Source organism: Merdimmobilis hominis, from assembly GCF_900104615.1.
GTDB classification, from domain to species: Bacteria; Bacillota; Clostridia; order Oscillospirales; family Ruminococcaceae; genus Merdimmobilis; species Merdimmobilis hominis.
This window is the reverse complement of sequence record NZ_LT629939.1, coordinates 895,674-938,886: the sequence shown is the minus strand read 5'-3', so window position 1 is coordinate 938,886 and position 43,213 is coordinate 895,674. Positions and strand designations below refer to the sequence as shown.

The 43,213-nt window shown below is 58.0% G+C and carries 42 protein-coding genes and 1 pseudogene; 33 read left to right on the top strand and 10 right to left on the bottom strand.

Annotated elements, in window-relative coordinates:
* Positions 1-85 precede the first annotated feature (85 nt).
* The 21 genes from BQ5353_RS04525 (at position 86) to BQ5353_RS04430 (ending at position 18,924) form a co-directional block, all read left to right on the top strand.
* On the top strand, positions 86-640 hold the full coding sequence (locus tag BQ5353_RS04525) for a hypothetical protein (RefSeq protein WP_071427395.1): 555 nt from the start codon (positions 86-88) through the stop codon (positions 638-640).
* 224 nt (positions 641-864) lie between these two features.
* Positions 865-1,743, top strand: coding sequence for a YicC/YloC family endoribonuclease (locus tag BQ5353_RS04520; protein WP_054332135.1), 879 nt, complete (start codon positions 865-867; stop codon positions 1,741-1,743).
* Between the two features lie 27 nt (positions 1,744-1,770).
* Positions 1,771-2,040, top strand: coding sequence for an extracellular matrix/biofilm regulator RemA (gene remA, locus BQ5353_RS04515; RefSeq protein WP_054332134.1), 270 nt, complete (start codon positions 1,771-1,773; stop codon positions 2,038-2,040).
* Positions 2,033-2,644, top strand: coding sequence for a guanylate kinase (gene gmk / locus BQ5353_RS04510; protein ID WP_083386402.1), 612 nt, complete (start codon positions 2,033-2,035; stop codon positions 2,642-2,644). The genes remA and gmk overlap by 8 nt, the downstream gene beginning before the upstream one ends.
* Positions 2,637-2,837 carry a DNA-directed RNA polymerase subunit omega gene (rpoZ, locus tag BQ5353_RS04505; protein WP_054332133.1) on the top strand — a complete coding sequence of 67 codons (201 nt, stop codon included), beginning with the start codon at positions 2,637-2,639 and terminating at the stop codon, positions 2,835-2,837. Before gmk ends, rpoZ begins: the two co-directional genes overlap by 8 nt.
* 121 nt (positions 2,838-2,958) lie before the next feature.
* On the top strand, positions 2,959-4,167 hold the full coding sequence (gene coaBC, locus BQ5353_RS04500; RefSeq protein ID WP_071427393.1) for a bifunctional phosphopantothenoylcysteine decarboxylase/phosphopantothenate--cysteine ligase CoaBC: 1,209 nt from the start codon (positions 2,959-2,961) through the stop codon (positions 4,165-4,167).
* A 25-nt stretch (positions 4,168-4,192) separates the two neighbouring features.
* Positions 4,193-6,631 (top strand): replication restart helicase PriA, encoded by a 2,439-nt coding sequence (gene priA, locus BQ5353_RS04495; protein WP_071427392.1) that lies wholly within the window; start codon positions 4,193-4,195, stop codon positions 6,629-6,631.
* A 57-nt stretch (positions 6,632-6,688) separates the two neighbouring features.
* Positions 6,689-7,153 carry a peptide deformylase gene (def, locus tag BQ5353_RS04490; protein ID WP_071427391.1) on the top strand — a complete coding sequence of 155 codons (465 nt, stop codon included), beginning with the start codon at positions 6,689-6,691 and terminating at the stop codon, positions 7,151-7,153.
* 36 nt (positions 7,154-7,189) lie between these two features.
* On the top strand, positions 7,190-8,110 hold the full coding sequence (gene fmt / locus BQ5353_RS04485; protein WP_054332131.1) for a methionyl-tRNA formyltransferase: 921 nt from the start codon (positions 7,190-7,192) through the stop codon (positions 8,108-8,110).
* 93 nt (positions 8,111-8,203) lie between these two features.
* Complete coding sequence (locus BQ5353_RS04480) at positions 8,204-8,905, top strand: zinc metallopeptidase (protein WP_054332130.1); 702 nt, start codon at positions 8,204-8,206, stop codon at positions 8,903-8,905.
* Positions 8,906-8,932: 27 nt separating this feature from the next.
* Positions 8,933-10,261, top strand: a complete 1,329-nt coding sequence (gene rsmB, locus BQ5353_RS04475) for a 16S rRNA (cytosine(967)-C(5))-methyltransferase RsmB (protein WP_054332129.1) — start codon at positions 8,933-8,935, stop codon at positions 10,259-10,261.
* A complete protein-coding gene (gene rlmN / locus BQ5353_RS04470) occupies positions 10,248-11,294 on the top strand; it encodes a dual-specificity RNA methyltransferase RlmN (RefSeq protein ID WP_054332149.1) in 1,047 nt (348 codons plus the stop codon). The genes rsmB (BQ5353_RS04475) and rlmN (BQ5353_RS04470) overlap by 14 nt, the downstream gene beginning before the upstream one ends.
* On the top strand, positions 11,291-11,548 hold the full coding sequence (locus BQ5353_RS13275) for a protein phosphatase 2C domain-containing protein (protein WP_071427390.1): 258 nt from the start codon (positions 11,291-11,293) through the stop codon (positions 11,546-11,548). Before rlmN (BQ5353_RS04470) ends, BQ5353_RS13275 begins: the two co-directional genes overlap by 4 nt.
* Positions 11,475-11,675: a zinc metallopeptidase gene (locus BQ5353_RS13270; RefSeq protein ID WP_407657175.1), complete on the top strand. Its 201-nt coding sequence runs from the start codon at positions 11,475-11,477 to the stop codon at positions 11,673-11,675. Before BQ5353_RS13275 ends, BQ5353_RS13270 begins: the two co-directional genes overlap by 74 nt.
* Positions 11,676-11,702: 27 nt before the next feature.
* A complete protein-coding gene (gene rsmB / locus BQ5353_RS04460) occupies positions 11,703-13,031 on the top strand; it encodes a 16S rRNA (cytosine(967)-C(5))-methyltransferase RsmB (protein WP_054332129.1) in 1,329 nt (442 codons plus the stop codon).
* A complete protein-coding gene (gene rlmN, locus BQ5353_RS04455; protein WP_054332149.1) occupies positions 13,018-14,064 on the top strand; it encodes a dual-specificity RNA methyltransferase RlmN in 1,047 nt (348 codons plus the stop codon). The genes rsmB (BQ5353_RS04460) and rlmN (BQ5353_RS04455) overlap by 14 nt, the downstream gene beginning before the upstream one ends.
* Entirely contained in the window at positions 14,061-14,816 is a 756-nt protein-coding gene (locus BQ5353_RS04450; protein WP_054332128.1) for a Stp1/IreP family PP2C-type Ser/Thr phosphatase, read from the top strand. Before rlmN (BQ5353_RS04455) ends, BQ5353_RS04450 begins: the two co-directional genes overlap by 4 nt.
* Positions 14,809-16,803 carry a Stk1 family PASTA domain-containing Ser/Thr kinase gene (pknB, locus tag BQ5353_RS04445; RefSeq protein WP_054332127.1) on the top strand — a complete coding sequence of 665 codons (1,995 nt, stop codon included), beginning with the start codon at positions 14,809-14,811 and terminating at the stop codon, positions 16,801-16,803. Before BQ5353_RS04450 ends, pknB begins: the two co-directional genes overlap by 8 nt.
* 15 nt (positions 16,804-16,818) lie before the next feature.
* Positions 16,819-17,706, top strand: coding sequence for a ribosome small subunit-dependent GTPase A (gene rsgA / locus BQ5353_RS04440; RefSeq protein WP_054332126.1), 888 nt, complete (start codon positions 16,819-16,821; stop codon positions 17,704-17,706).
* Positions 17,703-18,335, top strand: coding sequence for a thiamine diphosphokinase (locus tag BQ5353_RS04435; RefSeq protein ID WP_054332125.1), 633 nt, complete (start codon positions 17,703-17,705; stop codon positions 18,333-18,335). The genes rsgA and BQ5353_RS04435 overlap by 4 nt, the downstream gene beginning before the upstream one ends.
* Before the next feature lie 34 nt (positions 18,336-18,369).
* Positions 18,370-18,924, top strand: a complete 555-nt coding sequence (locus tag BQ5353_RS04430; protein ID WP_054332124.1) for a hypothetical protein — start codon at positions 18,370-18,372, stop codon at positions 18,922-18,924.
* 188 nt (positions 18,925-19,112) lie between these two features.
* Here BQ5353_RS04430 and BQ5353_RS04425 read toward each other — a convergent pair whose 3' ends face one another.
* Positions 19,113-19,814, bottom strand: coding sequence for a hypothetical protein (locus BQ5353_RS04425; protein WP_054332123.1), 702 nt, complete (start codon positions 19,812-19,814; stop codon positions 19,113-19,115).
* 57 nt (positions 19,815-19,871) lie between these two features.
* Positions 19,872-20,597 carry a DUF5058 family protein gene (locus BQ5353_RS04420; RefSeq protein ID WP_074026309.1) on the bottom strand — a complete coding sequence of 242 codons (726 nt, stop codon included), beginning with the start codon at positions 20,595-20,597 and terminating at the stop codon, positions 19,872-19,874.
* A 692-nt stretch (positions 20,598-21,289) separates the two neighbouring features.
* Between BQ5353_RS04420 and spoVM the strand changes: the two genes are divergently transcribed.
* The 3 genes from spoVM (at position 21,290) to spoIVA (ending at position 24,591) form a co-directional block, all read left to right on the top strand.
* A complete protein-coding gene (gene spoVM, locus BQ5353_RS13475; protein WP_143117257.1) occupies positions 21,290-21,373 on the top strand; it encodes a stage V sporulation protein SpoVM in 84 nt (27 codons plus the stop codon).
* 161 nt (positions 21,374-21,534) lie between these two features.
* Positions 21,535-23,064, top strand: coding sequence for a DUF3794 and LysM peptidoglycan-binding domain-containing protein (locus BQ5353_RS04415; RefSeq protein WP_071427389.1), 1,530 nt, complete (start codon positions 21,535-21,537; stop codon positions 23,062-23,064).
* Between the two features lie 48 nt (positions 23,065-23,112).
* Positions 23,113-24,591, top strand: coding sequence for a stage IV sporulation protein A (gene spoIVA, locus BQ5353_RS04410; RefSeq protein WP_071428413.1), 1,479 nt, complete (start codon positions 23,113-23,115; stop codon positions 24,589-24,591).
* Between the two features lie 114 nt (positions 24,592-24,705).
* Here spoIVA and htpG read toward each other — a convergent pair whose 3' ends face one another.
* On the bottom strand, positions 24,706-26,613 hold the full coding sequence (gene htpG / locus BQ5353_RS04405) for a molecular chaperone HtpG (RefSeq protein ID WP_071427388.1): 1,908 nt from the start codon (positions 26,611-26,613) through the stop codon (positions 24,706-24,708).
* 453 nt (positions 26,614-27,066) lie between these two features.
* Between htpG and BQ5353_RS04400 the strand changes: the two genes are divergently transcribed.
* Genes BQ5353_RS04400 through BQ5353_RS04390 form a run of 3 tightly spaced genes read left to right on the top strand, consistent with a single transcriptional unit; the run spans position 27,067 to position 28,805 of the window.
* Entirely contained in the window at positions 27,067-27,315 is a 249-nt protein-coding gene (locus tag BQ5353_RS04400) for a hypothetical protein (RefSeq protein WP_143117161.1), read from the top strand.
* Positions 27,316-27,324: 9 nt separating this feature from the next.
* Positions 27,325-28,233, top strand: coding sequence for an ROK family protein (locus BQ5353_RS04395; protein WP_071427387.1), 909 nt, complete (start codon positions 27,325-27,327; stop codon positions 28,231-28,233).
* A 2-nt stretch (positions 28,234-28,235) separates the two neighbouring features.
* Complete coding sequence (locus BQ5353_RS04390; RefSeq protein ID WP_233424498.1) at positions 28,236-28,805, top strand: acyltransferase; 570 nt, start codon at positions 28,236-28,238, stop codon at positions 28,803-28,805.
* A 101-nt stretch (positions 28,806-28,906) separates the two neighbouring features.
* Here the strand turns inward: BQ5353_RS04390 and BQ5353_RS04385 are convergent, their stop codons facing one another.
* Complete coding sequence (locus BQ5353_RS04385) at positions 28,907-30,019, bottom strand: AAA family ATPase (protein ID WP_071427386.1); 1,113 nt, start codon at positions 30,017-30,019, stop codon at positions 28,907-28,909.
* 242 nt (positions 30,020-30,261) lie between these two features.
* Between BQ5353_RS04385 and BQ5353_RS04380 the strand changes: the two genes are divergently transcribed.
* Positions 30,262-30,711, top strand: a complete 450-nt coding sequence (locus tag BQ5353_RS04380) for a hypothetical protein (RefSeq protein WP_054332116.1) — start codon at positions 30,262-30,264, stop codon at positions 30,709-30,711.
* Positions 30,712-31,033: 322 nt separating this feature from the next.
* Here the strand turns inward: BQ5353_RS04380 and BQ5353_RS04375 are convergent, their stop codons facing one another.
* The gene (locus BQ5353_RS04375; protein WP_054332115.1) at positions 31,034-31,606 is read right to left on the bottom strand and encodes a uracil-DNA glycosylase; all 573 of its coding nucleotides are present in this window, start codon (positions 31,604-31,606) and stop codon (positions 31,034-31,036) included.
* 45 nt (positions 31,607-31,651) lie between these two features.
* Positions 31,652-32,047, bottom strand: coding sequence for a GNAT family N-acetyltransferase (locus tag BQ5353_RS04370; protein WP_054332114.1), 396 nt, complete (start codon positions 32,045-32,047; stop codon positions 31,652-31,654).
* Positions 32,048-32,271: 224 nt separating this feature from the next.
* On the opposite strand from BQ5353_RS04370, the gene BQ5353_RS04365 reads away from it, so the two are divergent.
* Genes BQ5353_RS04365 through BQ5353_RS04355 form a run of 3 tightly spaced genes read left to right on the top strand, consistent with a single transcriptional unit; the run spans position 32,272 to position 36,348 of the window.
* Complete coding sequence (locus BQ5353_RS04365) at positions 32,272-34,839, top strand: heavy metal translocating P-type ATPase (RefSeq protein ID WP_071427385.1); 2,568 nt, start codon at positions 32,272-32,274, stop codon at positions 34,837-34,839.
* A gap of 21 nt (positions 34,840-34,860) precedes the next feature.
* Entirely contained in the window at positions 34,861-35,124 is a 264-nt protein-coding gene (locus tag BQ5353_RS04360; protein WP_054332113.1) for a metal-sensing transcriptional repressor, read from the top strand.
* Between the two features lie 15 nt (positions 35,125-35,139).
* Complete coding sequence (locus BQ5353_RS04355; protein ID WP_054332112.1) at positions 35,140-36,348, top strand: dipeptidase; 1,209 nt, start codon at positions 35,140-35,142, stop codon at positions 36,346-36,348.
* 72 nt (positions 36,349-36,420) lie between these two features.
* On the opposite strand, the gene BQ5353_RS04350 is transcribed toward BQ5353_RS04355, so the two are convergent.
* Positions 36,421-36,894: a MarR family winged helix-turn-helix transcriptional regulator gene (locus BQ5353_RS04350; protein WP_054332111.1), complete on the bottom strand. Its 474-nt coding sequence runs from the start codon at positions 36,892-36,894 to the stop codon at positions 36,421-36,423.
* Between the two features lie 295 nt (positions 36,895-37,189).
* Between BQ5353_RS04350 and BQ5353_RS04345 the strand changes: the two genes are divergently transcribed.
* Together BQ5353_RS04345 and BQ5353_RS04340 are read left to right on the top strand one after the other, a co-directional pair.
* Positions 37,190-38,356: a M20 metallopeptidase family protein gene (locus BQ5353_RS04345; protein WP_054332110.1), complete on the top strand. Its 1,167-nt coding sequence runs from the start codon at positions 37,190-37,192 to the stop codon at positions 38,354-38,356.
* 134 nt (positions 38,357-38,490) lie between these two features.
* On the top strand, positions 38,491-39,645 hold the full coding sequence (locus BQ5353_RS04340; RefSeq protein ID WP_071427384.1) for a M20 metallopeptidase family protein: 1,155 nt from the start codon (positions 38,491-38,493) through the stop codon (positions 39,643-39,645).
* A 373-nt stretch (positions 39,646-40,018) separates the two neighbouring features.
* Here BQ5353_RS04340 and BQ5353_RS04335 read toward each other — a convergent pair whose 3' ends face one another.
* The 3 genes and pseudogenes from BQ5353_RS04335 to BQ5353_RS04325 form a co-directional block, all read right to left on the bottom strand.
* Positions 40,019-40,726: a hypothetical protein gene (locus BQ5353_RS04335; protein ID WP_071427383.1), complete on the bottom strand. Its 708-nt coding sequence runs from the start codon at positions 40,724-40,726 to the stop codon at positions 40,019-40,021.
* The gene (locus tag BQ5353_RS04330) at positions 40,719-42,899 is read right to left on the bottom strand and encodes an ABC transporter permease/M1 family aminopeptidase (RefSeq protein WP_071427382.1); all 2,181 of its coding nucleotides are present in this window, start codon (positions 42,897-42,899) and stop codon (positions 40,719-40,721) included. Before BQ5353_RS04330 ends, BQ5353_RS04335 begins: the two co-directional genes overlap by 8 nt.
* Positions 42,896-43,213, bottom strand: a pseudogene (locus BQ5353_RS04325) (ABC transporter ATP-binding protein); the annotation flags it as partial. The pseudogene BQ5353_RS04325 and the gene BQ5353_RS04330, both read right to left, overlap by 4 nt.

Below are 43,213 nucleotides of genomic sequence, written 5' to 3'. Positions count from 1 at the left end.
CCCCGCCCCCGCCGCAGCCCTGCCCCGCGGCCCAGGAGACAGAAATCATTCTAAAAGGGGAAATTCCCCTGCAAGGAGGATTGTTATGAAACGTTTTGCCATCCTTTTGTTGGCGGTCCTGGCCCTGTCGCTGACCGCGTGCTCCAGCCGGGACCCCAAGCCTTCCTCTTCCAGCGAGGGCAGCTCTTCCAGCTCCTCCTCTTCCCAGGAAGAAGGGGAGGGCTCCTCCAGTTCCAGCGAACCGGAGGAGGAAGAGCCAGAGGAGGAATCCATCGCCACGGCGCAGGACTTTATTGCCAAGTTTAAAACCGGAGATGGGTTTGAGACGGTGACCTTCGCTCCGACCATGTTCTCCATGCCCATTGAGGCGTCGGGCTATTACTCGGAGGACAGCACCTTGTCTATGTCCATCTATGAGTACGCCTCTGCCCAGGAGGTGGCGGATCAGAAGGCGGCCATCTCTTCCACCGGGTACAGCATCAAAACCGTTGATGGGACTACCACCCAGGTAGAGTGGGTGGCGCCGCCCCATTTCTTCGCCGGGGAGAAGTACATCGTCCTGTACTGCGGCAGCAGCGCGGACGTCCTCTCCTTCTTGGAGGAGCTGCTGGGCCCCCAGTTCGCCGGCGCCGAGGTGTAAGGCCCGGGAAACCAAGCGCCCCAGCGGGGAAATGCAGGGAAGCGGACGCAGCTGCGTCCGCTTTTTTCGCATTTTGAAAGGGAATTTTCCGGTTTGTTCATTTGACAAAACCAGTGGGGAATAGTATGATAATAGAATAGCCAAAGTGTGCGATTTTGGAAGCTTGCGCGAGATATTTTGAGATAGAGAAGAAAAATCCCCCCAGGGGACAAGAGGTTGAAACAATGGTAAAAAGCATGACGGGGTTCGGGCGCGCCCAGAAGATGGTCGGCGGCCGGGACATTTCAGTGGAGATCAAATCGGTCAACCACCGGTATTTTGAATTTTCCTCCCGCATCAGCCGGGCATACGGCTTTTTGGAAGAGAAGATGAAGAGCTACACCCAGGGGTTCATCTCCCGGGGCAAGGTGGATGTGGCAGTTTCCATCCAGACCATCGAGGGCTCGGGCGGCCAGGTGGAGATCAACCGCGAGCTGGCCAAATCCTACATCGCAGCCCTGCGGGGGCTGGGGGAGGAGACCGGCCTCACCGACGATCTGAGCCTCTGTGCCATCGCCCGGTTCTCCGACATCTTCGCGGTGCGCAAAACCGAGGAGGATGAGGAGGAGATCTGGGCCGCGGTCAAAGAGGTGGCCGATGAAGCCATCGCCCGGTTTGTCGCCATGCGGACCAAAGAAGGGGCCAAGCTGGAGGAGGACGTCCTCTCCCGCCTGGTCACCATCGAGGGGCTGGTTGCAAAGGTGGAGGAGCGATCCCCCCAAACGGTGGAGGAATACCGGGCAAGGCTGTATCAAAAACTCTGCGAGGTCCTCAAGGACAACCGGGTGGATGAACAGCGCATCGTCACCGAGGCAGCCATCTTTGCCGACCGGGTGGCGGTGGCGGAGGAAACCGTCCGCCTTCGCAGCCACATTGAACAGTTCCGGCACATCATCAGCCAGGACGAGCCAGTTGGGCGCAAACTGGACTTTTTGGTCCAGGAGTTCAACCGGGAGGCCAACACCATCGGCTCCAAGGCCCAGGATGTGGCCATTGCCCGGGTGGTGGTGGATTTGAAATCAGAAATTGAAAAAATCCGCGAACAGATTCAAAATATGGAATAGTCCGCGAACCATTGGAGGAACAACTGCATGAAACTAATCAACATCGGGTTTGGCAACATGGTTTCGGCCAACCGGCTGGTGGCCATTGTCAGCCCGGAATCCGCCCCCATCAAGCGGATCATACAAGATGCCCGGGACCGGGGCACCCTCATCGACGCCACCTATGGCAGAAGGACCCGGGCAGTGATTATCACCGACTCCGACCATGTCATCCTCTCGGCGGTGCAGCCGGAGACGGTGGCAAACCGCTTGGTGGATGACGACGAGGATGAGGAGGACGTGGACGAGGATGAATAAAAAGGGTTTGCTGCTGGTGGTTTCCGGCCCCTCTGGGGTGGGAAAAGGCACCTTGATGAAGCTCCTTTTAGAGAAAAACCCCAACTTGCGGCTCTCCGTTTCCGCCACCACCCGTTCCCCCCGCCCTGGGGAGGTGGACGGGGAATCCTACTTTTTCTTGACCCGGCCCCAGTTTGACGCCCTCATCGCAGAGGACGGCTTTTTGGAATACGCCATCTATGGGGACAACTGCTATGGAACCCCCAAAAAGATGGTGGAGGATGCCCGGGCGGTAGGCCAGGACGTGATCTTGGAAATCGAGGTCCAGGGGGCGATGCAGATCCGGGAAAAGTGCCCGGATGCGGTGCTCATCTTTATCCTTCCCCCCTCCTACGAGGAGCTGAAAAACCGGCTGATCGGCCGCCACACCGAACCCACCGAAGTGGTGGAGCGGCGGTTGGCCACCGCCAAAAGGGAGCTGCTGCGGGCAGGGGAATACGATTATGCAGTGGTCAACGACCAGTTGGAAACCGCGGCGGAACAGCTGCTGGCAGTCATTGAAGCTGCTAAGTGCACCGCCAATGAGATGAAAGAATTTATCGACGAGGTGAATCGGCATGCTTAGACCTGCAATGAGTCAGATCATCAAAAAGGATGACAGCTATTACCGTTTTGTAGTGGCCGTGGCTAAACGGGCCAGGGAGATCGCGGAAGAGGCGGAGGAAGAGAAGATCCCTCTGGAGGAAAAACCGGTCAAACTGGCTGTGGAGGAGTTTGCCGCCGGCAAATACAAAATGACTAGCCACCCGGATTTATAAACCTTTAGGAAAACCGCCATCGCCCCCGCCCTGTGCTGGGGGTGGGCGGCTTTTGCCGTTTTTGAAACCCCAGTTCGGGGAGGACAACCCATTTTATTTGACAGAAAGGGAAGGTACCTGTATGAACATGAAGGGAAAAACCGTTGTCATCGGCATCACTGGGGGCATCGCCGCCTACAAAATGGCACAGGTTTGCAGTGATTTGATCAAAAAAGGGGTGGATGTCCACGTCATTATGACCAAGAACGCCACCGAATTCATCGCTCCGCTGGTGTTTGAGACGCTGACCAACAACCGGGTCTCGGTGGATACTTTTGACCGCAACTTCCAGTGGAATGTCCAGCATGTCTCCTTGGCCAAGAAGGCGGATGTCTTTTTAGTGGCCCCCGCCACTGCCAACATCATGGCGAAGATGGCCTGGGGCATCGCCGACGACATGCTCTCCACCACTGTTTTGGCGGCCCGGTGCCCCAAACTGGTCTCCCCGGCGATGAACACCGGCATGTATGACAACCCCGCCACCCAGCGGAATATGGAGATGCTCAAGAAGGACGGCGTCATGATCATCGAGCCGGACAGCGGTTTCCTGGCTTGCCGCGACGTGGGCAAAGGCCGCCTGCCCGACCCCGCCGTGCTGGAGACCTGGCTGGAGTACGCCATGTCCCCCAAAGACCTGGCGGGGAAGAAGATCCTGGTCAGCGCCGGCCCCACCCGGGAGCCCATCGACCCGGTCCGTTTTATCTCCAACCGTTCCACCGGCCGCATGGGCTACGAGATGGCCCGGGCCGCCTGGCTGCGGGGCGCCCAGGTCACCCTGGTCTCCGGCCCTGTGGAGTTGAAGGACCCTCTGGGGGTGGAGACCATCCGGGTGGAGACCGCCGCCCAGATGTACGACGCCATCACCAGCCGCGCCCCAGAGATGGACATCATCGTCAAGACTGCCGCCGTGGCCGATTACACCCCCGCCACTGTGGCTGCCGACAAGATCAAAAAATCCGGGGATAACATGGCTATGGAGGTGGTCCGGACCAAGGACATCCTCAAAGCCCTGGGGGAGAACAAGCCGGAAGGCCAGGTCCTCTGCGGCTTCTCCATGGAGACCAAGGACCTTTTGGAAAACTCCGCCAAGAAGCTGGGCGGCAAGAATGCCGACATGATTATTGCCAACGACCTCAACGTGGAGGGGGCGGGCTTTGCCGTCACCACCAACGTGGCCACCATCATCACCAAAGACGGCGCTGAGCCGCTGGAGCTGATGACCAAAGGGGAGCTGAGCGACATCGTCCTCTCCCGCGCCCTCGACCTGTACAACCAGAAACACAACGGATAACCCCCGCCGGAAGGAGGCTTTGCCCATGTTCCAAATCGCGCGGGTCGCGGTGGACAAAGCCACCTGGCACTACGATAAATTATACGATTACTATCTCCCGGTGGAGCTGGAGGGGAAGGTGCAGCCCGGCTGCCGGGTCACCGTCCCCTTTGGCAGCTACAACCACCGGCGGCTGGCCATTGTGCTGGCCCTGTCGGAGGACGACACCCGGGAAAAACGCAAGCCGGTTTCCACCCTGGTGGATGAATCCCCCCTGCTAAACACCGAGATGCTGGGCCTTCTTCGCTATTTGAAGGAGCACACCTACTGCACCTGGTTCGACGGTCTGCGGGCTATCCTCCCCGCCGGGATCGGCGTCAAAGTGGGGGTGGGCCTCAAGCTGGAGCGGACGGTGAAGCTGGACGCTTCTGAGCTCACCGAGGAGGAGCGCCGGGTGGTGGGCTATCTCTCCGGCAAGCGCAAGGAGGTCCAGGAGGAGACGCTGCTCAAGGAGCTGGGCCTTGTCTCCAAGGATCTTGTCCGGCTCAAGGAGTGGGGAGCGGTTTCCGCCGCCCAGCTGGACCGCCGCCGGGTTCAGGATGAAAAGGCGGTGATGGTCCGCCTCACCCCCTTGGTGGACGAGGGCCGGTTCCCCAAGCTGACCGAAAAGCAAAAGGCGGTGGTGGGCCTTCTGGAAGGGGCGGTCTGCGCCTCCCTCAAAGAGGTCTGCTACTACTGCGGCGTCACCCGGGCGGTGGTGGATAAACTCTGCGCCATTGGCGCCGCCGAATACTTTGACCAGGAGGTCTACCGCAACCCCTATGCCGGCCGGGGGATGAGCCTTTCCCCCCCGTCGGAGCTGTCGGCGGACCAGAAAAAAGCCTTTGACCAGCTGTATGCCCTATACCGGCGGGAGGGGCCCAAAGGGGCCCTCCTCTACGGGGTCACCGGAAGCGGCAAAACCCAGGTGTTCCTGCGGCTCATCCGCCAGGTGGTGGAGGAGGGCAAGCGGGTGATTGTATTGGTGCCGGAGATCTCTCTCACCCCGCAGACGGTGGAGATGTTTCACAGCGCCTTTGGCGGCCGGGTGGCAGTGCTTCACAGTGGCCTGGCCATGGGGGAGCGGCTGGATGAGTGGAAACGCATTCGGGCTGGGGAAGCCGATGTGGTGGTGGGAACCCGGTCGGCGGTTTTCGCCCCGGTGGACAACCTGGGCCTCATCGTCATCGACGAAGAGCAGGAAGGCACCTATAAATCGGAGAGCTCCCCCCGGTTCCACGCCCGGGAGGTGGCCCGTGTCCGCTGCCGGTACCACGGGGCGATGCTGCTCCTGGCCTCGGCCACTCCCAGCGTGGAGAGTTTTTACCAAGCCAAACAGGGGAAGCTAGCCCTTGTCACCTTAAAAGAGCGGTACAGCGCCGCCCGTCTGCCTGACGTCTACATTGTGGATTTGAAGGAGGACCCTGCCGCAAGCGGGGGGATCTCCGCCCGGCTGGGGGAGGAGCTGTACCTCAACCTGCAAAAGAGGGAACAATCCATTTTGCTCCTCAATCGGCGGGGGCACACCACTACGGTGAAATGCTCCCAGTGCGGCCAAACGGCCACCTGTCCCAACTGCTCCATCAGCCTGACCTACCACGCCGCCAACAACCGGCTGATGTGCCATTACTGCGGCTATTCCCGCCCGGTGGAGGAGAGCTGCCCCCACTGCGGCAGCAAGCTGATCCGCTACACCGGGGCTGGTACCCAGCGGGTGGAGGAGGAGCTGCGGGAGCGGTTCCCTGACGCCAGGGTGCTGCGGATGGATATGGACACCACCATGGCCCGCTTCTCCCATGAGGAGAAGTTTGCCGCCTTTGCCCGCGGGGAATACGACATCATGGTGGGCACCCAGATGGTGGCCAAGGGGCTCAACTTTCCGCGGGTGACGCTGGTGGGGGTCTTAAGCGCCGACCAGTCTTTGTACAGCGATGATTTCCGCAGTTTTGAAAAGACCTTTTCCCTGCTCACCCAGGTGGTGGGGCGCTGCGGCCGGGGGGAACTGCCCGGCCGGGCTTTTGTCCAGACGTTTTCCCCTGAAAACCGGATCATCGAGCTGGCATCAACCCAGAACTATGAGGAATACTATGCCGAGGAGATCGCCTACCGGAAGCTGGGCCTCTATCCCCCCTACTGCGAGCTAGGGGCGGTGGGGTTTGTCTCCCCCCGGGAGGATCTGTGCCGGGAGGCGGCCAAGCGGTTTGCCGGGGAGTTTTCCCGCCTGGCGGGCACCGAATACAAAGACTTGCCCATCCGGGCCCTGGGTCCCACTGAGTCGGCGGTGTTCAAAGTGGCGGGCAAGTACCGCTGCCGGTACCTGATCAAATACCGCAGCTCTGCCCGGTTCCGGGAGCTGATGGCCCGGATGCTGGATTGGTTTTACGCCGACCGGCGCAACAAAGAGGTCACCGCCTTTGCGGACCCCTATTATGACGGAAGTATATGAGGCACACGCCTCATTTCACTATACTTTTATATTTTGAAAAAGAGAGGACTGGAATAGATGGCAATTCGCGAGATTTTACGAGAAGACGACCCGGTGCTGCGCAAGGTCTGCCACAAGGTGGAAAAATTTGACCGCCGGCTGTGGAGCCTCTTAGATGACATGGCGGAGACTATGTATGAGGCCAACGGCGTTGGCTTGGCCGCTCCCCAGGTGGGGATCTGCCGCCGGGTGGTGGTCATTGATGTAGGAAATGGCCGCATTGAGCTGATCAACCCGGAGATTATCCGCACCTGCGGTCGCATCGAAGGGCCAGAGGGCTGCCTTTCCAGCCCCGGAGAGTACGGCATCGTCCCCCGGCCGGAAAAGGCCCGGGTGCGGGCCCAGAACCGGGATGGCGAGTGGTTTGAGATGAGCGGCGAGGGCTTGTTAGCCCGGGCGTTCTGTCATGAGCTAGACCATCTGGACGGCAAGCTGTTCAAAGATTTGGCCCTGCGGATGATGGACCCGGAAGAGCTGGAATAACCTCGCGATAGACTAAGACCAAAAGGAGGCCCGACCATGCGTATAGTTTTTATGGGAACACCCGAATTTGCGGTGCCCTCCCTGCAAAGACTGATAGAGGACGGCCATGAGGTGGCCGCGGTGTACACCCAGCCGGATAAACCCAAAGGCCGGGGGTACCAGCTGGCGGCCCCGCCAGTGAAGGAGCTGGCCTTGCAGCACGGTATCCCGGTATACCAGCCCACCAAAATGAAAGATGGCTCGGTGGCGGCCCAGCTTCGTGAGATCGCCCCCGATCTGATCGCAGTGGTGGCCTATGGCCGCATTCTGCCCAAAGAGATTTTGGAGATCCCCCCCTATGGCTGTGTCAATGTCCATGGGTCCATCCTCCCCAAATACCGGGGAGCGGGGCCCATCCAGTGGTCGGTGATCCACGGCGACCCAGAGACCGGCGTCACCACCATGCTCATGGCAGAAGGGCTGGACACAGGCGACATGCTGCTCACCCTCAAAACCCCCATCGGGGAAGAGGAGACCTATGGCGAACTCCACGACCGTTTGATGCACATCGGCGCCCAGGCCTTATCCCAGACGGTAGCGGGCCTTGCCGACGGAACCATTACACCGGTGAAACAGGACGGCCGTCTGGCCACCTACGCCCCTATGCTGGATAAAAAAATCGCGGAGCTGGACTTCACCCGCCCCGCCCGGGAGCTGCACAACCTGATCCGGGGGCTTTCCCCCTGGCCGGTGGCGCTGACCCACCTGGACGGCAAGCTCCTGAAAGTGCACAAGGCCGCTGTGGCCGAAGGGTACTCCGGGGAACCGGGGACCCTCCTGGACTCCAAGCGGATGATTGTCGCCTGTGGGGAAGGGGCTTTGGAATTCCTCACCGTCCAGCTGGAAGGGGCCAAGCGGATGGATGCCTCGGTGTTCCTGCCGGGCCGCCGTCTGGAAGTAGGCCACCGGTTGGGGTAGCCACAAAAGGGTTTATAGTGCGGTAACAGCCCCTTCACAATTTTCGGCTATACTTCTTAAAAACATCCCCTGTGGGGTGTAGGAGGTAGTGTTATGTTTCGCTATTACTATGGGTTTGATATCTATTACCTGGTTTTGATTCTGCCCGCCATGCTGCTGGGCTTGTGGGCCCAGGCCCGGGTAAACAGCACCTTCAACCGGTATTCCCATGTGCGGTGCCGCCAGGGGTACACCGGTTCCCAGATCGCCCGCCGGATTTTGGACGCCAACGGCCTGACCGATGTGCGCATCGAAGGCATCCGGGGCAATTTGACCGACCACTACGACCCAACTGCCCGGGTGGTCCGGCTGTCGGACAGTGTATATGACAGCCCTTCCATCGCGGCCATCGGCGTGGCGGCCCATGAGGTGGGCCATGCCATCCAGCACGCAAATAGCTATGCGCCGCTGACCATCCGCAACGCCATCATCCCGGTGACCAACATCGGCTCCAAGCTGTCTATCCCGTTGATCCTCTTAGGGGTGGTCATGTCCTTCCAGCCGCTGGTCACCGTGGGCATTGTGGCCTTCTCCCTGATGGCGGTGTTTCAATTGATCACCCTGCCGGTGGAGTTCAATGCTTCCAGCCGCGCCCTGGCCACCCTAAATGGGGAGCATTACCTGGATGAAGAGGAAGTCTACGGCGCCCGCAAAGTTCTCTCCGCGGCGGCGCTGACCTATGTGGCCGCCTTAGTCATGTCCCTGGCCCAACTGATGCGGTTGGTTGCCTTGTTTGGCAACCGGGACCGGGACTAATAAACGACATATTTTTGAGGAGCACAGATGAAAACTGCCAGACAAATTGCGGTTGAGGCCTTGGGAAAGGTCAACGGCAGCAAGGGATATTCCAACATTGTCATCGACAAGGCGCTGGAGCAAAGCGGCCTCGACCTGCGGGACGCGGCCTTTGCTACCGCCTTGTTTTATGGCGTCCTGGAGCGGATGCTAACTTTGGACCACTGCATCGCCGGGTTTTCCAAAACCCCGGTGGAAAAACTCACTCCCCAGGTGCGGGAGATCCTGCGGGTCAGCCTGTACCAGATACTGTATATGGATTCGGTGCCTGACAGCGCCGCCGTCAACGAGGCGGTCAACCTGACCCGGGTTTTCCGCAAGGAGAGCGCGGGAGGCTTTGTCAACGGGGTGTTGCGGGCCTTTTTGCGGTCCGGCAAGCGGGTGCCCCGGATGGCGGGCAGCCGGGCGGATCAACTCTCCATCCAATACTCCTGCCCGGCGTGGCTGGTGCAGCTCTGGCTGGACAGCTATGGGGAGGAGAACACCGAGGGGATTTTAAAGACCAGCTTGGGCCGGCCGCCGGTCTACATCCGGGTCAACACCTTGAAGACTACAGCGGACGCCCTCTCCGTCCAATTGGAGGAGGAGGGCGCGGTGGTCCGGCGGGATGAGATGGAGGAAAACTGCCTTCGGGTTTCCGGCACTGGGGATGTCACCGCCCTCCCGGCCTTCCAGGAGGGCCTGTTCCACGTCCAGGATAAATCCTCCCAGCTGTGTGTGAAAGCGTTGGATGCCCGGCCGGGGATGCGGGTGCTGGACATCTGCGCCGCGCCGGGGGGAAAATCCTTCACCGCCGCCCAGTGGATGCATGGGGAAGGGGAACTGCTTGCCATGGATCTGTACCGGGCCCGGGCTGCCTTGGTGGCCGAAGGCGCCCAGCGTCTGGACATCGGCTGCATCGCCGCCAAGGAGGGAGATGCCTCCCGCTACAACTCCAAACTGGGGCTGTTTGACCGGGTGCTGTGCGACGCTCCCTGTTCCGGGCTGGGCATCATCCGCCGCAAACCGGAAATCAAGTACAAAAACCCAGAAGAACTGGGGGAGATTCCCCAATTGCAGTATAACATCCTTTCCAATTCCGCAAACTATGTGAAGAAGGGGGGAATCCTCCTCTACTCCACCTGCACCCTGAATCCTGGGGAAAACGAAGGGGTAGTGGAACGCTTTTTGGCGGAGCATCGGGACTTTGCCCCCTGCCGCCTCCCCCAATCCCTGGGGAGCTCCGGCCACACCGTGACCTTGTTCCCCCATCAAGGGGACACCGACGGATTTTTCATCTCGACCATGGAGCGGGTACGGCATGATGACAAAGATTGATTACAAATCCCTCACCTTGGGGGAGTTAAAAACCCTGTTGGGGGAGATGGGCCAGCCGGCCTTCCGGGCAGGCCAGGTCTATTCCTGGCTGCACCAGAAGCAGGTGACATCTTTTGAGGAGATGACCAACCTCCCCCAGGCGCTGCGGGACCGCCTTGCCCAAGAGGGGTACATAACGGTGCACAAGGTGGCGCGCAAATTAGTCTCCAAGCTGGACGGGACCCAAAAGTTCCTTTTCCAGCTTCGGGATGGCAACTGCATTGAGACCGTTTTGATGAAATACAAGCACGGCAACAGCCTGTGCATCTCCTCCCAGGTGGGGTGCCGCATGGGCTGCAACTTCTGCGCTTCCACCCTGGGCGGGCTGGTGCGCAACCTGACCCCTTCCGAAATGCTGGAGGAGGTTTACGCCGCCCAGCGGGAATCGGGGGAGAAGGTGGCCAGCATCGTGCTGATGGGCATCGGTGAACCCCTTGATAATTTTGACAACGTGATGCAGTTCCTGGAGATCCTCTCCAGCCCTGAGGGGATGAACCTGAGCCTACGGCATGTGTCCCTCTCCACCTGCGGCCTGGTGGACGGCATCTACAAGCTGATGGAAAAGAAGCTCCAACTGACCCTTTCCATCAGCCTGCATGCCCCCAATGACGAGATCCGCAACCGGACTATGCCGGTCAACAAAAAATACAATGTAGCGGAACTGATGAAGGCCTGCCGGGATTACTTCCGGGTCACTGGGCGGCGGATCTCCTTTGAATACGCCCTCATCGGCGGGGTCAACGACCGGCCCCAGGACGCCAAGGAGCTGGCGGCCCTCCTCAAAGGGATGCCCTGCCATGTCAACCTGATCCCGGTCAACCCGGTGAAGGAGCGGGGGTACCAGCGGGGCAGCCGGGAGAGCATTGCCCGGTTCCAGCAGCAGCTGGAAAAGTTGGGGATCAACGCCACCGTGCGCCGGGAACTGGGGAGCGACATCAACGCCGCCTGCGGACAGCTCCGCCGGGCCGCGGAACAGGAGGCGCAGCAGCGATGAAGATTTTTGGCGACACCCACATCGGCGAAGTGCGCAAAAGCAATCAGGACAGCTTCCGCTACCGGATTCTCTCCCCGGACCTTCTGTACGCCGTCGTCTGTGACGGGATGGGCGGGGAGAGGGGCGGCCAGGTGGCCAGCCAAACCGCAGTGGAGATCATCGGCAACATGCTGGGGCGGGATATCCGGCCAGGCATCGNTCAATGCTTCCAGCCGCGCCCTGGCCACCCTAAATGGGGAGCATTACCTGGATGAAGAGGAAGTCTACGGCGCCCGCAAAGTTCTCTCCGCGGCGGCGCTGACCTATGTGGCCGCCTTAGTCATGTCCCTGGCCCAACTGATGCGGTTGGTTGCCTTGTTTGGCAACCGGGACCGGGACTAATAAACGACATATTTTTGAGGAGCACAGATGAAAACTGCCAGACAAATTGCGGTTGAGGCCTTGGGAAAGGTCAACGGCAGCAAGGGATATTCCAACATTGTCATCGACAAGGCGCTGGAGCAAAGCGGCCTCGACCTGCGGGACGCGGCCTTTGCTACCGCCTTGTTTTATGGCGTCCTGGAGCGGATGCTAACTTTGGACCACTGCATCGCCGGGTTTTCCAAAACCCCGGTGGAAAAACTCACTCCCCAGGTGCGGGAGATCCTGCGGGTCAGCCTGTACCAGATACTGTATATGGATTCGGTGCCTGACAGCGCCGCCGTCAACGAGGCGGTCAACCTGACCCGGGTTTTCCGCAAGGAGAGCGCGGGAGGCTTTGTCAACGGGGTGTTGCGGGCCTTTTTGCGGTCCGGCAAGCGGGTGCCCCGGATGGCGGGCAGCCGGGCGGATCAACTCTCCATCCAATACTCCTGCCCGGCGTGGCTGGTGCAGCTCTGGCTGGACAGCTATGGGGAGGAGAACACCGAGGGGATTTTAAAGACCAGCTTGGGCCGGCCGCCGGTCTACATCCGGGTCAACACCTTGAAGACTACAGCGGACGCCCTCTCCGTCCAATTGGAGGAGGAGGGCGCGGTGGTCCGGCGGGATGAGATGGAGGAAAACTGCCTTCGGGTTTCCGGCACTGGGGATGTCACCGCCCTCCCGGCCTTCCAGGAGGGCCTGTTCCACGTCCAGGATAAATCCTCCCAGCTGTGTGTGAAAGCGTTGGATGCCCGGCCGGGGATGCGGGTGCTGGACATCTGCGCCGCGCCGGGGGGAAAATCCTTCACCGCCGCCCAGTGGATGCATGGGGAAGGGGAACTGCTTGCCATGGATCTGTACCGGGCCCGGGCTGCCTTGGTGGCCGAAGGCGCCCAGCGTCTGGACATCGGCTGCATCGCCGCCAAGGAGGGAGATGCCTCCCGCTACAACTCCAAACTGGGGCTGTTTGACCGGGTGCTGTGCGACGCTCCCTGTTCCGGGCTGGGCATCATCCGCCGCAAACCGGAAATCAAGTACAAAAACCCAGAAGAACTGGGGGAGATTCCCCAATTGCAGTATAACATCCTTTCCAATTCCGCAAACTATGTGAAGAAGGGGGGAATCCTCCTCTACTCCACCTGCACCCTGAATCCTGGGGAAAACGAAGGGGTAGTGGAACGCTTTTTGGCGGAGCATCGGGACTTTGCCCCCTGCCGCCTCCCCCAATCCCTGGGGAGCTCCGGCCACACCGTGACCTTGTTCCCCCATCAAGGGGACACCGACGGATTTTTCATCTCGACCATGGAGCGGGTACGGCATGATGACAAAGATTGATTACAAATCCCTCACCTTGGGGGAGTTAAAAACCCTGTTGGGGGAGATGGGCCAGCCGGCCTTCCGGGCAGGCCAGGTCTATTCCTGGCTGCACCAGAAGCAGGTGACATCTTTTGAGGAGATGACCAACCTCCCCCAGGCGCTGCGGGACCGCCTTGCCCAAGAGGGGTACATAACGGTGCACAAGGTGGCGCGCAAATTAGTCTCCAAGCTGGACGGGACCCAAAAGTTCCTTTTCCAGCTTCGGGATGGCAACTGCATTGAGACCGTTTTGATGAAATACAAGCACGGCAACAGCCTGTGCATCTCCTCCCAGGTGGGGTGCCGCATGGGCTGCAACTTCTGCGCTTCCACCCTGGGCGGGCTGGTGCGCAACCTGACCCCTTCCGAAATGCTGGAGGAGGTTTACGCCGCCCAGCGGGAATCGGGGGAGAAGGTGGCCAGCATCGTGCTGATGGGCATCGGTGAACCCCTTGATAATTTTGACAACGTGATGCAGTTCCTGGAGATCCTCTCCAGCCCTGAGGGGATGAACCTGAGCCTACGGCATGTGTCCCTCTCCACCTGCGGCCTGGTGGACGGCATCTACAAGCTGATGGAAAAGAAGCTCCAACTGACCCTTTCCATCAGCCTGCATGCCCCCAATGACGAGATCCGCAACCGGACTATGCCGGTCAACAAAAAATACAATGTAGCGGAACTGATGAAGGCCTGCCGGGATTACTTCCGGGTCACTGGGCGGCGGATCTCCTTTGAATACGCCCTCATCGGCGGGGTCAACGACCGGCCCCAGGACGCCAAGGAGCTGGCGGCCCTCCTCAAAGGGATGCCCTGCCATGTCAACCTGATCCCGGTCAACCCGGTGAAGGAGCGGGGGTACCAGCGGGGCAGCCGGGAGAGCATTGCCCGGTTCCAGCAGCAGCTGGAAAAGTTGGGGATCAACGCCACCGTGCGCCGGGAACTGGGGAGCGACATCAACGCCGCCTGCGGACAGCTCCGCCGGGCCGCGGAACAGGAGGCGCAGCAGCGATGAAGATTTTTGGCGACACCCACATCGGCGAAGTGCGCAAAAGCAATCAGGACAGCTTCCGCTACCGGATTCTCTCCCCGGACCTTCTGTACGCCGTCGTCTGTGACGGGATGGGCGGGGAGAGGGGCGGCCAGGTGGCCAGCCAAACCGCAGTGGAGATCATCGGCAACATGCTGGGGCGGGATATCCGGCCAGGCATCGGCGCCGGGGAGATCAAATCGGTGTTGGAATGCGCCGTGGCGGGGGCCAATGCCACCGTCCATGACATGGCCCGCCGCAAACCGGAGCTGAAAGGCATGGGCACTACCATCGTCGCGGCGGTGGTGCTGGGGGCTACCGTCTACCTGCTCAGCGCCGGGGATAGCCGGGCCTACCGGTACAGCAAAGGGGAAGTCTCCCAGCTGACCAGGGATCACACGGTGGTCCAGCTCCTGCTGGAGCGGGGGGAGATCACCCCGGATGAGGCCAAGACCCATCCCCAGCGCCATTACATCACCCGTGCGTTGGGGGTAGAGCCCACCCTTGCCACCGATTATATGGAATATACCCTGCGGCCTGGGGAGCTCCTCCTCATCTGCAGCGACGGACTATACAACTATGTGGGCGAGCAGCAGCTGCCCTCCCTGTTGGAGGAGTGCGGCCGTTTGGGCGCCGTAGACCCGCTGATTGACGCGGCCAACCGAGGCGGCGGCGGGGATAACATCACCGCAGTGGTGATTGCACAAGAGCGAGAGGAGGCGAACTGCCGTGGATAAATATTTGGGGAAACGGCTGGACGGACGGTATGAAATCACAGAATTGATCGGCGTTGGGGGAATGGCCAACGTCTACAAAGCCCGGGATGTAATTGAAAACCGGGTGGTAGCCGTTAAAATTCTGCGGGAGGAATACCTGGACAATGAGGAATTCCTCCGGCGGTTTAAAAATGAATCCAAAGCCATTGCGGTCCTCTCCCACCCCAATATTGTAAAGGTGTACGATGTCAGCTTCTCCGACCGGATGCAGTCCATTGTCATGGAGTACATCGATGGCATCACCTTGAAGGAGTACATCGAGCAGCAGGGCGCCCTGAGTTGGAAGGAAGCGGTCCATTTCACCGTTCAGATCCTGCGGGCCCTGCAGCATGCCCACGACAAGGGCATCGTCCACCGGGACGTCAAGCCCCAGAACATCATGCTCCTTTCCGACGGCACCATCAAGATTACCGATTTTGGCATCGCCCGGTTCTCCCGCAGCGAGACCAAGACCCTCACCGACCGCGCCATCGGTTCGGTGCATTACATCAGCCCGGAGCAGGCCCAGGGGGAGACCACCGACGCCCGCACCGACATCTACTCGGTGGGCGTTATGCTGTTTGAAATGCTCACCGGCCGCCTACCCTTTGAGGCGGAGAACGCCATATCGGTGGCCATGAAGCAGATCCAGTCCGCCCCCATCCGCCCGCGGAGCATCAACCCGGCCATCCCCGAAGGGCTGGAGGAAATCACCATGCGGGCTATGCAGAAGGATCTTTCCCAACGCTATCAGTCGGCGGCAGAGATGCTCCGGGACATCGACGAGTTCAAACGGAATCCCACCATTTTATTTGAATACAAATACCTGACCAATGAAGTGCCTATCGACGGGAAAAAATACTCCCAGGCGGCTGGAAAAGGCACTGGAAAGAAAAAAGCCAAGAAACCAACCAAATCGGCCAAAACCGGAGGGAGGTTCGCCTCCAAGCGGCCATCCTCCAACGGCGAGGAGGAGGAAGAAGACAACTCCATCATCACCATCCTGTGCGGAATTGCCGCTGCCTTTGTGGTGGTGTGCGGCATCTTCATCCTGGTGATGCTCAAAATCAACAACCCCTTTGCCACTGTGCCGGATGTGGAGGTCCCCCAGTTGGTGGGCAATAAATACGAGACGGTGCGAACCACCGAAGCTTACCAAGGGGTATTCACCATCGAGGTGATCTCCACCGAATTCAACAAAGATTATGAAAAAGGGGTCATCTACGACCAGAACCCCAAGGCGGGCCGCAAGGTGAAAAGCGGCACCAAGATCAAGGTAAAGGTCAGCGGCGGCCAGAAGATGATCACCCTGCCCAGCTACATCAGCCAGGAGGAAAACGAGGTCTACGCCAAACTGAAGGAATTGGGCCTCCACTATGAGACAGTGGAAGTTTACCACGACGATGTGCCTGCCGGCTATGTGGTGATTACCGAGCCGGGTAAAGGCGGCCAGGTGGCCGAAGGGGATACCGTCATCGTCAAGGTGAGCAAGGGTGCTGAGAACAAGATGATCGACGCCCCTGACCTGACAGGTTTGAGCCTGGAGGATGCCAAACTGGTGCTGGAGGCCAACAAGCTCCAGCTGGGCACTGTCAGCCACGAACCCAGCGACAAGCCGGAGGACGTGGTCATCTCCCAAGACCCGATGGAGGGGCAGGAGATCCAACAGGGCGGCAAGGTCAACCTGGTGGTCAGTTACGGCGACCGGGAGCTGCCCAGCGTGACCTTGAGTGTCAAGCTGCCCCGGATTGAGGGCCTGGTCAAGGTGCAGGCCACCATCGACGGCAAACTCCTTCATGAGGAACTCCTCGATCCCAGCGAGGTGCGCACCTGGCAGCCCCGTTTTGAAGGGGAGGGAACCGCCAAGGTGCAGATCTTGGTAGATGAAAAGAAATACCAGGATTACACCATCGATTTCGACGAGGGAACCTATGACAAGACCAAAACCTACAACAACGATTTTGAATAGAAAGCAGGGCAGCGGATGGCAAAAGAAGGATTGATTGTGCGGGCCCTCTCCGGGTTTTACTATGTGAAAACCGGGGAGGGGCAGGAGGTGGAATGCCGCGCCCGGGGCCTGTTCCGCAAGCAGGAAATCAGCCCCTGTGTGGGGGACCGGGTGGAGCTGGAGGAAACCGGGGAAGGAAAGGGCCAGGTTGTGGCGATCCTCCCCCGGAAAAACAGCTTAGTCCGCCCGCCAGTGGCCAATTTGGATCTGCTGGTGCTGGTGGTATCCTCCTGTGAACCGCTCCCCAACCTTCTGGTGCTGGATAAACTGCTGGCCATTGCCGAATGCCAGAATATCCCCCCGGCCATTGTGCTGACCAAAAGCGACCTGGAAGACCCATCCCCGGTGGCGGACATTTACCGCAAGGTGGGATATCCGGTGTTTGTGGTGTCTAGTGAGACTGGGGAAGGGGTGGAGGAGGTCCGGGCCTTTTTGTCTGGCAAGCTCTGCGCCTTCACCGGAAATACAGGGGTGGGAAAATCCAGCCTATTAAACCGCATAGACCCTCGCCTCTCCATTGAGACCGCCCAAATCAGCCAAAAGCTGGGGCGCGGCCGGCACACCACCCGCCATGTGCAGCTGTATGAGCAGCCCGGCGGTGGTTACATAGCCGATACCCCTGGTTTTTCCGCGGTGGATTTGGAGCGGTTCCAGGTGATCCTCAAAGAGGATTTGGAGCTCTGCTTCCCAGAGTTTGAACCCTACCGGACCAAATGCCGGTTCACCGGCTGCTCCCACACCAAGGAGAAAGGGTGCGCGGTCTTGGCGGCGGTGGAGGCGGGGGAAATCCCCAAATCCCGCCATGAGAGCTATCTTTCGTTGTATGAGGATGCAAAAAACATCAAAGAGTGGGAATTGAAATGACAAAACGATGTGTAATCATCACGGCAGGGGAACTGGGGGAGCCCAGCCGCTACCAAGATGTGATACGGCCTGGGGATTTCCTCATCTGCTGTGACGGTGGATATGCCCATGCCAAAACCCTGGGGGTGCGGCCTGACCTGATTTTGGGGGATTTTGACTCCTATGAGGGGGATCTCCCGGAAGGGGTACCCACTGAGGGGTTTTCCAGCATCAAGGACGACACCGACACCATGCTGGCTATCAAAGAGGCCATTCACCGGGGCTATGAGGAGATCCTCCTCCTGGCCGCCTTGGGGGGGCGGATGGATCACAGCTTTGCCAATCTGCAATCCCTTATGTACCTGCGGCAGGCGGGAAAGAAAGGCTGGCTCGTGGGCGCCCGCGACCGGGCCTATCTCCTCTTTGGTGGTGAGACGCTCATCCTCCCCCGGGAAGAAGGGGTGGCGGTCTCGGTGTTCTCCTATGGGGAACAGGTGGAGGGGGTCACCTTCCAGGGCCTTTACTATCCCCTTCAGGGCGCCCGGCTTACCAATGGGTTCCCCTTGGGGGTGAGCAACCACTTTGCGGCCCCGTCAGCGTCCATCACCCTGGCTAAGGGCACATTGCTGGTGATGGTATCCCAGATATAGCGGGAGCAGATTACATACAATGAGGAGTGGGAGCATGACAAGAAAACAGATCAAAAGCTATATTACATTCGCCTTGGTTCTGGGGTTGGTTGTTGGGGTGTTCACCGTGTTTTTTGAGAAAACGGTGAACTACCTGCTGATTTTTGAGGATGGAAAGAAGTTCCAGGACTATCAAAACGTTTATGTTTTGGGGGGAGAAGAAACCATCCTCCGGGAAGACCGGGCGGTTGTCCACTTTGTCACCTATTTTGCAGACCAAAAGGAATTGCAGCTTGGCCTGCGGCTCAACAAGAACGACGCCAAAGAATCCTGGATTGACGGCTATACCTTCCGGGTGACCAACGACGACACCAGGGAGACCTTCCAGGATGTTGTATTCTACACCAAGGAATTTAAGGGCAAATACGCCTACTTCCGGCTGCAAATGCCCATGGACCTACCTATTGGGGAGCTTCAATCCCTTTCCATCTCCATTCAAAACCCACAGGGGGAGGAGATACTACAAGGCAAGTTGGTGCGCAGCCAGGACGATGTCCATAAGATGACCTCTTATAAAGAAAGCAACGGCAAGTACGAGATCGAAGGATAGACAAAAAGCCCCCTCCCGTCGTGGGAGGGGGCTTTTTATGTACTGATTGGAATTTTAAACAACCAATTCGAAATTCCACCGTAAAAGGAAGAAGGTTGTTTACGACCTTAAGGGAATAAAAATGAGGGGACCGCCTGGTAGCCGCTCCAGGCGATCCCCTCTCGTGGAACTCAAAAGAGAAGAAGTGATTAAGCTTTAATGATACCTTTATTGACCATCACAAGGCCCAAGCCCATAGTGCCGAAGACGGAAGTCAGAATAACGATAGGCATAACCGCCCAAGAGGGGAGGAAAGCGGCCAGAACGTTGGTCTTCTTCAGCATAGTCATACAGAAAGACAAGGGAACCGAGACAAGAGCCAGTTTAGGCAGTTTGACGATATTGCTAGCTAACATAGAAGCGAACAGAGCGGGCAACATCAAGTTCAAGCCATCCTTCACGATTTGGGGAAGAAGCTCGAAGACATAAGCACCAGCCAGAACACCAGCAGTCAAGATAACCAGGTTGACAATGATGGATACGGCAATACCGATAGTGGCGATGATGGTGCCCTCATCACTGCCTTCCGCTACGCCGGCAGCTTCTTGGGCGATGGCGGAACAGGGGACGCGCATGTTGGCGATGTTGCCGGACAGGAACGCCATGTAGGAACCAGGGATACCCAAAACAGCAAAGTAGGAAATGGGCTCATAAAAATAGGCGGAGGCAACGGAGGGAAGCTGAACTGCCAAACCGGCAGCCAAGCCAGCCCACGGAGGAACAATTCCCTGAATAGCCAAGGCCAAACAGGGGCCAAAGCAAAGGACAACGCCAAACAGGTTCAGGCCGCGGCCCCATTTGATAATATATGGTAGGAATTCGTCTCTAAATACAGAAGTTTTGGATTCCATATGTTTCACTCCTTATCGCGATTTCATGGGGATTACAGAACAGCAGATTTTCGGGAACTACAGGAGGAAGATGGTGCCGCCAATCATGCCGACGATCATAGCGATGGTCATACCAAATTTTTTCGCCCAAGAAGCATTGGTTTTATTGGCGTATAAAGTCAAAGCAACAGTCACAATAAAACCAACAATAACAGCAGCGGTCTGCGCGCTGAAACTGCCATTGCTGACGATAGGGAATGCGCGGTCGAAGCACTGGTAACCAAAGGCACCCATGCCGCCGCCGGTGCTGATAACGGCCATTTTTGCCGCGTTGCTGCCGGCAACTTTATCCCGAAGGACACCCATTTTATCGGTAAACAGGGCGGAGATGATGATCCAGCCCAAGCAGCAGATACACATAACCCATACAGCGCAGGCAAAAGCCTCTTCGGTCATGTTGGAGGTACCCAGCTGGCAGCCGACTGCGGCTGTTGCTTTATCAGCGGCGCCCAGTTCGTAAGTGACAGAACCAATGTAAGCAAGGCGCATCCAGGCGACAGGGCCACCTACCGAGGCTAGAAGGGCAACCATGCCGATGACGACAACGATGGAAGGGCCAATGGCGGCGGTGGCAGCACTCTTGGCGCCAATCATCATTTGCTCCTTAGTAACGCCCATCTTCAGGCCATCCGACACAGCACGCTTAGTGAACATTGCGGCCTGCAGAACAACCAGCGCGACAGCGGGGATAACCGATATCCACATGAGCGGGCTATTAGCTAGTTTTAAGTATTCTAGTTCCATTAATACTCACCTCACGATTAAATTGAAAAAACGATCATAAGCATGACATACAGTAAAACCTTTCAAAATTGTTTGGTGGGACGGTCCTCCTTCATGTTTAGATTTGCTGGATTTACTATATTCATTGTGATTGATATTATATGAAAAATCTATTAACAAGTCAACGATATTTTATGAAGTTCATATAATACAATAATTTTTGTGCAGATAATTTATGATATTATAACAAAAATATAACAAATTTTATGTATAAATATATAGAATATTTCTTTGTTTGGTGAATAAATTCTGCACCTCTCCCATGCATAATATATCGAGGCAAAAGACTTTTGCTGAGTAATTATGCTGGGAATAGAAACAACTTTCCGGTGGAAAATACCAAAAACCTTGTCCTGTTTTGCAGGAATGCGTATTTTATTATGCAAAAATGGCGGTCAATGCACCCTTTCCCCCAGTTTTGCGTAGTATGGGGTACACAGAACCGAACGATGGGAGGGAAAGCGATGCGGTGCCGCCGGCCGAGAAGATTTGGATACTATACCAATCCCTTGGCGATAATCGCCATAGCCTTCGGGGTGGGCATTGTCATGGCGCTTTTCTGCTCCCTGCGGTTTGTGCTTGTGATCGCAGGTGTACTTATGATCTGTATGGGCTGCGCCTGTTGCCGGTGACGCCCAAGGAGGGAGGCTCCTATGAAAATTGTCGTGGTGAAAAGCCCAAGATTCCTCGCTGGCATTTTGCGGATGATCTTCAAAATTGAAAAAGAACCAGCGTAGCGGTGGTGGGGCGGTCATGCTGCAAGGGCGGCAGGGCCGTCCTGTTTCCCTTTGTATGAAAAGGACAAGCCCTTTTTATAGAATTGAAGGGAGAGGTTGGCATATCCCACTTTTGAAGGACATATAGTGGCTGTAGAATTGAGTAGAGGAGAGGTTGTCCTATGGAACTACAGCTGAAAAGACAATCGGTTGCCATAAACGAAACGCTCTGCCGCACCACGGTGGAGCAGCCCATTGAGTGTGACGCCCTGCTGCCGGATTATTGCCCAGATATTGTCAAAATCCTTCGGTGTGAAGTCACGCCAATTTTAACCGGGAACCAAGTTTCCGGCAGCCAATTGACGGTGGACGGCGTGGCAGCTGCCCGAGTATTCTATTTATCCGATGCTGGGTGCCTACGCAGCGCCGAGTATAAAATTCCCTTTAGCCGCGTGGTGGAGATCAAGCCCTCCTCCAGCCGTCCGGTAGTCCGTGTCTCCCCCTCGGTGGGGTACTTCAACTGCCGCGCAGTCAGCCCCCGGCGATTGGATCTGCGGGGGGCGATCTCCCTTTCCATCCTAGTCACCGCCTGCCGGGAAGAGGATGTGGTGGCCGGGGCCGAGGGAATGGGGGTTTTGACCCGCGGTGAGGAGCGGGAGGTCACCCGGGTCACCGGTCAGGAGGTGCGCCCCTTCACCTTGCGGGAGGAATTGGAACTGCCCAGCGACAAGCCCTCTATCCGGCTGCCCCTGCGGTGCAGTGGGTTTGCCCGGATCACCGACAAAAAACAGGTGGCGGGCAAAATTGTCCTCAAAGGGGAGTTGAAGCTTCATGTCTTCTACCTCTGCGACGGGGATGACAACCAATTGGATTCCACCGACCACACCGTCCCCTTCAGCCAGATCCTGGATGTGGATGGCATGGAGGAACAGACCCGCTGCATCGTGAGCCTACAGGTCTCCAGCTTGGACGTCCAGCCCAAAGCTGACCCAGACGGCCAATCCCGGGTGCTGGCATTGGAGGCGGTGCTGGAAGCTAAGGTGCTCTGCCATCGAAACGAGACCATCCCCTTGGTGTCCGACTGCTATTCCACCCAATATGAGTCCAGCTGCCAGCAAAAGACCGTCTCATTGGGGCGCCTGGCCGAAGCGGTGGACGAAAGCCATGTTTACCAGGAGTCGGTGGACCTGCCAGACGGGGCCGTCCGGATTCTGGATTTGTGGTGCCGTGTCCAAGGGGAGGAATTCTCCGCCGAAGCGGGCAAAGCCACGGCGGCGGGACGGCTGCTCATCAGCATGTTCTGCTCCATGGAGGACGGCGGGATGGAGTACTTCGACAAAACCGAGCCCTTCACCCATGAGATCGACATCGACTGCCAGCGGCCCATGGAGTTTTTGGGGGAATTCTCCATCCTGGATGTGGGTTTCACCTCCTCGGGGAGCGGACGGGCGGAGATCCGCTGTGAAATCGGCATCACCGGGCCAGTCTACTGCTCCGAGCCGGAGGCGGTGCTCACCAGTTTGACGGTGGATGAGGAGCACCCCAAGGAAAAGGATCCCAGTGTCTCCCTGACCATCTACTTTGCCGACGCAGGGGAAAACCTGTGGGAGGTCGCCAAGCGGTACAACACCTCTATGGAGAAGATCTTGGCGGACAATGGGCTGACCGGAACGGTCATCGGGGAGAAGCGTTCCCTGCTCATCCCCATGTAAGGGGCGGCAGAAACGAGTATGAGCAACAGCCAGGAAAGGGGTATGGGCATGGAAAGCCGCAACATCTATCATGACATCGCCGAACGGACCGACGGCGACATTTACATCGGGGTGGTGGGGCCGGTGCGGACCGGCAAATCCACCTTTATCAAACGCTTTATGGAAACTTTGGTGCTGCCCAACATCGACAGCCAGTTCCGCCGGGAGCGGGCCATTGACGAGCTGCCCCAGTCGGCGGCGGGCAAAACCATTATGACCACGGAACCCAAGTTCATCCCAGAGGATGCGGTGGAAATCCAGGTGGACGACGAGGTCGCCTTCCGGGTGCGGATGATCGACTGTGTGGGGTATATCCTTCCCAGTTCCATCGGGTACATAGAAAACGAACAGCCGCGGATGGTGCAGACCCCTTGGTTTGCCGGGGAAATCCCCTTCAATATGGCGGCGGAGATCGGCACCCAGAAGGTGATCACCGAACACAGCACCATCGGCTTGGTGGTCACCACCGACGGCAGCATCAGCGACATCCCCCGGGCGGAGTACCAGGAAGCAGAGGAACGGGTCATCAGCGAGCTCAAAGAGATCGAAAAGCCCTTTGTGGTCCTTTTAAACTCCACCATGCCCCATTCCTCTGCGGCTCAGGAGCTGCGGGCGGAATTGGAGAACCGGTACCAGGTCCCAGTTGTGGCGGTCAGCTGCCTGGATCTCAGTGAGGAGGACATCCGGGAAATTTTGACCCAGGTGCTCCACCAGTTCCCAGTCAAGGAGATCTCGGTGGAGATGCCCAAGTGGATCGTCTCCCTGGACAAAGACCATTGGCTGAAAAAGGAGCTGTTTGAGGCCATCGCTTCAGCAGCCAAGAACATCGGCCACATCAGCCAGATCAAAGACGCTTTCGCCTCGCTGGGCAGCTGCCCCCGGGTGGACGACGCCCAGGTGCGGCGGTTTGACCTGGGCAGCGGCAGCGCGCGGGTCTGCGTCCATGTGAAGCCGGAGCTTTTCTACCAGGTGTTGGAGGAGGCCACCGGCCTGGACATCGGCGGCGAGGAAGGCCTGGTGCCCTGCCTGGCAAACCTGGCCAAGGTGAAGAAGGAATACGACCGCATCCAGGGGGCCCTGGAAGAGGTGGCGGCCACCGGCTACGGCATCGTCATGCCCTCCATGGAGGAGCTGACTCTGGAAGAGCCGGAGATCGTCAAGCAGGGGGGCCGTTTTGGGGTCAAACTGCGGGCCAGCGCCCCCTCTATCCACATGATGCGGGCGGACATCATGACGGAGGTTTCCCCAATCGTCGGCAGTGAGAAGCAGTCGGAGGAATTGGTGGTCTACCTGCTCAAGGAATTTGAGGAGAGCCCCCAAAAAATCTGGGAGTCCAACATCTTCGGCAAATCCCTCCATGAGCTGGTCAACGAGGGGCTTCACAACAAGCTGTACCGCATGCCGGCGGACGCCCGGCTCAAGCTCCAGGAGACGGTGGAGCGGATCATCAACGAGGGATGCAGCGGCCTTATCTGCATCATCCTGTAGCTGTGGGGGATTCACAGAATCGGTTGGGAATGGGAATATAAAAAAGCAGCCGCTTGAAGAAAGCGGCTGCTTTTGTCATCCGGGGATATGCATTTTGGTTTGAGAGGGGGACGGCTATTCCTGCATCAGTTCGCAGATGCTGTTGGAGAAGGCCACCGGGTCTTCGATGGGCAGCCCTTCGATAAGCAGGGCCTGGTTGTACAGAAGGCCGGCATAGGCTTTTACCCGGTCCTGTTTGGATGGGTCGGCGTACAGGGCCTGGAGCTTCCCGAACACCGGGTGGCCGGCGTTGATCTCTAAGACCCGCTCCGCCTTGACCTTTTCTTCGGCGGCGGGCAGGGAGTTGAGAACCTTTTCCATCTCAATGGAGAGGGGGCCGTCGCTGGAGAGGCAGACAGGATGGGATTTCAGCTTCTGGGAGAGGCGCACCGCGCTGACCTTGCCCTCCAGGGAATCCTTGAGGAAGTCCAGGAGAGGTTTGTTTTCCTCGGTCTGTTTTTTTGCTTCCTCTTTTTCCTCCTCGGTCTCCAGGCCCAGGTCGCTGTCCGAAGCGGAGCGGAACTCCTTATCGGCGTAGGTGTAGAGCATTTTGAGGGCGAACTCATCGATTTCATCGGTCAGGTAGAGGACCTCATACCCCTTGTCCTTGAGGAGCTCGATCTGGGGCAGGTGGTCGATGCGGCTTACGCTTTCGCCGCAGACATAGTAGATGTATTTCTGGTCCCCCTTCATGCGGGAGACGTATTCTTCCAGGGAGACCAGCTTCTTCTCACTGGAGGAGTAGAAGAGCACCAGATCCTGCAAAAGCTCCTTGTTCTGGCCGTAGCCGCTGTACAGGCCGTATTTCAGCTGGAGGCCGAAGGCCTTGAAGAATTTATCGTAGGTTTCCCGGTCGTTTTTCAGCATGGAGAGCAGCTCTGATTTGATCTTCTTTTCCAGCCGGCCGGCGATGACTTTGAGCTGCCGGTCGTGCTGCAGCATCTCCCGGGAGATGTTTAGGGACAGATCCTGGGAATCCACCAGCCCGCGGACAAAGCTGAAGCAGTCAGGCAGCAGGTCGGCACACCGCTGCATGATCAGTACCCCGCTGGCATAGAGCTGCAGGCCCTTTTCATAGTCCTTGCTGTAATAGTTGAGGGGGGCCCGGCTGGGGATGAACAGCAGGGCGTCGTAGGTGGCGGCGCCTTCGGTGCTGGTGCGGATCACCTTAAGGGGATCCTCATAGTCGAAGAATTTCTCCTTGTAGAAGTTGTTGTAATCCTCATCAGTGACCTCGCTCTTCTGCTTGCGCCAGATGGGCACCATGCTGTTGAGGGTCTCCACTTCGGTGTAGGTCTCGTATTCAGCGGGCTTGTCCTCGGTGCCGGTGCCCTCTTTGATCCGGCTGCGCTCCACCGCCATGCGGATGGGGTAGCGGATGTAATCGGAATACTGTTTTACCAGGCCGGTGATCCGGTAATCCTGCAAAAACTCGTCGTAGTTCTCCTCCTCGGAGCTCTCTTTGAGGGAGAGGACGATCCGGGTGCCATGGCCCTCCATTTGGGCGGGTTCCAGGGTGTAGCCCTCCGCCCCGTGGGACTGCCACTGCCAGGCCTCGTCGGAGCCAAAGGCCCGGGAGGTGACGGTGACACAGTCGCTGACCATGAAGGCGGAGTAGAACCCCACGCCGAACTGGCCGATGATGTCGATGTCGTCGTTCTTCTCCTGGGTCTGTTTAAAGTCCAGGGAGCCGCTTTTGGCGATGGTGCCCAGGTTGGCCTCCAGCTCGTCCTTGGTCATGCCGCAGCCGTTGTCGGTGATGGTGATGGTGCGGTTTTCCTTATCCAGGGCAATGTTGATGGAAAAATCGTCCCGGGAAAGGCCGCTGACCTCCCCGCTGAGGCTGTGGTAATACAGCTTGTCGATGGCGTCGCTGGCGTTGGAGATCAGCTCCCGCAAAAAGATTTCCTTGTGGGTGTAGATGGAGTTGATCATCAAATCCAAAAGGCGCTTGGATTCAGCTTTAAATTCTTTGGTTTCCATGGCGGATCGTCCTTTCTTAAACTCTATGAAAAAGGAATTGTGTGAAATTTTGGCACTCATATAATTTGAGTGCTAACACTATTGTAGTTCCCTCGCTGGGAAAAATCAAGGGGAGCAGCCAGAACCCCCTTGAGAATTCACAAATTATTCAATTTTTCCGTTTCTCAGCGGCTTTATAGGAGAATGGGGAAGGTTTTCCACAGTTTTAATCGGCTCTTGTTAAAAAAGGGGTGCAGCAGTTTGGCGGCGAAGCCAAAACAAAATCCAGGTTAAGGGCAAGCGCCCGCAAAAGGGAAAAAACCCTCTTTTATGCGGGTTTGCTGCAAAGGAGTGACAAAATTTTCCAAATACAGCTGTTACAATGGGTGGGAAGCCATTGTGGGGGAATGCCCCCGGCTTTCAACAATCGTTGGAACTTTATGAGAAGGAACACGGGGAGGTGATTCCATGCGTATGAAGTGTCAAGCGCAGGATGGGCAAACCGCCGGACTCACCCGATCAAGAAACCTATGTGCGGCTTTGGGGCTGGGGCTGTTTTACACGGCCTCCAAGATGATTTCGGCCCAGTGGCCGCCGCTGTACAGCCTGGTGTTTCTGATGCTGGCCTTTGGTTTTTGCATGACCGCCATCTGGCAGCACAAGGATTTAAACTTGCTGCGCCGTTCAGCGGCCAAAGGGCCGAAGCAGCAAATACATGTGTGAGGTGAGAACATGCGGATCGGACTTGAGCTTTGCGACCAGTTTACCGCTGCGGCTTTGGTGGGGCAAGACGGGATCATACATAGAAAAAAACAGCTGGATTCCTACAAAAATCGCCCCAGTGAGGCCCTCTTGGACCTGACCGCCCTCTGCCGCGCCCTGCCGGAGGAGGAGGGGCTCCCCTGGGAGGCGGTGGTAGAACTGGGGGTCTGCTCCCCGGATTTTGGGGGAAATGGGCGCCTCACCTGGCCTGGATGGGAGGATATCCCCCTAGCGGAGCGCTTAGGGGAGTCCTTGGGAAGGACGGTGCTCTCGGAGAGCCGGGTTGGCTCCATGCTGCTGGCCGAAGGGATATTCGGCGCGGCCCGAGGGGACTCGTCGGCGGTGATGGTCCTGCTCGACACCGGGGAGGGCGGGGCCCTCCTGGCCGATGACCGGCTGGGGGAGCCACCTTATGCCAAGCGGCGGATGACTTTAGTCAGCGACGGCGCCTCCGGCTGGGAGGATTGGGAGGGCGCAGCTTCCCTTCATTCCCTAGTGGAGGCGGCCCGCCGGGAGGGGAGGAAAGCCCCCGAATCCCTGGTTGCCCGGATGGAGGCGGCAGAGGGGGCCTTGACTCCTGACCGGGTTCTCCTGGCTGCCAGCGAAGGGGATGAGGCTGCCCGGCAAGCTTTGGACCGGTATGTGGAATCGGCCGCGGCGGGAATCGCCGGCCTTGTCCGGGTGCTCCAGCCCCAGCGGATTCTCTTAGGGGGCACCGCACGGGGGGATCTCCTTCTACCGCTCTTACAGAGGCGGGCGGCGGCGATGCTGTCCGGCCGTTGTGTGGCAGTGCCGCCCATCCTGTGGGGAACCCTGGGGGAGGACGCCGCCCTGATCGGTGCGGCCCTCCTTGGGGTTTACCGGATCGGGGGGATGTGATTGTGGAAAAGGCGATGGTCCACCCCACCAGCATCTTGGACGGAGGGGTTGTCCTAGGGGATGGCACCCGGGTGTGGCAGTTCTGCCATCTCCAGGCGGGGGCATCGGTGGGGGAATACTGCACCTTGGGGCAGAATGTCAACCTGGGCCCCGGCGTCCGGGTGGGCAATGGGGTAAAAATCCAAAACAATGTCTCGGTTTATCAGGGGGTGACCTTGGAAGACCAGGTGTTCTGCGGCCCGTCAGCGGTGTTCACCAACGACCGCACCCCCCGCGCCCCCTATCCCAAAGGCCCCGGTGGATACCTTCCCACCCTGGTGCGGGAGGGGGCGACCATCGGGGCCAATGCGACCATATTGTCTGGGCTGACCATCGGGCGGTGGGCCATGGTGGCCGCTGGGGCAGTGGTCACCAAAGATGTCCCTGCCCACCAACTGGTGGCGGGCACCCCGGCCCGGGCTATGGGCTGGGTCTGCCGCTGCGGCCACCGGCTGGACCGGGAATTCCACTGCCCGGCCTGCGGGCGGCAGTATCGGATGCGGGGGAAGATCAAAAGCTTTCCAAAGCCATAACGGGGCAAGGTGCCCTTGGAATCAACAGGGAAACAGTCCGAAACCTTGGGATCGCCCCCAAAACGGCGGCAAGTTCTCCAAACCTGCTAGCGGCAGGGCCCTCAGCCTTCAAATGGGGGGAGGGCCTCATCCGCCATGCGGACAAGCCGGCGGAGCATCCCATCGGCCAGCTGGTCCAGGTGTTCATAATCCAGGGCAGAGGCATAGTACCCCTCGATGCAGCGGTGGTTCTCCATCCCCTCAAACAGCAGCAAAGTGGCCTGCTCCAACATCTGGAGGGCGGCTTTGCGGTTGAAGGAAATCCGCTTTTTGCGCAGTTTAATGGCACTCTGATCGGTGAACCTGCGGGCGTTGACCACCTTGTAAGGCTCCAGTGCAGGGCGGTGGCCGAAGTGGACGCTCATGAAGCCCAGAGAGAGCTGGGGGATAAACAGGTGTTCCATCCGGTCATCGGGGTAGAGGGGGGATTGGCAGGTGATGACATCATATCCCGCATCCAACGCCAAGGTGCGCAGATGGTAGAGGAGCAGGCGGGATGAGGCCCCCCAGTCGTCCTCCAAAAAATAGATGCGCTCGGCCAGCAGCCGGGCGGTGTGGTCCAAGGTGACGCACCCTTCGCCGGTGAAGGCGGAGAGGAAGCGGAAATGCTCTGTCCCTTTGCGATCGCCGGTGCGTTTGAACTCCCGGGAGGCCACCCGCTGGGCAAACCGGGCAATTTTGGCGGCGTCGGTGCACTCCAAGGCGATGCGGTATGTATCGCCTAACAGGGCCGCGGCGGCGCTGAGGTACCGGCTGGCCTGTTCGCCGGTGTGCATCCCACTGAGATATAAGGGGATTATTTCGTCCCGCAATTGGAAAAGGGAATCGTCATCCAGGCAGTCGGAGAGCTGTACCACCCGTTCGCACACCCCGGGGAACATGGGCTCGATGACATGGGGCGAGGTGCCGTCGGCAATGGCGATCTTCAGGTCGTGAAACAGCACAGCATCCAGCGAGTGGGGATCAGAGGAGCAGAGGATGTATTCGATGTTTTCACAGCGGTCCTGCAAGAGGGCGGCGGCTTGGCGCATGAGGGTGGATTTTCCCAGGCCTGGGGCCCCTTTTAAGATAAAGCACCGCCAATCCTGCCGGCACAGCTGATCGAACCGGGAGACAAAGCCCTGGGGGGCGTTGGCTCCCAGAAAAAATTGCACCTGATTTTGTTCCAGGGACACGGTCATTCCTCCTTTGATGATTCTATTGTCATGGTATTCAGTCCATTTGGGCCTTGACACAACGGAAATTTTGGAAATTCTTGCAAGAAAGAGGCATTCGTGGTACCATAGCCACAGGGAGACCTGTGACAATCGCAGAATTGCTGTCGGGCGGCGGGCCCTTCCTGCGGCGGAGGCTGGGTGGAGTTTTTACCGGCCTGTGCAGGCTTGCGGCACAACATCCATGAGAAAGAGGTGTTTCTATGAGTATGATTGCGGAGGGTTTGACCCACCTGGAAAAAGAACTGCTCCTGGCTGTGCGGGACTGCAACCGCTTCCCCATTGGCCGGTTTGAACTGCACAGCACCAAGGAGTCATCCTTGGTTTCTACCGCGCTGGACAACGTGGTCATTGAACGCTCAGATGATTCGATGGAGCAGGTGAAGACCATCGGTTCCGCCCTTGCCTCCCTGGAGGAGAAGGGGTTGGTTTTCCTGGATTACGACCTTAAAATCCGGGTGGTGTCGGATTATGACGCCATCGCCAACAGCGATTTGTTCGCCCAGTTTTGCCAAATGGCTGAGGATGCCCAGCTGCATCCGGAGTTTTTGTTTGACCGGGCGGAATTGTGCAAAGGGCTTGCCAAAATCACCGTCAAAGGGGAGCGGGTGGCAAAGTCTCTCCATCCCCGCATCAAGGTGAAGCAGCGGTAGTCCCCGGGCATTTGGGGAAACCGCGCTGATCCGGCTGAAATGCAGATAAAGCCGTCCATTTGGGAAAATAAAGCCCTAAGGGTTGGTCGGCTTTTTTATAAGATGGTGCGCTCCGGGGCGGATGGCAAGCAGAAGTTTTGCATTGCCGCCGCCCAAACTTCGTTATTCTCTTTTGCCTCCCTGCTGAATAAAAGGGAGCGGCACAGGGGGAAAACGACCCTTCCGCGCCGTGTGAGCTGTGAGGCTTCCTCGGCGTGGCAACAGAAAATGGCCGGCCTTCCCCAACATGGGAAGGCCGGCCATTTTAGCGCAGTGGTTATATTTAATAAGTATGGGTACAGACTTCATTGATTTTTTCCCGCAGCTTCTGGAAATCCTCCAAAGCGGCGGGTTTGTTTGCTGGGTTGCGCAGAAGGGCGGCAGGGTGGAAGGTGCCCATCATCCAAACCCCGTTTTTGAGAGAGAATTCCCCATGCTGGCGGGTGACCTTAAAATCGGGGGAGATGATGTATTGGGCGGCGATCCGCCCCAGGCAGACGATGATTTTAGGCCGGATGATAGCCACCTGGTTGCGCAAATAGCCGATGCAGGCGCTGACCTCATCAGGCTGAGGATCTCGGTTCTTGGGCGGGCGGCATTTGACCATATTGCCGATGTAGATATTCTTCTCCCGGGAAAGGTCTACCGCTGCCAGGTACTTGTCCAGCAGCTGGCCAGCGCGGCCCACAAAGGGTTCGCCCTGCAAATCCTCGTTTTCACCGGGCCCTTCCCCAATGAACAGGATTTCCGCCTGGGGATTGCCTACCCCAAACACCACGTTGTTGCGGGTCTCACAAAGTTTGCAGTTCCGGCATTGACTCGCCAGTTGTTCCAGTTCTTCCATGGATTGCAGCATAAGGGGGAAAGCTCCTTTCTTGCTCCCTCAAGGCATTTTGTTCCTTTACAGGGATATGAATGGCTTGGTTTTGGGGATAATATAGGACTGCATGCCTTTTTGGCAGCCGTTCTTTTCATAGAAGGGTTCGACCCCCGGCTGCGCGCCGAAGTACAGAAGCGTGGGGGCGTGGGTTTTGGCCAGATTTAAAAGTTGGCTTCCGATTCCCTGTTTTTGAAACTCCGGCAACACCAGCAGCTCGGTGATGGTGCCAAAATAATATCCGTCGGAGAGAATGCGGAGGCACCCGATCAGCCGTTCCCCTTGATAGGCGGTGATATTCTGTGTTTTTTCCAGGGCGATCCGGGTCTTTTCCAGATCATACTCGCCTGGCCAAACCTGGTTGGCCAGGGTGAGAAAGGCCTCTGGGGAAAGGGATTGGTCGTCAGCGATGTATTTCACAGGAGCCTTCCTCCTTTCAAAATCCTCGTAAAGTGAGACGGCCGCCGTCCAAAACCAGGGCAAGCCGAATACAACCATTTTATCACCGGCGTACCTGGAATGCAAGGAGGGCAGACGGTGTACAGGGGAAGAAGAATCCCAAAAGGGTCTTGACAAATCCCCCAAGAGGGGATATATTGAAGAAAATACACCCCCCTGGGGTGGGGAGTAAAGGAGTTGAAAGAATGTCCAGTCAAAAGTTCGATGTCATGGGCATGACCTGTTCGGCATGTTCTGCCCATGTGGATAAAAGCGTGCGAAAACTGCCCGGTGTAAAGGAGGTCAACGTCAACCTCTTGGCCAACAATATGACGGTGGAGTATGACCCTGCCGCAGTGGATGAAAACGCCATCATCAAAGCGGTGCAGGATGGGGGCTACGATGCAGTGGTCCACCAAAAACAAAGTTCCGCTGGCAAAGGCAAGGAGCGCCCGGTGGACACCGCCAAAGCGGAGATCGACAGCATGAAGCGGAGGCTCATCGTATCCTTCCTCTTTTCGGTGCCGCTGTTCTACATCTCCATGGGGCATATGATGGGCTGGCCCCTGCCGGATTTCTTCCACGGCAACGGGAACGCCATCACCTTTGCCTTTACCCAGTTCCTGCTGGTGCTGCCGGTGGCCATCGTCAATGAAAAGTACTTCCGAGTGGGGTTCAAGACCTTGTTCAAAGGCTCTCCCAACATGGATTCCCTCATCGCCATCGGCTCTACCGCCGCCATTGTCTACGGTGTGTATGCCATTTATAAGATCGGCTACGGCTTGGGCCATGGGGACATGGCTTTGGTCAGCCAGTACAGCATGGACCTGTATTTTGAGTCGGCAGCTATGATTTTGACCCTGATCACCTTGGGCAAATTCTTTGAGGCCAGGGCCAAGGGGAAAACCAGCGAGGCCATCACCAAACTGGTGGATTTGGCCCCAAAAACCGCCTTGGTGGAGCGCTCTGGCCAGGAGGTGGAGATCCCAGTGGAAGAGGTTCTCCCCGGCGATGTGGTCATCGTCAAACCCGGCCAGACTGTCCCGGTGGACGGGGTGGTGCTGGAAGGACAGAGCGCTGTGGATGAATCCGCCCTCACTGGTGAGAGCATCCCGGTGGAAAAACAGCCTGGCGACAAGGTCACCGGCGCCAGCATCAACAAATCCGGTTACTTTAAAATGCAGGCCACCAAGGTGGGGGACGATACCGCCCTCTCCCAGATTATACGCCTGGTGGAGGAGGCCAGCTCCTCCAAAGCGCCCATCGCCAAGATGGCTGACAAGGTCAGCGGCGTGTTTGTGCCCATCGTCATCGCGGTGGCCCTTATCGCCACCATCGGCTGGCTGCTGGCCGGCCAATCCTTCGAGTTTGCCCTCTCCATCGGCATTTCGGTGCTGGTGATCTCCTGCCCCTGCGCCCTGGGCCTGGCCACCCCCACCGCTATCATGGTGGGCACCGGCAAAGGGGCGGAGAACGGCATTTTGATCAAATCCGCCGAGGCGCTGGAAGTGGCCCACAGCATCGGGACTGTGGTGCTGGATAAAACCGGAACTATCACCGAAGGCAAGCCCCGGGTCACCGACCTGGTCTGCGCCGCTGGGGTCAGCGAGGAGCAGCTGCTGACAGTGGCAGCCTCCCTGGAGAAGCCCTCGGAGCACCCCTTGGCCGAAGCCATTGTAGCGGGCGCCAAAGAGCGCGGCATTGAGCCTGCCCCCACCACCGGCTTCACCGCCACCGCGGGCCAGGGCATCTCCGGCCGGATGGACGGAGCCCTCTACTACGCCGGCAACCGCCGCCTGATGGAGGCCCAGAGCATCCCCGCAGGCAGCTTTGCCAAGGAGGAGGAACGCCTCGCCCAGGAGGGCAAGACGCCCCTCTACTTCGCCTCCCAGGAGAAGGTGCTGGGACTCATCGCCGTGGCTGACACGGTGAAACCCACCAGTGCGGCGGCCATTGCCGAGCTGGACGCCATGGGCATTGACGTGGTCATGCTCACCGGCGACAACAAGCGCACTGCCGCCGCCATCCAGAAGCAGCTGGGCATCAAAAAGGTCATCGCCGAAGTGATGCCCCAGGACAAGGAGAAGGAGGTCCGCGCCCTCCAAGAGGGAGGCCGTAAAGTGGCCATGGTGGGCGACGGGATCAACGACGCCCCGGCCCTGGCCCGGGCGGACGTGGGCATCGCCATCGGCGCAGGCACCGACGTGGCCATCGAATCCGCCGACATCGTGCTGATGAAGAGCGACCTTCTGGACGTGGTCACCGCCATCCAGCTGTCCAAATCCACCATCCGCAACATCAAGGAGAACCTGTTTTGGGCCCTTTTCTACAACTCCATCGGCATCCCGCTTGCCGCCGGCGTATTCTTCAACTCCTTCGGTTGGAAGCTGAACCCCATGTTTGGCGCCGCCGCCATGAGCATGAGTTCGGTCTGCGTGGTTTCCAACGCCCTGCGGCTCAAGCTCTTCAAACCCAAGTTCCATAAAAACCAGCAGCTGAAGGCAACTGAGGCTGTGGTGGAAACCCACACCATAATAGAAACAACGGAAGAAAAAGGAGAAACTGCTATGAAAAAGACCATGATGATTGAAGGCATGATGTGCGCCCACTGTTCCGGCCGGGTGGAAAAAGCCCTGAACGCCATCGATGGCGTCACCGCCAAGGTGGATTTGGAAGCCAAAACCGCCCACATCCAACTCTCCAAAGAGGTGAGCGACGAGACCCTGAAAAACGCCGTCACCGAAGCGGGCTATGAAGTGGTCGGCCTAGAGTAATATATAAGGGGAATATACAACATGAAAGCAGACCGAGACAAAATCACCCGGCTTCTGAAAACAGCCAGGGGGCAGATGGACGGCATCTTGAAAATGGTGGAGGAGGACCGCTACTGTGTGGACATCTCCAACCAGCTGCTGGCCACCGAATCCATCCTGCGCAAAGCCAACAAGGAGATCATCCGGGCCCACATGTCCCACTGCGTCAAGGACGCATTTGAGACGGGGGATGCAGAAGAGAAGGTGGATGAGATCATCGCCATCCTGGATAAGATGTCTAAATAATGAGGAGGGAACCCAATGGGTATTAAAACCGCATATCAAGGTTACCAGCCCTATTCCTATCTGGAGGCGGGCAAAGATTATGAGCCTTTTTCCCTGGAAGAGTGGAACTGGGCAGGGGAGTACCGCCTACCCTTGGATGAAAACCAGGAGGAGCGGGTCCGCCGCTTGGCCAAGGAGAGTGTCATCATCTCCCTTCATGACCACCTGGTCCGCTTCCCCAAAAACATGACCGAGAAGGAAATCGGCGATTACAATCGAAGCGGCCGCAACGTCTCGGATTATGAGGCCCTTTCCCATTCCTGCCTGGACTGTGTGTTCGACAACATGATGGATGGCCTCAACACCATCTCCTCCAAATGGGGATGGAAGTGGCAGGACATCCTTCACGACCTGGGCATGCGCCTGTGCGACATCGCCCACCAGGATTTCCTCATCCACTGCCGCACCACCGAAGACATCCTGCGGGCCCACCGGGAGGGGAAGATCGCCTGGGTTGCCGCCATCGAGGGGGCTGCCCCCATTGAGAATGACCCCGACCGCATCGACATCCTCTACGGCTTGGGGGTGCGCCTTCTGGGGCTTGTGTACTCGGAGCAGAACGCCCTGGGCAGCGGCATCAAAGAGGTAAACGACGGCGGCCTCACCCGCTTCGGCAAGGTCTGTGTGGAGCGGATGAACAAGGTGGGGATGCTCATCGATATCTCCCACTGCGGGCCCCAGACCGCCCTGGATGCGGCCAATTTCTCCAAGGAGCCCATTGTGGGCAGCCATGTGGGCGCCCGGGCTTTGTGGGACAGCAAACGCCTCTGCGACGACCGGCTGCTCAAAGCCATCGCGGAGAAAGGGGGGCTTGTCTGTGTGGAGGCCGCGCCCCACACAACCATGACCCATACAGCCAACACCCATGACCTGGAATCGGTGATGGAACACTTTGAATACATGGCAAACCTGGTGGGTATCGACCACGTTGGCTTTGGCCCGGACACCATGTTCGGCGACCATGTGGGGGTACACCACGCCTTTGCCAAAACCCTCTCCACCAAGGTGATATTAGGCGATGTCTCTTACAAAGAAGTCCCCTATGTCAAGGGGATGGAGAACCCCACCGAGGCCATGTGGAACGCCCTGCGCTGGCTGGTCAAACACGGCTACAGCGACAGCGACATCCAAAAGGTGTTAGGCGGCAACGCCCTGCGGGTCCTCCGCCAGGTTTGGAAAGCCTAGGGCAAACGATGGAATACAAAGCAATCCCCGCCTCCCAATTGGGAGACGGGGATTTTTTTCATGCCCGCAGGATCAGCGGTTTTTTTCCATGAGGGAAGAAAGGTGCTCCAATACCTCATTAAGCTTGTTTTCCACACAGATGCACTCCTCTTGGGTGAGAGTGCTGGCAGCCAGGCAGGTGATCTCCCGCTGGATGGCGATGCTCTCCTGGGCCAGCTCTTCCCCCCTGGGGGTCACATACAGGTGCACGAGGCGCTTGTCTTCCTGGTCAGGAATGCGGGTGATAAGGCCTTCCTGTTCCAGCTGTTTCAAAGTTTTGGACACCATGACCTTGCTCACCGACAGGAGGCAAGCCAACTCGTTTTGGCTCATCCCTGGGCGGCGCAGAATGTTGATCAAGTGGGTGGAGGTCAGATTGGTCAGCCCGAGGGGCTGTAGCCGCTCGTTGACACAGTTGCAATGGACGCGGGATATTTTGGCGATCAGCCGGCTGATGCGGTTGGCGCTTTCCTCCCGGGAAAACTGGGGTTCTTGTTGTTGTTCCATCGGCCGGGTCCTTTCTCATGTGAAGTGGGGTGGTCATCTCTTTCCCCAGTATACGGCAAATTTGGCAAAATGGAAAGGGGAAAAGGGGCCTTTTGGGGAATTTGCGCAGAAGAAAATGGATTGCCGGCTTCTAAGACTGGGGACGCAGTTTTCCAACTTCTCCAAAAGTTTACCGGATATCCATGGAAAAACTGCGGAATATTCCCACTTTATCCTTTACTTTTGCAAGTTGATTCGCTATAATAAATAAAAACCTATCCACCCATAGACAGAGATAAAGAGAGAGGGATTACCAATGAACAACATCAGAGAAATGGCACATAACCTACAGGCGGAGACCATCGCCTTCCGCCGCGACCTGCACAAAAACCCCGAACCTAGCATGGAGGAGTTCCGCACCACCGATAAGGTGGCCGCTGCTTTGGACGCCATGGGCGTGAGCTACCGCCGTCTGGACCCCACCGGCGTTATTGCTGAGGTCAAAGGCACCAAATCCAATTCCGACAAGATCGTCGCCCTGCGGGCTGACATGGACGCCTTGAGCATCCAGGAGAAAACCGACTACGAGTTCAAGAGCATCAACGACGGCATCATGCACGCCTGTGGCCATGATACCCACACCTCCATGCTGCTGAGCGCCGTGAAGATTGCAAACTCCATCAAAGACCAGTTCAGCGGCACCATCCGCTTTATCTTCCAGCCCGGTGAGGAAGTCGCCAAAGGCGCCAAGGCTGTCTGCGCCCAGGGCGGTATGGACGGCGTCGACGCCATCTTCGGCATCCACGCCGCTGTCCAGACCCCTGTCGGCAAACTGCTGGCCTGCTACGGCCCCAGCCATGCCGCCACCGACCGCTATTCTGTGGTCATCAAAGGCAAAGCCTGCCACGGCGCAGCTCCCCAGACCGGCATGGACGCCACTGTTTGCGGTGCTGCTATGGTTATGAACCTGCAAACCATGGTCAGCCGGGAATTCAGCCCCATGGATCCCCTGGTGGTCACCGTAGGTTCCTTCCACTCCGGCAGCCGGTTCAACATCGTTTCCGGAGAGGCTGTCCTGGAGGGCACCATCCGCTCCTTCAGCCGGGAAGTTCACGAGCAGATCCCTGTGGTTCTCAAGAGAATCTGTGAGGAGACCGCCAAGACCTTCCGCTGCACCGCTGAGGTGGATTACGACGCCATCACCGAAGTGCTGATCAACGACAAAGAGATGATCGACCTGGGCCTGGAGGCCGCAGCCAAGATCACTGACGCAGAGCACATTGGTCTGAAAGCCCAGGCCATGGGCGGCGAGGACTTCTCTGAATACACCAAATACGCCCCTGCGGCGTTCTTCAGCTTGGGTGTGGGCGGCCAGTGGCCCGGTCACAGCGACCACTACGAAGCGGATGAGGACGCCTTTGAAACCGGCGTGGCTTTCTATGTCCAGGTAGCCCTGGACGCACTGGAGAAACTCTCCAAATAAGACGGTTTTGCAGGGCAGAGGAGGGGGAATTCCCTTCCTCTGCCTTGTCAATTTTGGCCGGCAGTTGGGCCATATATCACCCCGAACCGAGAAAGAGAAACAGGGCGGGGATAAAAAGAAAGAGGGACTGACCTATGAACGTCATGCGAGAAAAAGCCCATCAGATCAAAGATGAAACCATTGCCTTCCGCCGCGACCTTCACATGCATCCGGAAGCCAGTTTCCAGGAGTTCCGCACTACCGACAAGGTGGCTGCCGCCTTGGATGAGCTGGGGGTATCCTATCGCCGGCTGGAGCCCACCGGCCTTATCGCCGAGATCGGCAAGCCGGGCAAAACAGTGGCGCTGCGGGCGGATATGGACGCTTTGAGCATCCAGGAGCAAACCGGTTGTGCATTTAAAAGCGTCAACGACGGCTTTATGCACGCCTGCGGCCATGATGCCCACACTGCTATGCTGCTGGGGGCAGTCAAGGTTCTCAACTCCATGAAAGACGAGCTGCCTGGCACCGTCCGGTTCTTGTTCCAGCCCGCTGAGGAAGTGGGCAAAGGCGCTAAGGCTGTCGTGGCCCAGGGCGGCATGGAAGGGGTGGACGCCGCTTTTGGCATCCATTGCTCGGTACAGACCCCGGTGGGGGCCCTCCAGTGCCATCCCGGCGGGATTGCCGCCGCCGCCGACCGGTTTAAGATCACCGTCAAAGGCAAAGCCTGCCATGGCGCATATCCCCAGACTGGCATGGACGCTACGGTCTGTGCCTCTGCTATGATTTTGAATCTCCAGACCATGGTCAGCCGGGAGTTCAGCCCTATGGATACCTTGGTGGTCACCGTGGGATCCATCCATTCCGGCAGCCGGTTCAACATCGTTTCCGGTGAGGCAGTGATGGAGGGCACCATCCGTTCCTTTAGCCGGGAAGTCCACGAACAGATCCCCGTGGTTCTCAAGAGAATCTGCGAGGAGACCGCCAAGACCTTCCGCTGCACCGCCGAGGTGGAGTACGATGTGCTCACCGATGTGCTGGTCAATGAGGAGAACATGGTGGAACTGGGCTTTGAGGCAGCCCGCAAAGTCACCGACCCTCAGCTGGTCACCCACAACAGCCCTGCCATGGGTGCAGAGGATTTCTGCGAATATACCAAGTATGCACCCAGCGCTTTCTTCCGGCTGGGCGTGGGCGGCGAGTGGCCAGGCCACAGCGACCATTATGAGATCGACGAAGAGGCGCTGGAAATCGGCGTCGCATTCTATGCCCAGGTTGCGGTGGACGCACTGGGAAAACTCACCAAATAAGTATCTGCCATGGGAGCCAGCGCGTGCCGGCTCCCATGATCTATTTGGCAGTTCTGATGCCATGCCAAGAATCAACGGGTAAGGAGAAATTGGCCTATGATACAGAGGGAAAAAGGTGGGGATCAATACCCATATCTGGCCATGGTCCCGGTCGGATGAAGAAGCCCCCTATTCCTGGACTGCGACATCCTTCCCCAGGTGGACGGGTCGAGCAACCACCACAACAGCAAATTCGATTTGGATGAATCGGCCTTGGCTGGCGTCCTCTCCTTTTTTATCCACCACACCCGTGGGGTTTTGGGCGCAATAGAAAAACCGAAGCCTCTCTATAAAAATCCCCTGGCCCTAAAAAGGGCCAGGGGATTTTTGACGGTTACCCTCTTTTTTTCCGGGTGAGGAAGAGGAGGAGAAGGCCGAGGGTACTCAGTCCCACCCTGCCCCACAAGACATCCGGCGGGAGGGAGAAGCCGGGATCCAGTACCCCCAATTCCAGGGGATAGGTGAGGAAGAAGCGCCCCCCTACTGGGTCGAGCCAGCGGGGCAGCGGGAGATAGGCACATAAGAAAGGCAAGGCGATGAGCGGGTAGAGAAGGACGTGGCGAAGGTTTCCCAGAAACCATCCCGCCCCCAAAAAGAAGAGAAGGGCGGGGACCAGGACAAAAACCGCTGGGGCGAGGAGTTCCCCAAAGCTGTCCCAACGGAACATCCGGGCGTAGAAGGCTCCGGCCATCAAGAGGATGAGAAGGGTCAAAAGTCCGGTTCCTACCGCCAATGCCCCCCATCGGGAGAAGGAATAGTGCCTGGGGGAGACAGGGGTGGCGCTGGCGAGTACCTCCACCCGCCTCTCCGCTGGGGAGGTGTAGAAGGAGAGGAAGAACAGTTCCGCTGCACAGAGGAAGGGGAGAAGAAATGTAAGGTAATACCCAAAGCTCCAGGGGGAAAAGGGCGCGGTGTTGCACACTCCCCGGATGACTGTGCCGTACAGCACCTCCCGGCTGTACCACAGGATTACTGCCAATAAGCCCCAGAATAATTTGTTGCATAGAAGCCGGCGGCACTGGTAATAAAAAATTTTACGCAAGGCCCAAATCCTCCTTTGTCAGCCCAGAGGCATCTAGAAAATCTTGCTGGGTGATGTAGGGGGGCATCTCGGTTCCCCCATTTTGATACAGGTGGGAGAGGACTTGGTCCAACGCTTCGTCCCCGCCAAGCAGTTCCGCAGCGCGGGCAAACATCCGGGCGTAACCGCTGTACCACATGATACTCTGAGTCTCCGACTCCAGCTGTACCCGGTACTCCTCCGGCAGGGCCCCCAGGTATTCGGGGTGGCGGATGTAGAAGTTGTTCTGGTTGTGGGCGATGTCCCGTTCCCAGATGTCCAGGTAGTGCTGATCGGCATAATCCTGGCCCCTCTCCTTCTTCATCAGCCGGTAGGTGGTGTAGGTGGTGATCCCTTCATCGGTCCAATAGGGGTCCTCCGGGTCCATTAGCTGGGCACCCAGCCCCCACCACTGGTGGATGATCTCATGGGCGAGCACTTCTGCGCCACTGGCCCCCTTCTCCGGGTTGGAGAGGTTGTTGGCAGTGAAGCTGGCTTCGCTGATGACGCTGATGTTCTGCTTAGCGAACCCTCCAAATAAAAATTCGGTGGTCTGGATGATTTTAAAGGGCCGGTCTTCGGGGAAGGCCCGCATACCGTAGTGCTCGGTGCAGTAACGGATGGCGGCTTCCAAGGCATCGATGGCACCCAGCGCAGTCATCTGCTGCTGGTGTTTTTGGCTGTAGTAGAATTCAATAGCCATGCCGCCTCCGTTGATGTCCACCTTGACGTAATCGGCGGCGAATACCGTCATGGAATTGACGCCGCGGTCCTGGAGCATCCAGGTCGCGGTGCCGTCGCCGTTATTCCGTAGAAACTGGGAGGGGAATCCAGAGGCCACCGGGGTCAGGTTGTCCCGCAGGGTGATCTGTGCTTGGAAAGGGATGGTATCCCCCGCGATGAGCAGGTCTGGGACAGGGGAAAAGGCTGTGCCGTTGAGCTGAACCTCTTCCCGGCTGACCAAATCCCCGCTAAGCATCGTTTGGGAGATATTCCACAGCTGGGGGACGCCGCCGTATTCCACCCGGAGGGCGACCCGCTCCTCCGCCGGGAGGGTACAGCGCAAGGTGCGCCGTTTGATCAGGTCGTCCTCCAAGTCTTCGAAGGGGATATCCACCCCGTTGGCGATGACCCGGCTGACCTGGTATCCGGTGTTGAGGGAGAAGTAGAGGGGCTGCTCCCGGCCGGTGGTGTTTTGAATCTGGAAGGTAGCAAAGCCGTCCATCCTGCCAACCCAGTCGCTAACCGCGCGGATTTCCACCTGGGTTCCCAGGAGGGATAGCCCTTCCTGGGTGTGGTCTATCTCTTGTACTGCCATCCAGTCCACAGGGGAGTTGTCGAAAAAGGGCTGGCTCGTCCAGAGTATCCCGCCAAGCGAGAAGAGGAGAACGGCCAAGGCGGGGAGCATCCCCTGCCGTAGCCCCTGTAGGAAGGAGCCAAGGAAGCCTTTGCCATATCGCCGGACACAGAGGAGGGAGAGAAGCCACAGCCCAAGGAAGAATAGCAGCCATACCAACCGGGAGTAGGCGGCGGTGCGAAAGACCAGCACATTGCTGAAATCGTCGGAGAGGGCGGGAAGCATGGGCAGGCACCACTGCCAGAGGAATTTGTTCTGGAAGGGATTGCTGCGAGAGAGAATGAGGAAGAGCAGCACCGCAAGAAAGCTAACATCCGCCCGGCGCATAATCTGGTAGCAGGAGGCGCTGAGCAGGGCGCTAAAGCAAAGGGCGGGGAGGAGGAACAGCAAAAATCCCGCAAGATAGTCGGAAAGGGAAAAAACACCCCCCAGTTTCCAAGCGGCATAGGGCAGGTAGAGAGCCGCGGTGAGGAAGGTGGTGAGAAGGGAGGCGCACAGAATGCCCAAAAGCCGCACGGAAGCAAGCCTTTGGGGGGAGATAATGCTGTCGGTGATGGCGTCGGTGCGGTTTCGCTCCACCCGGCTCAATTCATAAAGAGTGAAGATAGAAAAGACTACCGTCCCTACCAAGGTGGCGGAACGCAGCTGCTGGGCAAGGTACATGCTGGCCATGGTGGTAGACCCCTGATAAGAGAATCCCCCCAATAGGCCAAGGGAGGTCAAAGCTGTGGACAGCCAACAGCTGGGGCTGCGGAGCAGGCGGGAAAATTCCACCCGGAAAAGGGAAAACCGGCTCATCGAATCCCCCCTTGCGCCACACAGTACATATAGGCGTCTTCCAAAGTGGGTTCCACCGGCTGGGCAAAGGGGGGGAGCTGGACCGCCACTACCCGGCAGGAAACTCCACAGGAGGTGTTGACTCGGGCAGTGACCGAAAAGCCTTCCTCCTCCCGGCGGTCGGCCTCTTCAAACACTCCCACGTGACCTTGGGCGGCTTGAATCAACCTGGCCGGGGCCCCGGTGAAGAGGATGCGGCCTTTGTCAATGACGATCAGCTGGTTACAGACCGACTGTACATCCTCAATGATATGGGTGGAGAGAAGGACGATTTT

Bases quoted from the DNA above. Each gene is read 5' to 3' on its own strand.
- BQ5353_RS04525 (WP_071427395.1), top strand. From the start codon at position 86: ATGAAACGTTTTGCCATCCTTTTGTTGGCGGTCCTGGCCCTGTCGCTG.
- BQ5353_RS04520 (WP_054332135.1), top strand. From the start codon at position 865: ATGGTAAAAAGCATGACGGGGTTCGGGCGCGCCCAGAAGATGGTCGGC.
- remA (WP_054332134.1), top strand. From the start codon at position 1,771: ATGAAACTAATCAACATCGGGTTTGGCAACATGGTTTCGGCCAACCGG.
- gmk (WP_083386402.1), top strand. From the start codon at position 2,033: ATGAATAAAAAGGGTTTGCTGCTGGTGGTTTCCGGCCCCTCTGGGGTG.
- rpoZ (WP_054332133.1), top strand. From the start codon at position 2,637: ATGCTTAGACCTGCAATGAGTCAGATCATCAAAAAGGATGACAGCTAT.
- coaBC (WP_071427393.1), top strand. From the start codon at position 2,959: ATGAACATGAAGGGAAAAACCGTTGTCATCGGCATCACTGGGGGCATC.
- priA (WP_071427392.1), top strand. From the start codon at position 4,193: ATGTTCCAAATCGCGCGGGTCGCGGTGGACAAAGCCACCTGGCACTAC.
- def (WP_071427391.1), top strand. From the start codon at position 6,689: ATGGCAATTCGCGAGATTTTACGAGAAGACGACCCGGTGCTGCGCAAG.
- fmt (WP_054332131.1), top strand. From the start codon at position 7,190: ATGCGTATAGTTTTTATGGGAACACCCGAATTTGCGGTGCCCTCCCTG.
- BQ5353_RS04480 (WP_054332130.1), top strand. From the start codon at position 8,204: ATGTTTCGCTATTACTATGGGTTTGATATCTATTACCTGGTTTTGATT.
- rsmB (WP_054332129.1), top strand. From the start codon at position 8,933: ATGAAAACTGCCAGACAAATTGCGGTTGAGGCCTTGGGAAAGGTCAAC.
- rlmN (WP_054332149.1), top strand. From the start codon at position 10,248: ATGACAAAGATTGATTACAAATCCCTCACCTTGGGGGAGTTAAAAACC.
- rsmB (WP_054332129.1), top strand. From the start codon at position 11,703: ATGAAAACTGCCAGACAAATTGCGGTTGAGGCCTTGGGAAAGGTCAAC.
- rlmN (WP_054332149.1), top strand. From the start codon at position 13,018: ATGACAAAGATTGATTACAAATCCCTCACCTTGGGGGAGTTAAAAACC.
- BQ5353_RS04450 (WP_054332128.1), top strand. From the start codon at position 14,061: ATGAAGATTTTTGGCGACACCCACATCGGCGAAGTGCGCAAAAGCAAT.
- rsgA (WP_054332126.1), top strand. From the start codon at position 16,819: ATGGCAAAAGAAGGATTGATTGTGCGGGCCCTCTCCGGGTTTTACTAT.
- BQ5353_RS04435 (WP_054332125.1), top strand. From the start codon at position 17,703: ATGACAAAACGATGTGTAATCATCACGGCAGGGGAACTGGGGGAGCCC.
- BQ5353_RS04430 (WP_054332124.1), top strand. From the start codon at position 18,370: ATGACAAGAAAACAGATCAAAAGCTATATTACATTCGCCTTGGTTCTG.
- BQ5353_RS04425 (WP_054332123.1), bottom strand. From the start codon at position 19,814: ATGGAATCCAAAACTTCTGTATTTAGAGACGAATTCCTACCATATATT.
- BQ5353_RS04420 (WP_074026309.1), bottom strand. From the start codon at position 20,597: ATGGAACTAGAATACTTAAAACTAGCTAATAGCCCGCTCATGTGGATA.
- spoVM (WP_143117257.1), top strand. From the start codon at position 21,290: ATGAAAATTGTCGTGGTGAAAAGCCCAAGATTCCTCGCTGGCATTTTG.
- BQ5353_RS04415 (WP_071427389.1), top strand. From the start codon at position 21,535: ATGGAACTACAGCTGAAAAGACAATCGGTTGCCATAAACGAAACGCTC.
- spoIVA (WP_071428413.1), top strand. From the start codon at position 23,113: ATGGAAAGCCGCAACATCTATCATGACATCGCCGAACGGACCGACGGC.
- htpG (WP_071427388.1), bottom strand. From the start codon at position 26,613: ATGGAAACCAAAGAATTTAAAGCTGAATCCAAGCGCCTTTTGGATTTG.
- BQ5353_RS04400 (WP_143117161.1), top strand. From the start codon at position 27,067: ATGAAGTGTCAAGCGCAGGATGGGCAAACCGCCGGACTCACCCGATCA.
- BQ5353_RS04395 (WP_071427387.1), top strand. From the start codon at position 27,325: ATGCGGATCGGACTTGAGCTTTGCGACCAGTTTACCGCTGCGGCTTTG.
- BQ5353_RS04380 (WP_054332116.1), top strand. From the start codon at position 30,262: ATGAGTATGATTGCGGAGGGTTTGACCCACCTGGAAAAAGAACTGCTC.
- BQ5353_RS04375 (WP_054332115.1), bottom strand. From the start codon at position 31,606: ATGCTGCAATCCATGGAAGAACTGGAACAACTGGCGAGTCAATGCCGG.
- BQ5353_RS04365 (WP_071427385.1), top strand. From the start codon at position 32,272: ATGTCCAGTCAAAAGTTCGATGTCATGGGCATGACCTGTTCGGCATGT.
- BQ5353_RS04360 (WP_054332113.1), top strand. From the start codon at position 34,861: ATGAAAGCAGACCGAGACAAAATCACCCGGCTTCTGAAAACAGCCAGG.
- BQ5353_RS04355 (WP_054332112.1), top strand. From the start codon at position 35,140: ATGGGTATTAAAACCGCATATCAAGGTTACCAGCCCTATTCCTATCTG.
- BQ5353_RS04350 (WP_054332111.1), bottom strand. From the start codon at position 36,894: ATGGAACAACAACAAGAACCCCAGTTTTCCCGGGAGGAAAGCGCCAAC.
- BQ5353_RS04345 (WP_054332110.1), top strand. From the start codon at position 37,190: ATGAACAACATCAGAGAAATGGCACATAACCTACAGGCGGAGACCATC.
- BQ5353_RS04340 (WP_071427384.1), top strand. From the start codon at position 38,491: ATGAACGTCATGCGAGAAAAAGCCCATCAGATCAAAGATGAAACCATT.
- BQ5353_RS04330 (WP_071427382.1), bottom strand. From the start codon at position 42,899: ATGAGCCGGTTTTCCCTTTTCCGGGTGGAATTTTCCCGCCTGCTCCGC.